This window comes from Sphingomonas sp. P2_B6, assembly GCF_056404755.1.
Window position 1 is genome coordinate 1 of record NZ_JBFUDK010000018.1, and the last position, 57,671, is coordinate 57,671.

Consider the following 57,671-nt stretch of genomic DNA (forward strand, 5'->3'; position numbering starts at 1 on the left):
GGTCGTCGGGGCCCGCTCGTTCATGCTCTCGACCGGGCGCAGGCCCAGCCTGGGCAGGTCGATCGTGCGGGTGGCGATCGAACCGAGGATACGCCCGTTATTTGCCTTGAATTCACCGATGTTCATGACTCATTCCTTTGACGAATGTCGCTTTCGAACCATTCCGAAACGACACCCCTCAAAGTCCTCCTCTCCTCTGCAGCGGCGGCGGCGCCGCACGCCCGACGACGGGGGCGGCGCCTCACCGCGCGCCGCGAACGCTGTCCAAAAAGGGACGTGCCGCCGGGCGGAAGCCGGGGTGGTCGCGCCCGGCACCAGGCCTCGGGGACATCGACGACGGATGGTGGGATGCGCCTTCCTTCCCGTTCGGGCGCCTCCTGCTGCAGCTTATCACCAGGTCCGGCATGCCCTCTGCGCCGGCGACAAACCGGCGCCAGGACATTCCGGCGGCACGCCCCTCCACCCCGCCTCCCCTCCGCCACGTCCTGGCAGGGCAGCGGCAAGGATGGAGCAGGGCTCGGGACTGCCCGCACCAGGCGCAGCCACCGCGACGATCCCGCCCGTCGACCAGGCCCAGCCTCCCTCCAGCCCGCGCTTTTTTCTTCGGGCAGCGGGTTGTCACCCGCAGGGCCGAGACCCGCAGCGGGGCTCGGTCGGAGCGCAGCGGAGATAGGGCCGCGGTGCGCGCGCAGCGCGCAGCCCCCGACCCTTTTCCCAAGCTTTTCGCTTGCCCCGCCGTTCCGACCCTGTTCCCATCACAAGGAACCCCAGGGTCTCAACTTCCATGCGCGCCTGGCTCACCCGCGATGCATCTCGAGATCCATCGCGCCCGAGTCGAGGACAGCTGACGGATGGTGGGACAGGCCGCCCATTCCATTCGGGACTCCCCTGCTGCACTTTCTGACCAATCCCCGCGCAGCGAACCTGTCAGCCCGCCTGCGCGCGACAGTTCACCGTCGGGCGATCCCGGTCACGTCGAGGGCAACCGGCCCTGAAGCGGCATCGCCTCAGGACCGGCCACTCGTCACTCACCCCTGGAACCGCGCATCCTGTCGAACTGCGCCTGCTGGCGGTCCCATGCCTCGCTCAGCCCCCAGATGATGCGACTCTCCGCACCCGCTGGAAGCACGCCAGCGCTATGCGCATCCGACCAATATTGAGCGGTGTTCCACCAGTCATTGAACGGACGACCGATGGGCCATGCAATGTGGTGGTAGCCATGGGGCACCATCGTATCATCGAGGACGGTCATGCGTGCGATCACATGGCCCGATATCGACCAGGACCAGCGTAGCCAGGCCCTCAAACCCGCGCCCCTGACCGGCATCGGCCTGTAGGGGATCCGTTCCCAGGTGCGCCCGGCATAGTCATCGAGGGTGCTGGCCCCGTCCGGATAGCCATAAGGATGGATCGTCGTCAGCTGCGCCAGCGTTGCAATGTGATAGCCCGGCCCGAATGGCAGGAACACCGCGGCAAGCCATACCGGCAACGGCATCACAAAGGCGGAGCCGATCATCGTCGCGAGCACGGCTACCCCGAGCGCGCGGCGATACGGCTTGCCACGCGCGACGTTGCTGAGGATTCGGTCGCGTAAAAAGCGCAGATGCCATAGCGGGTTGAAAGCAGTCTGCAGGAGCTTCGCGCGCAGGTTGCGGGTCTCGTCAGGCCAGATGCCCCACGCCTTGAGGGTCGCGCCATCCGGGTCGCCCAGCGTGCCCAGATGCTCGAGCTCGTGATGCAGGGCATGGGTGCTGCGATACTCCTGCCCATTGAGCGTCATGGTGATGCTCGAACCAATGTCGAGGATTGCCTCGGCGATCCTGCGGGCGCGACGGTCAGGCGCGCCCCGATCGCGATAGAAGTCGGCGACAACCCCGTGAGAGGCCTCATGGACATGGCTGACCACCAGCCGTCGGTTGCGACCAGTCGCAAAGAGCACGCCAGCAGCAGCGATCGGGACGCCGAACAGCGCACCGACGGCACCCGTCGCCGCGAGCGCGGTACCGGCGCCGGCTGCGAGCAGAGCGGTGCTGAGCCAGCCCAGATCGGCTGCGAGCATGCGCAGCGGGGTGGAGCGCCTGGGCGCCATGCCCGGCTCCCGAACACCGGTAAGCAACCGGTGAGCCGGGCGCAGTATCCCGGGCAAGCGCTGACGATCATCCAGCACGACAGCCAGGCGGTCGTTCGATATGATTTTCACAATCAGGTCCTCCGGCGAGCCGGGCGGGATGCCGCTCGCCGGACAGGGCGTGCCGTTTTTGAGGAGGACGCGAATTGGACAGCAACCGGCAGGATCCGTCAGGAACCAATCCGAGTTCCAAAGCCGGGCGGGTGCGCGAAAACATCTTGCAGATCGACTGGCAGGCGCGGGCCAGGGCGATCTGGGAGGTTCATCCGAACCTGAAAAAAACCATCGGTGAACTGCAGGAAGAAGCGCGGCGCATCGATGCCTTCACGACGAGCGAATATGAGGACTTTCGACGAAAGTTCAACGGAACCAGGCCTGCGAGTGAGGCGCATGCCAGGGCATTGTTCCAGGCAGGCGAGTTCGATCGCGCGGGCCTGTCGGTCAACGACTGGATGGCCGATGACGAAGCGTGGACGGCAATCGCGGCAACGCTGTCGCCGATCGATGCCGTCAGCTTTCTTGCCGAGCGGGCCGCCGGGGGCAGGATGACGGTGATTCCCTCATCGACCTCGGATGGTTTCCGGCCGCAATTGCGGCGGCTGCGCGACGGGAACCCGGCCGACATCGAACTGCGAATCGGTGCCTATCTCGAGTTCAGCGTGACCTTTTCCGGTTCCGAGGACATTTCCCCGGTGTACCTCCTGGCTTTCGAATGGAGTGCCGTGTCTCGCGACTGGCAGATCTTCAATCTCGTCAGGGGAAGCCTGCTCGATGCCGCCAGCCCGGTACCATTGACGATATGTGACGGCAGCGTCAGCGCCGAAGTGCCGGTCGGCGTACAGATTACAGGGCCGGCCGAGACCTTCGATCTGTTCGTGCTCGGCCAACGCGCGCCATTTCATCATCGCGCGAGGTCGATGCTCGACAATCTGGGAGGACGGTCGATCATCACCCCTGTGGAAATGGGTCGGCTGCTCGGTCTCCTGTTCGCGGGTCCGACCATGCCTGATGTCGCGAAAGCGAGCTATGCCGTCCTGTGAAACACATGGTGCTCCCGACGCACCAGGCGTCGCCCGTTCATCCGACAGCAACGCCTTGCGACGCGATCACGTCATCGGCGCGCCTGTGCCGTCACATCCCTATGAGCGAGAACGCGGCCCAGTGAACCGGATCCGCAAATGGACGATCGCGCTCCCAGCCCGGCCGGTCGCTACCCAGATCAAAGGCGACGCGATGCTCCGCCATGGCGGCAGGGACGCCCGGGAAGAGCATTGACGCATCCGCTTCGGCAACCCGTCGATGAATCGAAACGCCCGCACGGCCATCCGCGACTCCGGGAGAGGCGAAGGCGCCCTGTCTGACCACCGCGCCGGACGTCGCGCTCTCTCCCGGGCGAGGACGGCTGCGATCGATCGTCCCGGGAACAACTGTGCCGTCGCGATCGTGAAACGGCTCGAACAGCGCGCGCAGGTCGCCACAGGTCACCGAGCGAAGCCACAAGCTGGCAGTGCGCAGGGCTGCTGCGGGGCCTTGCCGGACCTGGCCAGTGTCGTCGAAATATTCCTGATAGAATTTCCACATCAGGAAGAAGGTCGCATCGTCGCTGACCGGCCAATGGCTGGCGATCACCGCGGCGGCGCCCGCCTGGATGAACCCCGCCGGGAGACCAATGAACTCGTCGACCCTGCCGGGCTGCAGCCCGTGCAGGCCCGTTTCACAGGCCGAGAGAATGACGAGCCGAAGATCCTCGATGGCATCTGTTTCCTGAAGCTCGCCAAGGGTGATGCGATCTGTCCCGGAAAGCAGGATTGCCGAGAGTGCGGGGAGCACCGGAGAGTAGAATCCGTGTGTCGCAAAATGGAGGTGCGTCCTGCCGGAAAGGGCTTTGCGAACAGCCTCCGCCGTCGAGGCCGTACCACGAAGCTCCAGCAGTCGATCCGGCCCGACACGCTGCGCCACCAGCGCGCCTTCCAGCGCCGCCCCTGGCAGCCGCGCCTCGCCATCACATGCCGGATCGAGCACCGCGAGCACCGAGACGGGCGACCCACGGGACAACCAGATCGCACAGCGCTGGCGGATGACCGCTAGGACACCGAGACATGGCGCCTGGCTGACCGTCCAGCGGCTTCCGAAAACGTCACCAGCCCATTGCTTCAGATCCGGTGCAGCCGTCCACAACGGCAGCAGGCTCAGGAACCCCGGAGGCACGATCGTAACGGGACTCTGCGGCGCGAGGCCGAGTTCGCCAAGGCGTGCATCGACGGGACCGAGAAGCTGGTGCCAGACCTTCGCCATCGTCGCGCTGATGACGTCGGTGAAGGAACCGGCATGGCCGGCAATGCCGGCGCCAGGCTCCGCGCCTGCGTCATGGAAGGCGTCCAGATACCCGCCCAGGCCGGCGTGCGGATCAGCGCCGAAAAACCAGTCCACAAGGTTCGCGCGCGTGAGGTCGGGAAGATCGATAAAGTCCTCGCTGTCGATCGTGCTCCGTCCCGCGGGGATGACCGCGACGCGCGCGCCGGCTGGCGTGACGATCGGCACCACGGCCGCGCCGCCGACGGGTATCGCCTCGAGCAGGTCAGCAAGCGCGACCTGGTCTCGACCGAACGCATGATCGGGGTCATCCGCCAGTGACAGCGCCAGTAACTGGGCTCTTCCCCGTTCCATCCACAGCAGGGCCTGAACGGCGTCCCCTTCCGATGTCAGCGCGATCCAGGCCCGCAGTTCCGCAAGACCCGCCGCTTGCTCAACAGCCCGCTCGCGCGCGGCGCGGTTCTGCACCTTGACGAGATGGCGCACGCCGCCGCCCAGCGCGGCGTCGAGTCTATCCCGCGCTTCGGCGATCCGGCCAGATTCGAACAGAATATTGGTCAGCCCGGCCACGGCCGCCATGCACAGATCCGGCGCCGCTTCCATCGTCCACACGCCGAGAGCAGTTTCCCAGGCGGCGATGGCTGCATCGCGCGTCACCCGGTCGCCGGTGAGCCGATATAGCCGAAGGAGCGCGCCCGCCCGATTATGCAGGGTCGTGGCCCAAAGGCCGGGACTGGCATCGCGGGTGCGTATCGCGAGCGCCGCGTCCTCGCTCGCAATCGCGGCGCGCAGCGAGTCCTGATCCCGAAGCAAATCGCCGAGCAACATCAGGGCAGTGGCACGGTTCTGGGCGATCATTGCCCAGAGCGCGGGGCTGTTGTCCCGGCCACAGGCGCGCAGCGCTGCATCATGGCCGGCGACAGCAGTCTCCAATATATCGCGGTCGCTCGTCAGGCTGCCCAACCGCATGAGCGCGTTGGCGCGATCCTGCTGGACCTTGGCCCACTGATTGGGTGTCGCTTCACGCGTGCACACCCTCAGCGCCGCGTCATAGCCGGCCAGGGCCAGGCGCAGTCCCTCGGCATCGCCGCTCAAGTCGGCGATACTCTGGAGGGCATTTGCACGGCTTTGTTGCGCCATCGCCCAGAGCGGCGCACTCATATGGCGGGTGAAGACCTCAAGCGCGGCGTCATAATCGGCCACCGCCGCGCGGTGCAGTTCAGGGTCGCCGAGAAGATCACCCAGGTGCAGGCACGCCTCGGCGCGATTGATGAGAATCGTCGCCCAGTCCGCCGGGCCGTCCGCGCGGGTGCGAACCTCGAGCGCAAGATTGCACCCGACCACCGCGGCGCGCAGCGACACGACATCGCTCTCGAGCTCGCCAAGCTTCAGCAACGCGTTGGCACGGTTCTGCTGTGTCATCGCCCATTCGGCAGGATTTGTCCCGCGAAGCCGAACCTCAAGCGCGGCATCGCAGGCGGCCACCGCTTCGCGGAGATCCGCAGGATCGGTGGTAAATTCGCTCAAGCTCGTCAACGTCGCGGCGCGATTCTGCTGCGCCATCGCCCAGCGTGCCGGGCTCGCCTCGCGGGTAAAGACGTCCAGCGAAGCTTCGAAGCCAGCGATGGCGGCCCGCAGAGCAGCCTGGTCGCCGACGAGATCACCGAGACTTTGCAAGGCTATCGCCCGATTCTGCTGGGTCAGGGCCCATAGTTCGGGCGCCGCGTCGCGCGTCCTCACCTCGAGTGTTTGGCCGTAATTCTCGACCGCTGCCCGGAGTATATCGGGGTCTCCCGTCAGCTTCCCGATCCGGAGAAGCGCGTTCGCCCGATTGGATTGAGCCATCGCCCATTGCGCGGCGCTTGTCTCCCGCGTGAACACCTTCAACGCGTTGTCGCCGCCTGCGACTGCCCCGCGCAGCACGGCCACGTCGCCAAGAAGCTCGCCGATCCGGAACAGCGCGTTCGCGCGATTCATCTGGGCCATAGCCCAATAGGCCGGGCTCGACTCGCGGGTAAAAACCTCCAGCCCCTTCTCGAAATCCGCTACTGCCGCGCGCAGGATCTGCGGATCGCCAGCGAACTCACCGAGCCGCACCAGGGCGTTGGCGCGGTTCTGCAGCGTGCCGGCCCAATCCACGGGGTTCGATGCCCGATCAAGCACTTCGAGCGCGCAATCATACGCGCCGACTGCCTCACGCATGGTGCCAGGATCGCCGCTGAGCTCGCCGAGCCGCACCAGTGCTGTCCCGCGATATTGATGGACAAGGCCCCATTGGGCCGGCTGCTTCAGCTTCGAGACCCGGCCCAGCGCCTTTGCACAAAGGTCGATGACATCGCGCACCGCATTGGGGTTGTCACTCAGTACATCGATACGCCGCAAAAGCTTGGTCACGTCGGCGCTGCCCCACATCGGATTTCCTTCCTTCGCCAACGAAGCGATCGATTTGCTGACAGCATCAGGAGGGTGGATCACCCTTTTTTCAGGGCAGCGGAATGTCGCTAGCCGCAAACGCGGCCAGGTGTTCCATATTTGCGCGCCGCGCTGCTGTTGCAGCAGGCATTGGTCATGAGAGCCTTGTAGAAGACATTGTCGGCCTTGGCCGCGGCCGTGCAGGCGGCGAGCAAGCCCGTGCGCTCCTGCTGCTCCGATGGGCTCATCTGCCGGGTTGCATTGCCCGCGATGATCTCGCGATAGCTTCGCTCGGTATAGAAATTGTGGGCATCGTCCCAGCCGCTGTCGCCATTGTCGGGCCGATACCACTGGATCGCCGGACCGTAACCGCCCGAGCGAACGGCGCGTACAACCACGACCGTGTAGGTGCGCGTCCCGGGATCATAGCCGTAGAGCTGCCGGTTCACGAGACCCGTGCCAAACAAGCCGGCGGCAACCACGTCGCAGCCGGCGCAACCCGGTTCGGCCCGGGCCGGGGCCAGGGACCAGCAGATAACCGTACCCATGATGAAACCCGACAGCACCACAGTCAGAATTGCGCGCATAAACAGTGCCCTCCAGGCAAAATCCAGCAAGAACCACCAAACTGTATTGCCGCGACCCCATTTTATCGTGGGCGAGATGGCGAAGGCAAAATAATAAAGGTTCACTATGACCGCATTCCACTTGCAATTTGGCTTTTCGTGCGCGGATCGCAATGGAGCGGTGGCCGCGACTAAACGACGCTACGCAGCGGCGGCGTCCGACTTGATATCACCGCTGCTGGACACTCGAAGCAACGCGGTCCACGCGCGGTTCCTTCGGCAATCAACTGAGCCAGTGAAGAACAGCCCAGCTTTACGAGAACGAGCATGCTTCGCGTTGCGGGGCATCGCGCTACACGCCCGCGCCGCAGTGCTGCCGACTTGACCGATGTTCGCAAACTGTTCCAGATTACGCCCGGGTGCCACGCTCAGCGAGATGCCCGCGACAGGTCATCGGACACATGCAGGAACAGGCCCCGTCAACGCCCTCGAGCGGACCGTCTCCACGGGCCAATCCGTTCGGCCATGTCGATCATAGCGGGCTGGGCGGCTTTGGCGCGGACCTTGTGTACGGGCTGAGGCCCGACGGGACCCATGCGCATATCTCGGAGGTGCTGCGCGGCCTCGCGTGCGGCTGTATCTGCCCGGCCTGTGAGCGTACCGTGGTCGCCCGAAAGGGCAGCAAGACGGCGCACCATTTTGCGCATCACGGCAGCGGCAATGGCTGCGGCCGCGGCGCCGAGTCGAACGCGCATATCTGGGCGAAGGAGGTCCTTGGCCGCGAGAAGCGCATCATGCTGCCCGCTGTCGCGGCGCAGCAAGGCCGCGAGCGGCTGCAACTGCACGCGCCACGCCTGTTCACCTTTGTCGGCGCGCATCTCGAAAAGGCGCTGGGTGACATCGTCCCGGACGTGATCCTCACGACCAGGGATGGCCGGCGCCTGCTGGTCGAGGTGCTGGTCACCCATCGCTGCGGACCCGAAAAGATCGGCAAGCTGCGCGCCGGGTCCCTGCCGACCGTCGAAGTCGATCTCGGTGCGTGGCGCACCAGCAGCGACCGGGCAGCCATCGAAAAAGCCCTGATCGAAACGGCACCCCGCGAATGGCTGCACAATGACAAGAAGGACCTGGCCGCACAAAAGCTGCAGGCGCAGATCGCCGCACGCGAGGAACAGGCAAAACAGCGCAGAGAGCGCGCCGCCGCGGCGCGGCGGCAGGAACTCGGGCGGGAAGTCCGCCGGCTCCTTGATGCGAACGAGACCTGCGCCACCTCAAGAGCGTCAGCAGGTCTGCAGGAATATCGCGTCCTGCACGCACAGCGGATCACCGACGCGCTCGACCCCGGAATCACAGGAATCGGGTTTCTGGTACCGCCGGACTGGTGGCAGGCCGCCATCTTCCGGCGCTATATCAGCGCTCCTTATGCCGGCCGGTTCGACCTGCCCCATTTCACCGTGTCCGAGATCGCCACCGGGATCGAGGATTGCCTCCACCCGGTGTTTCACGAGCCCCCGCCCGAGGATGTCCGCGCCGCCTTGCGCGCCACAAGCCGCGACGCCGTGCTGCCGCACGAGGCGATCGACGCCTATCTGACCGCCTTGTGTCGGGCGGGATATCTTCAGTCCACCGGTCTGGACGGTTACGAATTCTCGGACGGGCAGGCCGAGGCGATCGAACGGGAGCATCAACGTCGCCGCGCCGGCGAMCGCCGGCGCGCCACGCTCGACCGCATCATGGAAATAGTCCTCGCGGCGATCACGCCCGAGGAATTGTGGGATTTCGACTTTGACGCCTGGCAACGCAGTGCGCTGCCTCGCTATCGGCGCCCCGTGATCCTCATGGTCGAGGAAGGCGGTGATCGCTGGACACAGTTAAACGCCGCGCTGAGCGCCATCGAGGCGATGGTCGCAGGCGGGCCGATCGCCACCGAGACGCTCGGGCTGCCGCTTGAGGGGCTCATTGCCCGATCGGCTGCGGCGATACAGGCAAAGGCGGTGGAAGCGGCGACGCGGCGGACCGAGACGCTGCGGAACTGCGCCGAGGCGCTTCTCGGTAATGACGCCGAAGACTGGCTGCAAGGCACCGAGCTCGCTGCGGCACGCCTTACACGGGTCGAAGCCAGCGAGGCGGGCCTGGACGCAGCACTGGCGGAAGTCGAACAGGCCGGACGACACCGCACTGCCCGCCTTCGCGCCGCGGCAAAGACTATCGAAGTGCGCGAAACACTGCGTGTCGCCGCCGCCACCGGACTGGGCACAACCGTGAGCGAGCATTTCCTGCGCAACTATGACCCGGACCTGGGCGCAAGTCCGGGTGCCTATTGCGTCGACGACCACACCCTGTTCGAGTGCCTTCAGACGATCAGGAAATGGCAGCAGCGCGGCCAGTCACCACGCCGGCGGGGGCGCTGATGCCGGCGGCGGGGGCCCGCTCTTCCGCAACCCGCACCTGCGCAACACACGATCAAGGCTCGGCGACCCGCGATAGCCGCACCGCGTTTGCGATGATACGGTCCGGGCATGTCGGGACGAAAGCAGCATTTCATACCGCAAAGCCTGCTGAAGGGGTTCGGGTTCGAAAAGGGCAAGCGGACTTATGTCGTTGCCTATACCCGTGATCGCGGCATCTTCACGCCCGCGACGGCCGGGATCGGCGCGGAGCGCAACTTCTATTCCGAGTTGAGCGTGAACGGCGAAGACGAGACGCTCGACGACCGCATTACCGACTATGAGCAGCCTTTCACCGACATTCTGCCGACCCTGCGCGGAGCGCCCGATGGCGGCCTGGTGGACACCCGCATGGCTGCCGCGTTCGTGACACACCTCGCGGTCCGGAACGACCATTTCCGCAAGGCCGTGACCGCCGGTGGCACCAACCTCCTCGAGAGCATGGCGGATGCCCTCAACGATACGGAGCAGGCAAGGCTCATGCTCGGCATGGCGGGTGATCAGCCTTCCGAAATCTTTGCCGCCGAATTGGCAAAGCTGTGGACCCGGCAAGAGCCGCTTCTGGCGGCGCTCGGCATGTCCCGGGCCCAGTTTGAAAGCTGGGCGTTCCAACTGGCCAAGGAGAATTTCACCACCTTCCACGCCGAACTGTCAGGACCGCTTGCTGGCCTGTTCGACGCGATGATTGCGAAATTGCCCGAGGTGGCAGCAAGCTCACAGCGCCAGAGCCTCACCACCGACCTCTCGCCGCCGGCGCGGGTCGAAAAGATGAGCAGGTTCGGCTGGCGCGTGTGGCATTGGCCAACGCCTCTTCTTCTCCCGGACTGCGTTGCCGTCGCGTTCGACGCGAAAGGTCAGACCTTCCCGCTCATGTTCGCCGATCTGGACAGCGTCGATGCGATGGCCATGCCGTTGTCCTCGAACCGGTTGCTGGTCGGGGGCAACGACATGCCGGCGGGGTCGCCCAACCCGGCATTTGCACGCTGTTCCTGGGACTTCTTTGTGGCAAGAGAGCGAACCGCGCCCCTGGAAGAGATGCGCGGGCTATTGCGAACGCGGATTTCCGAATTTCTCGACCAGACCGTGCTTGATGTGCGCGCCGAGCAAATGCCTGAGAGCACTCCTCCATAAGCCCATTGACCACGATCACACGGTTCGCACCGCATCCTTGGATCAATCTTGGCTTGCGTTCTTGTTGCCTGGTGCAATCGTACGTCGATCGGCATCATATGCTGTTTTGGGGGAACGGTCATGAACCTGCGTAACCAGACTGACCTGGCGAATGTGATCGAGGCCATCTTTGTCGCAGCCTGCCGCGAACTCGGGATCAAACCGCTACCAACGCCTGCGGCCATGGAACCGTTGATCGCGCCAGGCCGGACCTACGCGCGCGACGTGTTGGGCGATATCGATCTCAACCTTCTCTACGAGGCACTGCACGCCGTCGCCGCGGCGCTGATACGACAGCAACAGGGAAGCGTTGCCGCCAGATCGAACAGGGCCGATATCGAGCGTGCGCTCGCGACATCGACCTGTCACTATATCTGGTTCTGCTGAGCCATGCCGGTCAAGGCGGGCCTGGACAGCGCCGTCGATTCCACCAAGCTGGTCATCACCCTGGATGGTGCACTGATAGCGTTTGTGACCGGAACGACGTTTCTGGCGCATATCACGACGGCCTCGGCGCATTGGGCGGTGTTCGGCGCGCTCTTGTTTCTGGCCGCGAGCATGGCGGGCGGTTTGATGGTGCTGTTCGAGGCCGGCAGCATGATCAGCAACAAGAATTACGATCTGGGCAATATATGGATCAGGGTGCCGGGGATCGTGAACATGGTCGGTTTTGCGCTCGGTTCCCTCTGTGTCGCGGCCCTAGCGATGGTGACCCTCGTGTTCGCGTCACCCGCCAAGCCCGCACCGCCGCCGCCCTGGAAATTTCACTGCTTGTCGACCACCCGGCCGACTGGCCTTGAGTGCAGCGGCACGACGCCCGTCGTCGTCAATGCCGGCAAGGACTGACCCGCATACCGAAATGATGATCAAGGGAACCGCGCGGCGCCTGTCAGATTGCGGCGCTGGACCGCGGCCGCGCGGGCGTTCGCAAAGAGCTGAGCCGCGCTCGCAGGGCGTCCGCAAGCATCGAACGTCTCGAGGCGGCATGGGCGTCATCGGCCGGCGGCACGCAGCGCCCGGTCAATCACGACCAGGGCATCAGCCAGATGCCTCGCTACTTCCTCCACGGGCAGCATGTGGCGATCGGCGATCATTGCCAGGTCGTCACCATCGACCCTGTGTGCGAGGAAGATATCGCGCGTAACCACCGGCAGCGTTGCGATGGCCTGCCGATAGGCATGGTGAAGCAACGCCTCCAGGCTCTCCGGCATGACCGCTGTCCTCATGCTTCTCCGCCGGCGGGCGCTGCACCCGCCCGGCGCAGCTCAGTTGAGCTTCTCGAGCAGGCGGCGTGCCTTGCCCTCGAAATCCAGCCGCGCGTCCTGGTGCGGCCTGGTCCGGGCAACCGCCGTGATGCCCTGGACGAAGTCGTAGAGCGACGCCGGCGGATGGCCTTCCTCGGCAAGGACAGTCGCGATGATTTTCGCCGTGTCGGGCCGGGAGAAGCCGCGCGTCCGCAGAAACGCTTCCCGATCCTCGTCCTTGCGGGCGACGACCCGTTCGCGCGCCGTCCTGATGCCGGCGATGAAGGACGCCGGCGAGGAGTCCGCAAAATGGGTCAGCGCGGGCGCCGCTTCATGGGTGAAGCGGTTGGCGGCGAATTTCGAATGGCGGATGTTGATCTCCTCGAAATTCTCGACGCCCCAAAGATTGCGATTCATGCAGACCGCCCGAAGATAGAAGGTGGCGACGCCCAGCGTTTTCGAACCAACCTCGGGATTCCAGGCATAGAAGCCTCGAAAATACAGGTCTGGATCACCGTTTGGCAGCCGGCCAGCCTCAATCGGGTGGGTGTCGTCGACGAGGAAGAGGAACACATCGCGGTCCGACGCATAGAGCGTCGTCGTTTCGCGGCTGACGTCCACATGGGGATTGTAGAGCATCGAGCTCCAGTCGAGCACACCAGGCACCTTCCACCGCGTGTCGCCGACCCCGTCGCCAGCGAAATTCATGACGGCCTCGACCAGCTCATGGTCCCAGATGCGCCCATAGTCCGGCCCGGTCACTGCGCGGAGTTCAGTGCGGCCATCCTCGGTCTCGAGCAATTTCACATGCTCACCGCGATGCGCGACCAGCCCATGCTGCATGTTGATGCCGGCAAGCGCCGCCGGCAGACCGCGCAGATAGGAAGCGGGCGCGCCGACCAGACTGCAGAGCTGCCCGAAGGACCAGTTGGTCGGGGCGGTCGGTGCAGCGTCGCCGGGCACCATCAGGCCAAGCCGCTCGGGATCCTCGGTGCGGGCCTCGACCCGCAGGGTGCGGCTTTCCACCACCCGGGTTCGGGCAGCGTCGGCGCGAGCGCGAACCCGCCCATAGAGATCCGACAGCGAGAGGAAGCGCTCGTCGTCAGGACGCGAGAACCATTCAGACGAGACACGGGCGATGTTGCGTCCGCGGCTGATATCGACCTTGTAGGGCGCCGTGACGGGCGCCGGACCGGTGGTGGGCATGGCAAGTCTCCGCAGAAGGAAGTGAGACGGCTCGACCGGGTGATTGCCGGCCGACCACCCCTTCTCCGCCCCCTCCCCTCCAACTGAGGATCTGACAGGCGACGCCGAAAGCCTTTCCCGGCCGACGGTGACGGATCGCTTGAGATCGATTGGCCAGCGCGCGGCAATGGACTGCAGGCGCTGCCGACAGCGATCAGCCGCTGATATCCGACGCAGCCCCGATCAGGTGGCGAAGCTTCGCCCAGGCTGCCTGCTCGCCGCCCTGCAACCCGCGTCGAAGGCCCTGGACATAGAGCCGGTAGGCGATGGCGGCCATTTGCGGCGAGATGGCATCAGGCACGAAGCTGAGGAAATTTCCCCCGGCATCGAGCAGTTCGAGAACCGCGTGTTTGTTGTCATGGCTCGGGAGGCCGACCCGGGCCGGACAGCGCAAGGATGCGAGTTCGCGATTGAAGCTCGCGATGAACAAGGTCGCAGCGGCGTCCGGGTCAAGCATGATCAGTCTCCCAGAAAAGGGACGAAGCGTCGCATCGCAGCAGCTTGCTCCGCCCCTGCCCCCTTCGCGGCATGTCCCGCTTCAATCCCGCGACGCGCTGGCAAGCGCGGCGTCGCCGATGGCAGCAAGGATCTCAGCGGCGCGCGCCGGGGGCATGAACAGCCGGGTGCGAAAGGCGATGATTTCCGAGAAGCAGCCGAGCGACAGCAGCCATTCGCGGCCTGCGGGCGGGAAGTCCTTCAGTTCGAGGCGCACCTCGCCGTTCACCCGGGCGCGCCGTAGGCGGGCCGGCTCCAGGCCGGGAATCGCCGCGCCAGCCTCGTCGCGCGCGGCAAGGACAATCTCTTCAGGTGAAAGGGCCAGAGCCATCGTGATGTCGAAGGCCGCCGCCAGCTTCTCGAAACCGGCCGGCGAGATGATCCTGCCGAGGATCGCGGTGCCTGCCGCATCGGTGATCCGCCAGACGCGGACATCGTCGTCGGGCAGCCGATTCCAGACCGGCAAGAGGAGGCCGGTGGCGATGTTGATCCGTTCAATCTCGACGCGCTGCGCCGCCTCTTCGCACTCGACCGCCCATAAAGGCTCGCAGCGTGTCGCATCGATTTCTCGCCAATGGCTCTCCTCGAGCGCACTTCCCCGAATGCGTTCGTTGCCGGTCGGTCGGATCAGCCGCCAGACCGGCAGGGCGTGGCCGTCATCGTCCAGGATCGGCCAGGACGGTACGCGAAGCGCGACCCGGCCCGAGCGCTCGTTGAGCAGAAAGGCAAGGTCAGGCGCGTCCGCCCAAGTCGCGATCGCGCGCGCAAAAGACGTCGCGCTTCGCCGTCGATGCAGCTCCAGCCGCGACAACCGCGTCTCGGCCCCGGTGACCGGGTCACGGCGCAGGCACTGCTCGTCGAGCAGGACGACCCGCTCGGCAACAATTGTCTCGACGCCGATGTCGAGCGTACCCGCTTCCCGCGCCGCGTCGATCCGCGCTTCGATCAAGGCCAGATATTCGTCGAAGATCGCATTTTGCGTCGCGATGCGGAGTGCCAGTAGCCGGTTCAGGAAGCGCTGGATCGGCGGCAGCTTGTCCAGCAGCGCGCCACCTTCGCCGTCCACCAGTTTAAGACCCGTCATCGCCGCGAATGTGGCGAGCATGGTGCTGCCGAGCTTGCCGCGATACAGCAGGTGGTACCACTGGGTCAGCGCTTCCTGGGCATAATCGCTTTCGAGATTGTCGGCAGGGTCGAACAGATTCTGGCCTCCTGTCTGACGCTGCCCCCTGGTCAGGGCGCCTAGCGAGTCGAGCCGGCGCGCGATCGTGCTGATGAAGCGCCGTTCGCCGCGACAATTGGTCGTGACGGGCCGGAAGACCGGCGCTGTCAGCTGGTTGGTCCGGTTGGATCGGCCAAGGCCCTGGATGGCGGTCGACGCCCGCCAGCCCGGTTCCAGCAGGAAGTGCACGCGCCGCCGGCCAGCGCTCCCGCAATGGCGATCGGCATGATAGCTGCGCCCAGTCCCGCCAGCGTCGGAGAAGAGCAGGATCTGTTTGTGGCCGGCCATGAAGGCATCGGCATCCGTGATGTTGGCGCGCGCGCCGCGCGGCTCGATCCGCTGGCGGCCACCGGCACGCACAACAAGGCGCCGGGATCGGCCCGTGACCTCGGCAACGGCGTCGGTGCCGAAATGACCGATCACCGCATCGAGCGCGGTCGGAATCGGCGGCATGCCGCAGAGCCGCTCGATCAGCACGTCCCGCGCGCATAAGGCTTCCTGCGAATGAACCGGATTACCCGCATCATCAGTCATCAGTTCCGACCGAGGATTGCCGTCGGTGCCGGTGAAGACCCGCATCATGCGGGTCGGGAAAGCCGTCTTCAGATAATCGATCATATATTCCCGGGGGGACAATTCGATGTCGAGATCGGCGCGCTCATCGGCCGGCAGGCTCGCCAGGCGACGGTCGAGAAGGGATTCGGCCGTGGTGACCAGCTGCACGATCACATGGTGCCCGGCATCGCGCTCCTGTTCGATCGCCCTGATCAGGCTCGGCAACTTCATCGCGATCAGGACCTGTCCGAAGAAACGCTGCTTGGCGCTCTCGAAACGTGACAGGGCTGAGCCCCTGGCCTGGGCGTTGAGCGATCGCCCGTCCATCCGGTCGACGATGTTGGTCGCCTCGAGCACCTGATCGAGATGCTGATGGATGATGGCCCAGGCATCCGCATAGGCATCATAGACCCCGATCTGCTCCGGGGTCAGGACATGCTCAAGGCTGTCATATTCGACACCGCGAAAGGTCAGCGCGCGGGCGGTGTAGAGGCCAAGCGCCTTCAGGTCGCGCGCCACGATCTCCATCGCGGCAATACCGCCTCCGGCAATCGCCGCCATGAACGACTCGCGGGTCTCGAACGCCGTGCCGCTGCCCCACAGGCCGAGGCGGATGGCATAACAGAGATTCGCCGGATCGGTCGCGCCTGTGGCCGAGGTATAGAGGATGCGGGCGCGTGGCAGCAGATTCTGCAACCTCACCCCGGCAAGGCCCTGCTCAGACCCCTTCTGGCTTCCGAACCGCGTCTCGGTTCCGGCGGCATTGGCGAGTTCATGCGCTTCGTCGAAGATGACGAGCCCATCGAAATCGTCGCCGAGCCAGTCGAGGATCTGGCTGAGGCGCGAGGCCGCGTCATGCCGTTGCGAGCGCAGCGTGGCATAGGTGGCGAACAGGATGCCGCTGCGCATCGCGATCGGCGCGTCCAGGGCAAAGGCATCGAGCGGCTGGATGTCGATCGGTAATCCGCCAAGCGCCGCCCACGGTTCGCGTCGGCGCTGCGCTATTTACCTGCCGCATCAGTGCGATGCGATCGACCAGCGGATCAAACGCAGTGGGCTGTGATTGCCAGCGAAAATACCCGGCCGGCGACCGCGCGATAAGGGTCGTTGCAAATGCGCCCCCGCCTGCCCCCGGCAGCATGATGGCAGGCGTTGCCTCCCAGCCAAAGCTCGGAACCACCCAACAACGCAGGTCCTCGATGAGACCGCGCAAACTTTCCGCCGACGGCGCGAGCGAAACCCAATTGATCTGGGCGGTGCCGCAATATGGGAGGGAGGCAGGCTCCCCGCGCATTGCCGCAAAAGCCTCGCGTCCGATCGGCGAGGCCGGGTCGGGGTCAAGCGCGTCAAAACGATAGGGCGCCGGCAGCCGCGCGGAAATATCGGCGAGGAAAGCCAGGAATGCGGGATCTGCGGTCACGCCATGCTCGCCCAGTTGCGGTCGAATTCGAGATAAGCGTTGGCGAGCTTTGCAGGAAGCGGTTCGCCGGGAGCGGTGTGATAGACCACCTTCTCACCACGCAGATGGACGCCGTGGCGCGTCAGGTTCATCGAGCCTTCGATATAGAAGGAGGGCGCGAGAATACCTTTCTCGTGAAAGCTGGCATGGCCGCTTCGTGCGCTCACCCCGTGCGATTCACGCACGACGGGTATGTCGAGAAAGGCATCCGAGCGTTCATTTCGCGTCGTGACGAGGCGCACCTCCATTCGCTGCCCAAGCAACCCGAGATAATCGGAGAATCGGATCCAAGACTGATCGGCGAGCCTGGGGAAAATCGCCACGACATCCCGAAAGCGATTGTCGAACAAGTTGAAGTCGGTAATCCAGGGGCTGGCAAAATACACTGCGCGGCTGCTCGGACCCTTCAATAACAAGCTCGCCAGCGCCGAGCGCAGCAAGTCTGGCAACGGCCAACCGCCGCCATGCGTCCAGATATCTCGGCTCTGGAGGGGCGCGCTCACGATTGTGACCCCGGCGCGCGCACCGCAAAGCGGATGCGCCACCCACTCCTAGCGCGACGCGCCTGTTCGAGGATCGGCCAGGTGACGAAATACTCGCGGTCCACCGGATCGGAGATCATCCGCTGCAAGGCCCCGGCGATCGCCGGAAGGTCCGTCGCCTCAGCGATTAGATCCACCGCCGCGTGCTGCGATAACTGGTCGCGGACCGCACGCTCCCAAGCCGCACCGTAGAGGATCTGCGGTACCGGTTCCTGGTGAGCCGCGATCACGGCAATCGCCAGCGCCCGCGACGGCGTGATCGAGCGATCGAAGCGGTTGCTGTTTTCGAGGCATTGCGGACAGGACCCAGGGCAATCCGGCAAGAGGAAATCCTGCAGCCGAGCAAAAAGCTGGGCATTGGTCGGGACGCTCCCGGTGAGCGTGCGCACCAGATCCGAGAGCCGGCGTCGCAGCGGCTCCGCTTCGAGGCAAAGATAGGCATAGACTTGAGGATCAATCGCCAGCCCAAGGTGTCGTTCGAGGCGGCGCCAGCGTCGGTTGAGCAACTCGACCCAGCGATCGGTTGCTTCGCTCGAACCGGGGGCAAGCAATTTCCCCATCGTCGAAACGACGCCCGACCGTGACACGTCGAGCCCGCTGGCCTCCATCGCATCGACGAGCCCTGCCTGCGCGCATTCGATATCACGATAACCGCGCGCTGCGCGAACCGCGGCGAAGGAACCTGCGAGCGCTGGATTGGTACGGGCGGAGGTGGCGACCGTGCGGACCTGAAGACTCTGATGATCGCGCGCGCAAAAGCCGAGCGCATGTTCGAAAGCGCGGGTAAAGGCGTTGCCGCCATCGATCGCCATCTGCGCAAAGGCTTCAATCTGACCGATACCGCCGGGCGCTGTTTCCGAGATATAGATCGTCGGATGCGCTCCCTGGCCGGGAGGAGCATCGACGACATCAACAACCAAGTCCGCCTCGCCAATATCGTCGGCCAAGGTCTGGACCGCTGTCAGCAGGGCCTCCGCCAAGGTCCGCAACGTGCGCGTGCGCAGCCAGGCGTCGAAATCCGCCCCGAGGGATGCCCAAAGCAATTGTTCAAGTGCCTCTACCTCGGCGCTCAGCGTCGGGTCTACCCATATCGCCTGCAGCTTGTCCCGCACGCGACCGCCGGCATTGGGATCGTCCTCTATGTCGGTATCGGCGATGCTCGTCATGCGCGTGAGCACGCGCCCGAGTTCCGCGACCCGCCGTCCTCGCAAGTAAAGCTGGGCGTCGGCAAGTGAGCAGCGCTGCGCGACGGATGTCGCGGTGAGCATGGCGAGGCTAGTCCGCCACAGAGCTTCCAGCACACGCGGGGTCGCCCGGTCGAGCAATGTTTCGGATGATTGGAGGCGGAAGAGCAAATATTCCTCGCGAAGGCTGCCGCTGTCCCTTGTGTCCGCGAAGTTCAGACCATCGAGCAATGTCGGCGCGACACGGATCACGAGAGAATCAACCGTCTGTTCGAACCCGACAGCTTCCGAAACAGACGCCCCCTGCCCCGTCTGAGTCTCGAGAAGTACGCGACCGCGATGTTCGGTTCCGTCGCGGAGCAGGATATCGAAGCGGCCCTCCGTCGTCGATCGGCAGATGCGAACGCCGAAGCCGTCGCCATGCAGGAACAGTTTCGCATCGGTGAAGACGGTTGACCATGTCAGGGGATCGAAGAGCGTGAAATCGCGTCCCTCGCCGAACTGCTCAATGTCACTCAGCCAGCGCCACTGCGCATTCGCGCTGTCCTTCACCGTGTGCGGCCGTTGCTCCAGCACCATCCGCAGCGGTTGAAGAACCCCGTTGTCGAGCCTGACGCGATCCGGAAACAGCTGTGCCGGCGCCAGGCTGACGGGAGACGGCGTGCCGATCAGGGCGGCCGAGCCGAACAGCCAATAGCCTCGCTCGTCAGTGTCGACGGAGTAGCGCTTCGACACGCGCCCCGGACACGATTCAGCAAGTTGCGCACTGACCCCGCGCATCTCGCTCAACTTGCCGGTCTTGACGAACTCGACCACAACTTCCGAGGCCGATAGATCGGCGAAAGACGCCGACGGGATGAAGCTCGGCAGCGGTTGCCGTGCGCCCTGATCCTCGCGCTCGTCCGCACGAGTGGGGTCGGCGTAGCGCCAGTCCGCCTCCAGCCGGCGAAGCAGCGCGGGGATCGCATGCCGGAGCACGGGCCGCGGCGCCTCCCACAGAACCGTATCGATCTGACGCTCCAGATCTTCGTCCTCGACCGACCAGAAGCGCTGCGTGTTGCGATAGACCCACACGATGTCGCGCCGGAACTGCGCATAGGTCTCACCTAGCGTGAGCAGGTCGCGCAGCACCACCACCGCGCGGCGGCGCCCTTCGGCGAGATACGGCTCGGGCCTGCGCAGATAGCGCACAGGATCGGGTTGACGGACACGTCGACCGATCCAGTCGATGAGAAAACTCGCCACCTGGATGCGCTGGACATATGGGTTGAGCATCGGAACCTTGATCGGCTCGATCTCGGGTGAGAACAGCTTTTCGCTGTTCTGGAATAGCCACCGGTCACGGCCCCCATCGGACAGAACAATCAATGTCGTAGGGCGCGAACCTCGGCGACGTCCCGCACGCCCTTTGCGCTGCAAATAGGAAGCGAAATTGCGCGGCGCCTTGTGATGGATGACGACCCCAACGTCCGGATCGTCATACCCGACCTCGAGGCTCGCCGTCGCCACGATGATGTCTGCGAGCGTGTCGGCTCCGGGATCCTGGGAACTGGTGCGGCTGACCACCGCGCTTTGCCCTAGATCGTGACCCAACAGGTCCGGCAGAGTCCAGATTTGACCGTCGCGGTCCATCGCCATTTCTTGCGCACGCGTAACGCTCCGCCCCGAGCGCGCGATCGGGAGGCGCAGTTTTGCCAGCTGCTTGCGCTCCGCATCGCACAGGTCCGGATGCCAACGATTGAGGCTGTCCAGCTGGTCGGTGAAGCCAAATACCTTGCGCAGATAAAGGGCCTGACCGGCCAGGCTTCCGCGAGCAGGATAGGGTTGGTGGCGCGGCTGCTGGAGGCGGACCATCAGCATCGCGGCCTGAATGGAGGTCGCGAGCAAAGAGGCATTGAGCGTCGGGTCGCCTTTGGCGATGATAGTATATTCCCGTCCTTCGGGATCGAGTTCATGCGCGTCAGGCGTGCACTCGACGATGCGATCGGCCCGCACACACCCGACCGTGCTCAAATGCTGGGGAGCATCCTTGAGTGTCGCCGACAGCCCCACGACGTGAAGGCCGCGCGGCCGGGCGGCCTGCCGCCAGCGCGCAATTATCCAAGGCGCCTGGGCACCGCTCAGGCCGCTATAATTGTGCACCTCGTCGAACAGCAACAAGCGCGGCGCATCGTCGACGCCGATACCGAACGTCTGCGCCCAGGCTGGATTGCCGAGTTCACGGTGAAGCATCTCGAGCGAGAGAAACAGGAAATCGGGCGGGGTCGCCTGGAGAGCCTCGCGTGTCAGATGAAGGACGCCGTCCGGAACCTCCGGTCCGTCATCAAGGCCATCGCGCCGATACAGGCAGGTCCGCCCTGCCCGCCGGTCCTCATGCCGCCAGACGAGTTCGCTACGCCCCGGGTGAAAGGGTGCACGCAGAAAAGGCACGATCCAGCCGACGCCCGGAAGCTCGGTCCAGCTGCGCATAAAAGGGCTCGCCTTGCGCCTGTCGAACTGATTGGCCGGCGGCAGATCTCCCATCAGCGCGCCAAAGGTGGGCATGCGCAGGCCGAATTGGGCGGTGACACCGGAAAGCTTCCCCGCCTCCGCGATGGCTTCCCGCAACTGGTCAGCGAGAAGCACGTTGCGGGGATAGACCGCGATCACCTTGGTGAAGGGCCGAGCACCGCGCGCGAGTTCGGGCGCAAGGGCGGTGAAGGCGGGTACGTAAAAGGCTTTGGTCTTGCCCGAACCGGTGCCCGCAGAGACAACCGTTCCACTGTCACTGGCGGCGCCATAATGTGCGAAGATGCGCTCGAACGCGCGGGTCTGAAAGCCGGCGAAATCGAACCGCGAGCCGTCGCCTCGTTGCGAGAGCGCGTTGAAAACCGCCTGCTGGAGGTCCGGCCGCCGCGCTGCCGGGCGCAACCGGTCCCAGGCAGCATCCGCGGTCTCGCTCAATCGGGGATAGCGGCGCGGCGCCAGGTGGAGTTTCAGGTCCGACACGAGCCGCGGTCCGCTCGCCCAATCATCGTCCTTGAAACGCTGGCGCAGCAGGGCGAGCAGGCGGAGCCCTTCCCCGAACCGCGAGCGTACACGCTGGGAGCCGTCTTCGAGGCGATAGAGCAACCCCGCAAGGCACATTTCTGCGATCAGATCATCGATCGTCCAGCCGTCCTGCTCCAACGCCTCCCACTGCGCGATCAGCGCGACCGGGGCAGCCTCAGTGATCAGCGCTTCGAGATCGGCCGCATCGAAGGCGACGTCGTAGAAACCCCAACGTTGAACCCGTTGCTCACGTTCTTCGACAAAATTGAGGAAGTCGGCAGCGAACGCCGCGCTCGGCTCGCTCACACCAAGGTAACCCTGAACATATCCGCGATCGTCGGATTGGCCGCTAGGAAGGTTTTTACCTCGGGAGGATCCAGGTCGCGCAGCTTCGCTGTGCCGCGCGTGGCCTTAATCACCAATTCACCTACCGGCCCTGTCAACCCAAGCGCCGCGATCGCTGTGGGCACGGCCTCGGCAGCACTCGCAAACCGCGCAGCCTGCTCCGGGCTTTCGGGCGGTCTTTCTGCAAAGTCACTCAAGTCCCGGAGCGCGGCAGCCAAAGCCGGCGTACCCGGCAGATTGGCACGTTCAGCCGCGTTCACCAGTGGCGTGTAGCGCTGAATGCGCTGACTTACATAAGCGCGCCAGTCGCTCGTAAGGAGGGTCGCGGCGTTGGCGACCCGCTCGACCAACTGTGTCAGCGATCGGTCGGCCTCGGCGCCGATCGCACCGTCCTTGCCGAGCAGCTTCGTCAGCGTACGCGCCTGCCCGACGGCAGCGTCCAGATGTTCGAGTGCCTTGGTAACGTTGGTTGACGGCACCCGCGCAATGGCGGCAGCGCGGCGGCGCTGCCGAGCATAATCCTGCGTATGTTCGGCGAGCTTGTTCCGCATCGCCTGTAGCGCTCCCAACTGGTCACGCAACTTCGCCTTTTCGGGAAGTGCGGCGATCTGGCCTGTCAGATCAGCGATCCTGTTCATGCGGCCGCCGCCGCTTCAGAAGCGGCAATAGCCTCGAGCGACGCCACAATCTCCGCCCGCAACGCCTCAGGATCCCCGTCGGCGGTCAACTGTGTGTGGCGGTTTTGCGCATAGGTGCGAACGCGCGCGACAAACTTGTCGCACCGTTCGACCTGCGTCTTGACCAGACTGAGTTGCTCCGGATCGAACAACAGGGTGGCCCGCTCAGAACCGCTCGTGACCAACTGTGCTGCCCTGAGCACCGTCTCGGCCATGGTGGAACCGCGGTCGAACAATTTGTCCCGACGAAAAGCATCAAGATCCTCGACTTGCCATTGTTTGGTGGTGCGCAAAGTATCGCACAGGGCGCGCATGCTTTCGAAAAAGGCAGGGATGTCGGCGTGCCCAGCCTCGAAGCCATGTCGCTGCAGCACATTATCGATCTCGGCGACCAGTGCGCCGATTGCGTCGCGTTCATAGACCAGCGCCTCCGGGAGAGTTCCCCATTTGTCGAGACCCTCCAGCGGCGAATAGCGGGTCTTCCAGAAGCTCTCGAAATATTCTGCCGGCAAGCCTGGGCGCCAACCCTCCGCGCGCGCCGCCGGGACACCCGAAAGCAGCTTGATCGGATCGATGACGTTTATGCCCCCGCTACCCTGAGGCACAGTTGCTTCGGCGAAAAGGAATTGCTGAACGCTGTGCCGTCGTTCCGGCAAATCGGCGAACAATTTGGCGAGTTGAGGACTGAGCGCTTGTGCAGCGCGCGCACTGTTCGGGCCGGCCATGCTGGCAATGATATCACTGGTCGTGTTCGGCAGGTCGGCGCGTCGTTCAATCATCGCGGCGACCGCGAGGAAGCTGCTTGCCTGCAAAACCGGACGGGATGGGTCGAGGTCGGGCGGATTCATTTGCGCCAGGACTTTGGCCTCGTGCGTGCGCAACCACCGCGCGACCATTCGTTTGTGCCGTTCGCCATCGGGGAAATTCCAGCCATCGTCCCCGATCAGACGATAATGTGCCAGCGCCGCCACGAGATCGCGTGTCTCCTGCGTGCGAGGAAGTTCGATAGCGAACGGTGCGGCCGCGGCCTGGGTCGCTGAGCCTTCGAACCGGATAGCGCGAGCCGTTGCGTCCTTCACAAGCCGATGAGCGCTTCGCGCCGGGTCCCGCACATCATCGAACGGCAGCGCTCCCTTCAGGAAATTGATCACCAATCCCTGAAGGTCGCCGGGATTGAGAAGAGGCTCATTGCTTACCCAGCGATCCAGGCGCTGCAGCGCATTTTCGAGCTTCGCCTGGCCGGGATGCGCGCGCGCAGCCGGCGAAACGGGCGTAAGCGGCGAAACCGGCTGAAGCTTCGCGGGCGTTACCTTCGGAGCGCGCGAGTTATCGACCGCGCTGCTGAAGGCTTGCATGCCGAATGGCGCGAGCAGCGGCTGCAATGCCGCCGCAAGCTCGTCAGCGTCCGCCGCTGGCGCCCAGGCTTGCGCCAGCATGCGCACGCGCTCGCGTTCGCCGACCGACCAGCCTCCAAGATAATGTTCCGTGAAGGTCTGCCACCCCTTGGGGAGGGGGCTTTCGACCGGCAGTGTCAATGCCGGATGCGCGCCCTCCGCGAGCGCCATCGTGTGGTAAAGAACGGGCTTAGCGATATAGTCGAGAAGGCTTCTCTGGGTCTGCAGGACGCCCGTCATCCGCACATCAAGCTGCTGCAGCAACGTGAAAGCGGTTCCAGGCCTAAACGGGAAAAGACCGATGACAACCTTGTCGAGTTCAACAGTCCCGAACACCTTGTGGCATGTCTCGCGGACCGGACAACCTTCACAGGCCGAGATCTCAACGTCCTGCCCGCGCTGGCGCTCGGCAGCGATCGCCGCAACGTTGACGTCGGCAAGGCGCGCGGTGTTGAGGTAACGACCGATAAAGCGATCTACCTGACCACCATCGCTCGCCCAAGCAGAAGCGCCGCCATCCGGCGGAAAACGAACGATGAACCCGCTTCCGGCGAAGCGTTGGATCTGGTTGTCGCGCAGACGCCCGAACGCCTGTTCCGTCATGCCGAGCACCGCGGTCAGGTCGCACAGGCTGGCATCGTCCTGCGGCTCGACGGCATTGACGATTTCATCGTCGAGTACCGAGAGCGTTGAGACGTCCTCGATGAGGAGCACCAGTCGCTTGCCATCGCTGCGGAGCTCTTGCCGGATCGAACGAAGGATGCCGCCCAATTGCTGATTGCCGAGGCCGGTCAGGTCGCGAAGCGCCGGGCGCAGCACCTCGTTGCAGACCACGGCGGCGCGCTCTGCAGACTTGGGCGCGTCCATGAACTCATCGATCAACCGGTGAACATTTTCCGTATTCAAACCGCGGCTCGCAAGACGCGGTTCGGTGATCTGAAACTCGTCCGCGCTGAATTGCGGCGTGCCCTCGCGTTCGCGCACATCACTCGGGCTGATCAATTGCTGTACGTTGCGATCGATCACACCACCCGGGCGGCAGAGCCATTGCCCGAAACCCTCGGCGTGAAAGGCTTCGGACAAATTGCGTATCGTACGCGGCAAGGGCTCCTTACCAGCCTCGTTCCAGCGGACGCCAAGCTCGAGATAGAAGGCATTGGCGAGTTTCTGGCGCGCTTCCAGTTCAGAAATGCGATCGATCGCCTGGCGCACGGGCTCCAGATACCGAGTGAATTTCTCGGGCAACTGCTGCACCAATTGCTCGAGCGCATCCTTGAGACTGCCGGTCCGTCGACGGATCAGCACGGGGACGATGTTGTCGAGCGCCCCGGTGCTCAGCGCATGGTCGAAGCTGAGCTTGATCCAGTTGATCAGGTGCGACTTGCCGGTCCCCGGTGCGCCGTGGACAAGCACGACATTCTCGCGCGACCGCAAGCGCGTCAGCCGTTCAAAGATCTGCTGGTCGGTTTGCTTGCCGCTGCCGATCACGTCGACGTGATTGATCGGCGCATGGCTGGCGAGAAAGCGCGGCGCACTCTCGTCGCCCATCGCCGCAATCGTTCGGATCGAGGCCTCGAGCGTCTCTGCAGTCCAGCAAGGCTGCCCGAGCCTGCCCGGTATCTGAATCGGCTCAACCACCCGTGCGCTCCTTTGCAGCCGGGAAGGCCACGGAGACGACACGCTCCGAGCGAAGATATTGCGCATCGCGCGGCGGTGAGGCCGCAGCGATACTCCAACCATCGCTGTCGAGGGGACAATCAAGCGTCAGAACCGCATCAAGATGCAGGTCGATCAGTGCATGGCTGAGACCAAGACTACAGCTCCGCTCGGGCCGAGGCACCATTTGGTTCGCTTGCACGAACATCCACCCGCCATCGAGTTCAGGGCAGTGGCGCGCGAGACGCTCCATGAAGGCATCCGATGGCAGCGACTTGTTCTTTTCAAAGATGCGGGGCAGCACGCGGCGCAACCGGGCATAAGGGTTGGGGTGAAAGCGCCCGTCCCCGTCATGCCAACCCAGGCCCGCATAGCGAAACCAGCGACGCATGCCGCGATATTTTTCGGGATTGAACCGGTTCTGCTGCCGTTCCCCACCGAACAATTGGGCCTCAAAATCTTCCTCGAACTGTTTAGCGGCTGGCGGCGAATCGGCCGCGGACAGGTTTCGGCCGAGGAGAAAGGCATAGAACAGCCCGAACCAAGGCTCGACCTTGGTGTCGAGCAAGACGATGCGATCGAGCGCGTCGAGAAGCACATCGCGCGGTGATCCGGCCCGCCGCGACTCAACAGGGCGGATCTGCCCGTCAGGACTGGTCTCGATGAGTTCGAGTTGCCGTGCGGCGGAAATTATGTCGCTAGCCTGGTCACTAACTTCAGTCCGATCGGGCAAGCCCTTGGGCTGCAGCATATCCCGTGCAATCTGTGCGTCGAACCGTCGGTCGGTCATCGAGCGTACGACCTCGAGAAACATCTCGACGCGGTTCGGGGTGGCGGTCCGGTCGGTAAACATCAAACGCTAGCAACCCATTGCTTCAAGGTAGGATAGAACACCGCGCCTTCATGGCTCAACAAGACGCGACCATTGGCATCAGTCACCGTGGCATCGACCGGGAACAGATGCGTCATGCGGTGGCCGGTCCGCAATCGCAACAGATCGCGGTTCGGCGTCGCACCGTGCAGGCACAGCAGATGCTCATCCTGCGCCGCGATGAGCGTGTGCGCGGCCGAACTGACATCAAGCCGGTACCAGGCTGGGCTGGTCGCTGGAATGAGCGTGGCCAGTTGCTCACGTAGGGACGGTGCAAGCGCCTCGGCGACGACGAGATGGCGAATGCGGTGGCGCGTGATCAATTCCGCAAGGGCGCGGGAGACCCGCCTGAACCCCATCGCATTGCCGAAGCGCTCCTCGGATAGAACCAGCTCAATCAAAGGTTTTCCTGCTGCTGGCACGTCGAAGTCGAGATGGGGCACCGCATGACGGTCGATCGGATTGTCACGGCACGCCGGGCAGCCGCCACACGCGACGATGGTCTCGTCGCCATATTCGTGGCGCAGCAGCCGGCAGATTTTCTTTTCGCCTGTCAGATAGCTGCGCAGTGCAGTGATCCCGCGTTTGTTTTCAGCAATATCTGCGTCGCGGGCAGGCTTTAGCCGTTCAGCAAGCATCGGATCGTGCGGCGGGAAATGCGGCCTGAGCGTAATCTGCTCGACACGCTCGTCCGGGCTCTCGGAGTCTTCTTCGAACTCCATTTCCTCGAGATCGACGAGTCCGGCGCGAGCCATCATCAGGATCAGCCGCTTATTCCAGCGGATATTCTCGCCGTAGGTTCGGGCTCCAAGCATATCCTGGTGTTTGGCGTTCATCGGCAGCTTGAGCAGTCCGTCTGTCGTCTCGGTGCCCGCCGCGAGCATCGCAGCCCACCGGTCTAGCGTCAGCTTGGCGCCGAGCATCCGCGGCAACAGCCCTTCGGCCACCTCTTCGTCGCGCCTCGTGGGCAGAAGCAGCGCGATGCTTCGCGCGCCGTCCCGCCCGCCGCGGCCGACTTCCTGATAATAGCGATGGACCGTTTCGGGGAAGCAGGCATGTACCACCGCTCGGACATCGGCCTTGTCAACGCCCATGCCGAAAGCGCTGGTCGCGACGATGATTTCGATCTGGTTGCGCCGCCAGGCGGTCAGGATCGCGCGCCGCTCGGTTGCCGAGGTGTCGCCGTGAAAGCAGCGCGCAGCGGTGAAGCCCGCATCGCCAACGAGCCCGTGAAGGCGCTTGGCTTCCTCGACCTCGGTTGTGTAGACGATAACCGGTCGAGGTAGGAAATGTAGCGCTTCGAGCAGGGCTGCGTCGCGCGCCGCGCCGCGTGGAAAGAACTGACGCCAATAGACAATCTCGGGCCGAAGGCGCTGGCAGGCGAACTCGCGCCAGCCTTGGCCGCCAAACATGTCTTTCAGCAGCGCGATGCACTTCGGCGTAAAGGTCGCCGACAGGAGCAACGTACGCAGGCTGCCGCCGCTCATCTCGAGCCATTGTCGACGCCGCAAGGCAAGGAACTGGAAATCGACCCGGAAATGTCCGCCCCAGGAGTCGATGATATGGGCTTCGTCGACCACGAGATTGTCGAGACGTCCGGCGCGGGCAAGCTCGTCGAGCAACTGGCGCAAACTGCCCGAGACGCACGCTTCGGGCGAGGTGAACAGCAGTCGGCAACTGCCGTCGCGCAGCGCCGCACGGACCGCGGTCGGATCGCTCCCGGCCCCTGCCGCCGCATAGGCTCGTGGGCCAAGGCTTGGAAATTCGGCCAGCAAGGTTTGGGCGGCTAGGCACTGGTCAATGGCGAGGGCGGTGGTGGGCACGACAACGATGGTGACCCCGGCGGAGAAGCGAGCGAGCAGTTGCGCAGCGAGGCTTTTGCCCGCGCCGGTCGGCAGCCCCAACAGCGTCGTGCCACCCGGCGGTGCGATCAGCGCCTGCCAACAGGCTTCCTTCTGCGCCGCCGAGTGCCAGGTCTGAATGCCACCGATCGTATGGAGCCAGGGTTCCCCAGGCAGCCGTTCGTCAGGCAGCGCCGGTTCGGGAACCTGATCGAGGCTTGTCGCGGGCTTCCAGAGTTCACCTTCCAGCCAAGATGGCGTATACGCCTGGGCCACCAGAACGCCGCTGGGCGTGACGCTGACTCCGCATGTTCCAGCAGCATGGGCAAGGCCCGGCGCTAGCGAGCCGACAAATTGGCGTCCTTCTGCCCAGCGCGCGACCTGCCGCAACAATACTCCGTGATCGAGCGTGATCTCCGGGCGCTCCAGCAAGAGTTTCAGCATTCGCCACTGCGCATAGTCGAGCGTCCACGACTGGGAAGGGCATGCCGGCAAGGGCCCGACAAAAGACCCATGCACCACCGCGTCGCGGAAGGTCTCATCCAGGCTCGGGGCGAACGCCGCCGTGCTTGCCATCATCGCCCTGCATTCACAGCGAGAAAGCCCAACCCGTCGATCTGTATCGACCAGTTGGCAATGACGGCGTCGTAGCGTTCAAGTTCAGTGATCTCGAACGCGCTCGCCTCAGCAGCGTGGCGTCGCAGATATTCGAGGTTGGAGGCGATCCTCTGACGCTCAGCGGCGAGCCCCTCTTCGAGTCCTGCGGCGATCTGCTCCTTCGCTTTGGGAACCTCGACCTCGAACAAACGCCGCAGGCAATCGTCAAGGTCGCCCAGTTCGCGCTCGGCAAAGCGACGCATGTCGTCCAAGCCCAGCGCCGACCAGCGCGCGCCAGTACCGTCCGGGTTGAGCGATCCGCGCAGGTCCGCAAGCCCCTGGCCATCGACATTCGCCTCCGGGTTTAAGGGCACAAAGACGGGCCGGCGACGATAACCGAAGAGAGCATCGGCCAGGTTCAGCAAGCTTGGCGACATCTCGCCTTCATCGCCCGACGGGCGCGCCGTGATCACCGCCTCGATGCCGACAAACTTGCTGTGCCCGGCCGCCGTCACTGCAATGGCATAGGTTCGTCCCGTCAATTTCTCCGTGAGCGCGTGAACGACCGCATCCACCAACGGGTTGCCGTAGTTGAAGAATTCCACGTCACGACGCGTCTGCGCGATCGCGCGTCGAAAAGTCCCGATCCGCTTGCCCAGGGAGCCGGCCTGATCGCGATCGGTGATCGCAACCTCGCCGTTGCGAATCTCATCCGGGCGAAATCCCCAAAGCCCGCTTTGGTGCTCCCGTGTGGCATGAGTCCAGACAGCGTTCTTGTTCGAGATTTGCTTCACATAGGACGTGAAACTCGTCTCGAAGACGCTTTCGACATCATCGCCGGAAACCCGCAGAAATCGTTCCGCGCGCCCCGCATGATAGGATGCCTCGTCGAGCAACGCCTCGCTCTCGTCTCGCATGCGTTCCTCGGCCGCGCCTTCCGCAAGAGCAGGAGCAAGTGCGAACAGGGCGTCAGGTCCCTCGCTCAAAGCTGTATCAAGCATCAGATCCTGCAAACGGCGAAGCGCGAATTCAAGGCCGCTCAGCGACCGACGGAACAGGGCCAATCCATCGGCGTAGCAATGCGCAAGCCCTGCTTCCAAAGAGAGTTCGTTGCACAAGACGATGCTTGGAACCTCCGTTGAAACCGCCTCGCGGCCGAGGCGATCGAGCCGCCCGATCCGCTGTTCGATAACCGCCGCCTGCCATGGCAGATCGACATGGACGAGTCCGTGAGCGAACTGAAAGTTACGCCCCTCTCCTCCGCTCTCGTCCGATACCATGACCAGGGTCGTCGCTTCGCTCCGAAAGCGGCGGACATTCTCTTCCTTGACCATGTCATCAAGTTCGGTTCGGAACTCGGTTAGCACCGACGACCCGATGGCCTCCTGGAGGTACGCAACAAGACTGGCTGCGGCGCCGGGAAAGCCTAGAAACACGAGTGTCTTTTCGCCTCTCGCGATCGCATCGCGCAAATAGTCGACGAGGATTGACCAGCGCTCGCGTGATGCCGGCGACTGCAGCCATCGACGGTTTGCTTCCTGAGCGTCGCGCAGCAGTCCGGCGTCGAGATAGCCGACCGCCCCTGCGCATACCGTCTCTAGGACACGGGCCCAACTCTCGCCCCCGAGACCAACGACCCCGCCGAGCATCTCGAGGCCGTATGAGTTGACCTTGGCAGGCTTGGCGGCGGCCAGTTGCTTTAGAACAGCCGTGGTAGCGTCCGGGCTCGCAGTCGCCTGCAGGAGGATTTGCGCCAAGGTGCGTCGAACTTCTAACTCCACATCTGTCCGCGCATAGACATCGACGAGCAGACGCTCCACCGCGTCCACCGCGTCGACCTCCACCTGGTCGGGTCGGTAGTTTTTGATCGCACCGGTTCGTCGGATCGCGGTCAGGCGATCCTCACTGATCAAGCGCTCTCGCCGATTGCGCAAAAGTCTGCGGTTGACGCGGTAGCGGTCAGACACCGCCATATGGAATCGTGCGCCCAGCGCGCCGGCATGCTGCGGCTCCAGCGCAATTGCCTGACGCAGCGCAGTCAACTCGGCATCGTCCGCCAGGATCGGCACGGACAGCAACCGGTCGAGCCGATCCGCGACATCCTCAGCGCTGGCTTCGCCCTGCTCCAGATCCTTCAGGTCACCCGACAAAAGGTTGAGGCGTCGGCCGAGCGCTTCCTGAGCGTTATAGATTTCGAGGAACTCTGCCTCTCCGCGACCATCAGCGCTGTAGAGATCCGGTTCGAGCAAGGCGAGCAGCTTGAATAGCTCCTCTTCTCGCCGGCGCATCGGCACCGCGCTCAGCAGCAGCAGGTCGCGGCACTCGCGGGAAAGAGCCTGAACCAACTGATAGAGATGGGGCGCATTCAGAAGATGATGAACCTCGTCGATGATCACCATGTCCCACTGAGCATCGAGCAGGTCATCCTCGATCGCCGCCAACGCGAGGCCGGTCGAGCAGATCACCCTTTGCCACTTGTCGAGATTGATATTCTCGAGCGGATGCAGGTCAGCTAGGCGAAACCCTTGGCCCCCAAAGCTGCTGTGCATTTCGCACAGCCATTGCCGACAGAGCGGGCCGGGCGTCAGAATTAGAATACGTGCGTCGCTACGCCGGGCCAGCAAATCGTGAAGGATAATCCCGGCCTCGATCGTCTTACCCAAGCCAACCTCATCTGCTAGGATGTAGCGCCTAATTGGGTCGAGGATGACCGTGCCCGCAACAAAGGCTTGGTGGGGGTGCAGATCGACCCTGCTGGCAAGCAATGCATGCAATCCGCCGACCTGCCGGTTCATCCGACTTAGCGCGATGAGGAGCTTATGACGCGCATGAAAGAGCGCGTACGGATCAACGCGGCCCTCGCGGAGCCGACGCTCCAGGCTATCTCCAAGCCCTTGCGCGAGCGGCGTCAGGGCGACCTCGGAAACTCGTGCGGCCAATCCGTCCTCGCGATAAGTGACAGAATACAAAAGCGGCTCGTCGCTGTTCTCGGCCGGTAAAGCATGGACGATGTCGCAAGCGCCGCGGGGGCCAATCGCGAGATCCCCGGTCGAAAGGCGCAGACGTTGAAAGTCGGGGCCTTCCACGGCTTGCCGCGTAAAGGTCGCGCGCTTCCCGGTGTCGCACAGGAGAACATCAATTTCATTGTGTCGAATCTCGATGATCTTGCTGCAGCCAAATCGTGCATGCTGCAGCAAAATGCCGAGTTGAGCCGCCGACGATCTAGGGACGAGCCGGCTCACCACTATCGAATGATGGAGGGGCGACTTTCATCGATCCTCGCCACGCTTTTCCTCCGTGCACCGCACGAATCGGTCCTATCGTCTCCCGGACGCCCAATCATGCATTCCCCCTGCGCCGCTTGTTTGTCGCGTTTCGCGGTGTGAAGCAACGCAGATTGATACAGGAATTCTATCTAAGGTCTGGAAATCTCACAGGTACAACCAAAATGAACTTATTGTCGCTTCAAGCTCACTGCTTGTCTTGAAAATGGTGCCACCCGCTCGATCTAAGCTCACAAGCCGGACAATCGCCGCAGCCATAGCCCCAGTCGTGAAGAGCATCATGCTGGCCAACGTAGCAAGTGTGGGTGCCGGTGCGGATCAGCTCGACCAACCTTTCCCCGCCCAACGTCTGGGCAAGGGTCCAAGTCTGCGCCTTGTCGATCCACATCAGCGGGGTATGGACGACAGAACGACTGCCGATGCCGAGGTTGAGTGTCACCTGAAGCGACTTCAGCGTGTCGTCGCGACAGTCTGGATAACCCGAATAGTCGGTCTCACACATGCCACCGACGAGATGGCGCAATTCCCGCCGCGACGCGAGTGCCGCCGCGAGCGTGAAGAACATGAGATTGCGCCCCGGCACGAAGGTGTTGGGCAAGCCATCTGCGCGAAGGGCGATCTCGGCATCGCGCGTAAGCGCGGTCTCGCTAACCTGCCCCAGCACCGAAAGGTCGAGCATATGATCGGGACCGAGGCGATTGCGCCATTCCGGGTTGAGGTCGACCAATCGTGTGCGAAATTCGTCTCGACACTGTAGTTCGACCCGATGGCGTTGGCCATAATCGAACCCAACGGTTTCGACGGTCTCAAACCGATCGAGCGCCCAGGCGAGGCACGTCGCGCTGTCCTGCCCTCCCGAAAAGAGAACCAGCGCGCCGGTATCCCCGATCATGCCGAAATCTCCTCGCCCCAATAGGAACAAGCTTCCCCACTGCTGTCACGGTAAACACTGACTTTGAACAGGTTACCGACGACCGAATTCAACCGGTCCCAGATCCAGCGGCACAGGTTCTCCATCGTCGCAGGCCCGAGATCGTTGATCTCGTCGAGGAAACGATGATCGAGCGCATCGCGGGCATCTTCCATCGATCGTTCGAGCAAACCGAGATCGACGACCATGCCGGTCAAGGGATCGGGCCGACCCCGAACCGTCACCTCAGCCCGATAACTATGGCCGTGGATGCGTCGGCTGGACTCGGTGTTGATCGAGCGGTCGAGCGTGTGCGCGGCGTCGAAGCGAAACTGTTTGCTGAGCTCGAACATCAGCGGATTCCGATCATCTTGTGCGACTGGAGGGAGAGCCGCCAGTGCGGGTTGTCGGTGCAGTAAGTGATCGCTGCCTCGAGGTTGGCTGCAGCGGTCGGCGAATCCATTGGTTGTAGAAAGAAATGCTCGAATGCGAGATGCTCGAAACGGTCGGGCAACGCATTTTCCTGTGGATAGACCAGCTTCAATTCATGCCCAGCGCGCAGGACCAATTCGGCATCCGCTTTCGGGCTGACGCAGATCCAATCGATTCCCTCGGGCGCTTCCTGTGTTCCGTTCGTCTCTACGCCGATTTCGAAATCGCGGGCATGCAGCGCGTCGACCAGCGCGGCATCGACCTGCAACAAGGGTTCGCCGCCGGTGAGCACGACGTAGCGCTTCACTCGCGATCCCGCCCATTCGGCTTCGATCGCGTCCGCCAAGGCATCGGCATCGGCGAACCGGCCGCCGCCCGTGCCGTCCAAACCGACGAAATCGGTGTCGCAAAAGGTGCATACCGATGACGCGCGATCAACCTCTCGACCTGACCAGAGGTTACAGCCTGCGAAGCGGCAGAACACCGCGGCGCGGCCCATCTGAGCCCCCTCACCCTGCAGCGTTTTGAATATTTCCTTCACGGCATAGCTCATGACACTTCAACCGTCGGCTCGAGCAGCGGCACAGGCGCAGCCTTGGATTTCCGGCGCAGGTCGGTTTTCACGAAACCGATGAGGTAGTGCTTCAGCAAGGCAATATCGCGGTTCACATTTTGCAAGCTGTTCCACCGTCTCACCTCGCCACCGATATGCCAGTCGCCGTCCGTCCAAGCTGTCTTGCCCTTGAGGCAGGCAAGGCCTTCGCGGAAGTCCTCCACGCTGCGCGCGCCACCGCGCTGCGCCAGCACTTCCATGACGTCGCCGAGCGCCTGGATGCCGGCTCCATGCAGCAGTCGCGACGTCGCCGGCTTCTGGCCATGCCAAGCCTCTGGCCAGGTTTGTTTGACCGCCTCGAAGAAATTGGAGACAAGCCGGACGCAACGTTCGACACCCTTTGGGCTCCGGATCAACTCGCGCATCACGCCATTGTTGAGTGATTCCATGATGATCTTCTGCATCAGCGTGTCGGCGATTATGCCCTCTGGCTGGGTGTGCTGTTTGATATACCCCTTAAGCGCGGTATTCTCGAAGTTTAGCCGTGCGGTCAGGTCGGATGCCACCGAACGCCGCCCTAGCCGCGGAGGTAAGTCATCGACGGTGGGCAAGAGTTCATAGATCAAGGATTTCGGTAGCGGCCTCGTGTTGTTGATCAGCACAAACTGGCGGCGCAACTCCGCCTCGTCCGGGCATATCAGCGCAGAGACGAAAATCTGGAAGTCACGGTCGATTGCGGCAAGCGCCGTCAGCCGTTGCTGTCCGTCAACGACGAGACCAGGCGCGCCAGCGCTCATGTCGATAGACAATCTGACGACACCGTTTCCAACCTCTTCGACGGCAGCTCGGTCGATAAAAGCCACGACGATAGGATTGGGGAGAACCGAATTTGGCTTTTCGAGATAGTCCCGAATCTCGCGAATATGCGCAGCAACTTGCGACCGTTGAAAGCCAGTAAGGTTGCCCAGCGCATCGCGACTGATGCCCTCGATCGAAGCGAAGCGAAGGACGTCTGCGGCGCTCGCCGCGAAGCTGAGTACGGTATGCTCACTGCTCTGCTGTGCACAGACGGCGAGGTAGGTCATCGGTTCGGTTAACGGCACGCTTCAAATCCAGTCGTTCGATATGGTCGTGGTAGACCGCGAGATTGTGAATCCCGCGACGCTTGTTGCGGTTACTCCCGCGAAAGATGATTACATCGATCCCCGCGTCCCGGCAGATGTTGCAGGCACATTGCTTCCATGGCCGCTCGGCGAGCGTCACCCGGTAGCGTTGGGCCAGCGTGGCTAAAGCCGCGCTGTTTTCGCAGGCCTCATAAGGCTTCTCCTCAACGAGCGGCGCGCTGTAAACAAGCACATTGTGCAGCGTCTCTTCGAGATCCGCGTCGCCGCGATCAAAAGCACGTAGGGATCCCAAGGCGAGTGCCTCGAGGCGGAGCAGATCCTGTGCGCGGAACATCCCCTTTTTGACACTGCGTTGAAGTTTGGGGTTCTCGATCGCCTGCGGCACGCGGATCGATGTGTAATACCGTAAGGTCAGCCCGTCGCCTGGCAGGTAATAATTTTGCTTTGCGTCCTTGAACGCCCTGATCAGCGGCGAGGTCGTGTCGAAGCTGGCAATGTCGTACCCGTGGAAGCTGTCGATATCGTCAGCCTTGGCAAAGCCGAGGATATGCAGGCGTGTCGAGGCCGGGACAGCGTCACGGATCGCCTGTAGGCACATTTTGATATCGGGCGATTTGAGCGGGACCATCCCGCCGAGCGCGAGATAGTCGTACCCCATCCTAACCAAGCGACGGGCGGCCTCCGCCATGCTGCCGGGAGACCAGCCCTGCACGACACCCATTGGGGTGAACCCTGAGTCGGTTGCCAGCGTCTCACGTCGAAACGCATCGGCATTCTCAAGAGTGATCTCGAAGCGCGCCCTGGCGTCATCACTGCCCCCGTCCAAGCCGACGCCGCCAGCATCAAAATCGAAGATTATATGATCGACCGAGCAACCGTGCGTGAATCCGCACTCGTCATAGAATTCGACCATTTCGGCTGGCGTGTACGGCGGACGATCTTCCTGCACGTAAGTGAAGGCACCGCAGTCCCCAAAAATCGCGAGTTCTGAAAATTCAGGCTTATCGAGCCGCAGGAATTTCCGAGCGCCAACCAGATGGAAGCGGCGTGCCTGGCTCGCGGTATATTTGCCCTTCACCCGGTGATCACCAATGATGCCGCGCGAGACCAGGACGCCATCATAAGGTGCGTAGCCAAGGATCTCGTGCGGGTAGGCATCGTCCCAGTAGGGCTGGCGCTCGGCGGGACTTCGATCAGCGATGAAATCGAACGCGGGATCGACATAATCGAGGCTGTCGGCGAAAATGAATTTCACGATGCGCCTCGCGCAAGGTCGCGTTCGACCCGCATCAGATGGTCGCTGAGCTTCGTAATATGCTGCGGGGTCGACTGAATTTCATTCCAGTCCAGCCCCAAGCCATCCCAGGTCCCGCTCGTCCAATAACAGTACGGTGCCAGTCGCTTCAGCATCGCACGAACGGCCGCAGGCTTATCGGGCGCGGCATCGGCCCGCAGCATGATGGTGTCCATCAAGGTGCCCATTGCGCGGATGCCCGCCGAGTGCATCAAACGGCTCTCCGTCGCAGGCTTGCCCCACGCATCGCTAAACGCGTCGCGAACGGCCGACCAATAGAGGACCAGCGCATCGTACATCGCTTCGGTGTCGTTGCCGTCGCCGTTACGCTTGAACTGACCAAGGGCACCGGCGGGTGTCTTGAGACTCGCCTTCATTGTCTCGATCAGTGCGCTGTCGGTGACGATAGCCGCGCGGTCTTTTGCATCAGACTCACGCTTGATCAGTTGGAAAAAGGGCGAGGAAGGGTCGGTATTCAAAGCCTCGCACAAAGCGCTCGGCAACTGCCTGGCAGCAAGATCGCGCGGCAGCAACACACTGACCTCAGGAAGTAACTCGTTGATCAGACGTGTGGGTAGAGGTCGCGCCTTGTTCACTAATATGAATTGCTCGCGCTGGGTCGCGAGCGCATCGGACACAAAGCCGATCACCGGAACCGCGATCGTCGGATCTTTTGCCGCCGCGAGCGCGAGAGACCGTTGCTGCCCATCCACAATCCACGCCGCGCGACGACCCTCGGGGTAAACCGGGATCGAAAGCGTTCCGGCGTCGCCAACCTCGCACATATTTCCCGGCGAACGTCCCCTCGCCGACGCGAACTCGACCTCAGGCGACATCGCCAGAATGATCGCATTTGGGAAAAGGACCGGTCCGCTGTCGAGAAAAGCGGTAATTTCAGCAACGTGATCGCGAATCTCGCGACGCTGAAATCCTTTCAGCTCCTGATCGTCGCGTCGGATCCGGCTGATATCGGCGATCCGATTGACGTCGGCACCGTACAGGAAGAAGGCGAACACGCTTGTCCCCCCGCCCTGTTCGGTCCGGACAGCTCGAATTCTGAGATATTCGCGTCCCGTCATACGCGTTCCTCACGGACGATCCGCGCAAGGCCGGCGAATCGTCCCTGCTCGCAGGCGACTCCAAGGTCGTCGCGGAATCGCCGCAACAATCGTGAAGTGCTTCCCCGATCAGCATCCCAGTGAGTGCGAATCAGATTGAGGATTGCAGGATCATCGTGCCGCAGGCGATCGGCCTTGGCCGGCAGTCGCCACTTCTCCATCGCGGCCATAATCGCCGTGGCGTGCTCGGTGGCAGATCGATCATCTCGGGCGTGGAGTATGTTATCGGAAAAGTGCCGGAGTGCGCGCCCGGCAAAATCGCTGCGCGTTCCGCGGATCACGCTGTCCGGTCCGTCCAGCCGATCATCATAGGGCATGATGAACGGGCGGAGAGCAGGCGGCACGCGTTCGACCGGCGCGCGTGTGAAAAGCCGCAAACGCGATAGGTCGGTTTGGGAAAGCGAGACCAGGTCACGCGCGATCATGTCGATATAGGCTTCGGACAACGCCAGGAGAATGAGTCCCCCTATCTCCCCGACAACATCCTGGAGAGCCACGGCAAAAGGTGACAGGTCAGTGACGAGCGCCCACCATTCTGCGACACCGAATGAACCGGCCGCCCGGGAGTCGATACTGTCATCCGCACCGGTGAGAATGGTGCATCCATAAGGCGGTATTAGTGTCGAGCCGTCGATCAGGCCCAACCCCGCAGAAACAACCATGAGGTGAGCATCAAGCGCCTCGGCGGATAGCACCGCTTCCCGAAAGCCCCGCCCCCGGTACACGTCGAGCGCACGATATCGCGGTTCCGTCGCTTTTAGCCGGGCCGCCCAATCGGCAGCCAGTTCAGTCAGGTGCGCACTCGGAAGCGCTCCCATATGAAGGTCGTCCGCGATCAATTTGCGCTTGCGGCTTGTGCATGAGGTGATCACGAGCGTCACGATATGCATCTCTCATTCGTCATTTGATTCGCATTAATCGCGAGCTGCGCCCGCCTGTGATATCGACATTAATTCCGAAAATCACTTTCGACTAGGGCGCATTTAATGTAATGCCACTGCGTCGTGAGTGCGGCAAATATGTGGACAGGCGCTTGTGGCAATGCGACCGCAGCGGTAGACGGTCGCGAGCGCCGGATGGGTATATCCTCCGTGCGCCGGGGGACGCATGATTGCTTTCAGGGCAAGCGGAAGGCGGTGTTAATTGGAGCCGAGCCGGATCGACCTACGACGGACCTACGCTTTTCAGGACGACGCCGAGGAAAAGAAGCAAGACTGGGGCCCGCGGCTCTGGGCCCTGATCAGTTCCCTGATCGCGTTCGAACCGCCGGCACTGTTGGTTGATCGTGACGACTACACCTTTGTCCGAGACCGGATGGTCAGCTACATTCAAGCTCGCCTGGTCACGCGTGCGCGTCAGATCGACGATGTCATGGCGAGTTTTCCGGAAGGCGCGCGACAAGACGCGTTGGCGGACATGGTCGAGGAAATTCTGGCGCTGAGCGAGCAGCAGCGACAAGAGATAGCATGGCTACTCTCGCGCATAAGCGCTCGCATTCGGCGGGAGGGCGCCGTCCTGACAACGAACCAACGGCGGACCATAGAGGCCTTCGCCACGGCTAACGCGCACCGATGCTATATTTGTGGCCGAGCGATGCATTATGCGGGCGCTCCACATCCCGAGGCAGAGATCGAAAACGCAAGACGTGCGTTCGAACTCGATCATATCTTCCCGCAAAAACGAGGTGGCAGCAGATCCCGGGTAAATCTTGCTGGATGCTGCGAGTCTTGTAACAAATACAAGGATGTGTTGCTGTCGTACGCCGACGCGTCTCTTGAGACGCTTATCACCTCCTCAACAAGCAGCGCGAGCGTGGTACGCATCTTCAACCGGAGGGCGCAATTTCTGATCATGTGGCGGCAGCGCGGCGAGTGCGCACGCTGCTCTGTCCCATTCTACGAGGCGCCGGATGAACGCTTGTTCCTGCTGAGGAGAGACAGGTCCGACGCCTATCATTTTCTTAATGTCGAGGTGGCCTGCTGCACCTGCGGCGACGCGCTCGAAGGCTCCGGCGATGAAGGGATAAAGATACGTGATTAGCTACACCGGCATCCTCGTCGAACAGTGTCCCGGCGCACAGGTGAAGTTCCTCGTGTTCGTCGCCGATGCTCAGGACATCGTCGCTTGGGCGGAAGCCGACAATATCAAGCTCGACCGCGGAAATGTGCAGCGGCAACTTGTCGAGTCGCGGTGGCGGCAGATCAAGAAGTTCTTCAAAGCCTCTCCCAACAATGTGATTCCGACGAGCGTGACGATTGCGCTGGACGAATCCGTACCCGAAGTCGCGGCTGTCGATGCGCTTGGCGACGATCCCGGCTATGCGCTGACGGAAGTCGGTGAAGGGATGACGCGAATCACCTTTGACCCGCAAAAAGTGAAGGGGGCGGCGTTCATCATCGACGGTCAACACCGACTGAAGGGGATGTCCACCTTGGAATTTCCGGTAAAGGTCCCGGTGTGCCTCTTCCTGTCTCTGCCCAAGGTGGAGCGGGCGTTCCAATTCGTAACGATCAACAACAAGTCGCACAAAGTACCGACCGGTAACCTGAAGGCGCTACTGGCGAACTTCGAGCAGATTGAAGCCAATCTGCGTCAGCGCCTGACGCAAGCATCGATCACTGCTCCATTATACTCGACCGCGGTGGACGTCCTCAACGAGGATCCGGAGAGCCCCTTCCACAAGCTGGTCGATTGGGTGAACAATCGCTTTGATGACGCCGCCCCGCTCGTGCCCCCAACGGCTCTGGAGAATTCGTTGCGCGCCATCGTCCGCGCGTTCCCGGAGACACGCGACGATGAATCGGATGCCCTCTCGGTTCTGTATGCCATCTGGCGGGCTGTGTTCGCCCAATATGGTATCACTTACCTGACGGCTGCCGGCTATCCGAACCTGATATTGAAAGCGACGATCCAGACCATCTCCGAGATGGTCGTCGACAAACTCAAATCTGACTTTGATCCCGCCTTCTCGAACGAGCCTGTCATGGCGGACAACGGAGACAAGGCGGGCGTAACCGCTTCAAATCTTGTCCAAGGCATTCCCGCAGAATTCTGGCAGGAGCCGTGGACGATGAAGAGCCTCGATACGTCAGCGGGTCGCGCACTGATCCAGGAGGGCATTCGCGAACTGAAACGAATTGTGCGTCAAAGCGACGGCGATGCGCTGCCAGACCACTGGCAGCAGCGTTTGCGACTATTCCAGACGGCGACCGATCTCGAGGATTGAGCCTGGCTATGTGATGTCTTGCTGAGTACGAGCGCAATCCGACGCCGCGCCCCTTACTCGTCCCGAAGTCCGCCCAGCAAAGCCACGAGACTGTCGCCATTCTCGCAAAGGCGATGACCGGGGTCTCCAAGCCTGTCAGCTGTGGGGCTGATGTGGTCGAACACCCTTTCCAGCAGCCTCGCGTCAGCCCGTGCCATGGTCTGCAGACTTGCTGGCAATCCGAGCTCTCGACGCAAATCGCCGCGCTTCGACACAAAAACTGTCCAACTGTCGCGCTCGATCGCAACCTCATCGATGCGCTCGTACAGCCAGTAGGACAAGCCGCCCCGCTCTCCTTGGTAAGCGCAGATGAAGACCTTTGGCCATGCGCGGGCGTCCGCATCCGGCCACCCTGTAAACAGATTGCGATGATCCCACGCTTTGAGCTGGCGCCGCTTTTGCTGACTCAAGACTTTGGTCGGTCTTTCATCGTCCAGCGCGATCAGCAGTTGCGCCGCTTCCGTGACGTCGTCGGGTGAAGCCTGTCCCGAGGAAAATACGAAGCCGACGCCGCGATAGGCTGATGGGTTTGCGACGACAGCGTGGAGGAGCGACGCGGGATCAGCGGTACCGAGGCCGGAGAGGTGCCCGCCCCCTTTCGGCCTTTTCGCCCAATTCCTCTCCGCCTCTTTCAAGGCCTTCGGCCCCAGGGCCTTCGCCTTCCCAGACAATTCTTCGAACCAGGCGCTGATCTCCGTATAGGCCTTGCTTTTTGAGGCGTGGAAGGTCCCAACTTCTGTCAGATGGGCAACTTCCAGGAAACCGATACCGCGGTTCGAGGCGTTTGCGGAGCAGATGATGGCCCCTCGATCCGAGATATAGACCTTTGCATGCAGGCCCTTCACATGCTGCAGTTTGCTGTTGGTTGGCGCGCCGAGTTTTTTGAGTTCGGCCGGGTTGGTGCCGCCCATCGAGATATCGCAGATGATCCGCGCGCGCTGGGCGGCCGACTTTGCCGGGAAGAGCGCCTTTTTCGCGCCGTCTCCCCAGAACGCGACAGCACATCTGACGTCGCCACCGCTCAGCAGGGAGGTGATTGCCGGCCCCAGTTGCTTGTCATCCAGAAACCGCGCCATCCTGCCCCCTCCACCGTCCTTGCTGCTCGGCACTCCCAAATGCCGTATCGATTCCAGTCGCTAGTTGCCCGGCAAATCCCTGACACAGGCGCGATCGCGTGTCATCGCCGCGCGGCATTCATCAATTGGCACAGATGTTCGCGGCCGCCCTCACACTGACGCCGCCGCGGCGAGCTACAAACTGGCATGCAGACACGCCCGACACTCGGCGAGAAATGCCTTGCTGAAGGATATCCCGCTAGCAGATCCGTCGCCAAAATCGAAAAAATGCGGGGTGATGCCCAAATCCCGCACGGCGCGGAGCACGTCCTCATGCGGCGCGCGCGGCAACAGCAAAATCGGTTTGAGCCCCGCTGCGGTGGGAAGGAGCTTGGGATAGAGATGCAACTGGCCAACACCGCCATGGATATCGCCGGCCGATATGCCGGTCTTGATCTCGACCAGCAGGCGCATGCTGGCATTCGCCCCGATCAACGCATCGACCTGGAAACCCTGACGATGCTTGCGCGTCTTGCACACGGCGATGCCTTCGGGGGCAAGGAGTTGCTTGAGCCTCAGCCAGACCATCCCCTGGCGTCGCTTGATCTCCTGCCCCTCGATCGGCCCTCGTGGTCCGGTGAAGTAGCTTTCGCCCGATTCTTCCGAATTGTCGAAATCATCGCCTGGTATAGACAGAGCCTCGTCCCAGCCGCGCACCCTCGCACAGGCTTCCACAAATGCGGCCGTGGCCTCGCGAATGCGGGCAGGCGATGCGTCGAGCGAGGCAACTCGATACCAGGTCCGTCCGGCAGCCAATCCGGTGTCGTCCACAGCGACCGGGCGCAGGCCGCTTTTCGAGCCGAATTCAGGTTCGCGAATAAGAGCGCCGCTTCTGGTTCGAAGCTGACCCTGGTGCAGGAGGTAGTGGCGCCCATCATCATCGACCGCGATGGCTGAAGACGGGTTGAAGTCGCTCGATACCTGAGGCTCGTTCAATTGCACCGCCCAGCGTTTGCCGGCGGGATCGTCTCCAACGTCGCATTTGAGCGTGGCCGCCGAGGCGGATCCCGGTCTGAGGACGAGCCTGCAGTCCGGAAGCCACCGTAAACGCCCTTGCGTGATGGCCGCCTCGAGCATGGCCGACCGCCAGACCTCGAACCAGCGCCGGAGTTCGGCCTGGTCGTCGAGCCGTCGCATAGCTTGTGCGGTGAGGCGCATTCTTCTCGCGACCTCGGCATATCCAACTTCGAACCGAGCGATCGAATCGATGCTCCAGTCGACAAGTTGTTCGAGCGACATGGCGACACCTTGCTCGGCAGGCAGCAGCGCGACAAAGGGAGTCCGCCCATAATCATCGTCGAGCATGGCGAGGTAACGGCTGCGCCACGGTTCCTTCGGTCCGGCGGTGTCGATCTTCACGTTGAACGTGCCGTCACCATCGATGCCGACCGTGTAGCAAAGCTGTTCGGGCGCTTGCGGGTTTGGCCAGATCCGCGACCAATTATACCGCCAGAACCAGGTTCCCCGGTTAAGCGGCGCCTTCACCGTGTTTGTGCGCCCGGATGGGAATCTGCGACGCTTGAGTTCCTCGGCCCAACGCTCCGTGGCGCGGTACGCCTCTTTGAGGGACTGGTAACCCGCCTGCTGCTTCGGCGTCTTCAACCAGCGCTGGCCGCCCAAATCGCGGAGCAGACGAAAGTGCTCGAGCCGAAAGCCGCTATCCATCGCCGACCAATCGATGAAGCCGAGGCGCGTGTCCAGATGCGCCGGCCAACCCCTGCTCTTGACCGGGCCGCGTCCTGCCCGCATCCGCGCTGGATGAATGATGATGTCCGCAAGCTGATCGAGCGGCTGGCCCCCACGCCCGTTTGCGATAGCTGCATCGCCGACCGGCTCGCGCTGGCGCATGAGCAGGATGCGAGCATTGCCGCTAGCGAACTGGCGGGCACGAGCCAGTTCGAGCGTCGCCGTGACAGCTGCGGACTCTGCGCGACGGTGAAACTGAGCACGCGGCGGGTTTGACCTGCACGCGCGCTGTGCGCGCTTGCCGCTTCAGCGTTCGACCCGCACAAGGGTATCGATCGAATTCGGGAAGACCGCACCATGCCCGGTTTGGCATGATGCGGCCTCCTCATCAGGCCGGACCGAAACCCGGCGTCCCGCCAATGGCGGCAAGCCGGTCGAGGATCATCTCGCTCTGGATGATCCGAACCGTCCGTTCGGGATCGAACTCGCCTTTCGAACCATAGGTCCCGAAACGGGCCGCCTGTGCTTCGGTTGCGGCGATCCAACTGAGCCGATGATGGATGAAGGCGAGCCAGAAATTGAGCAGGCGTTCGCGGTTGATGTTCTTCATGTGATAATCTCCTTACCAGACGCCCGTCGAAATGACGGGTCGGGTTATTTATCGTCGGAGATTCGATCGCTGCCGGGGATGAGAAAATGAAGCTGGTGATGACGGCAACGCCCGCGGGGAAACGCGCGTACCGGCAGCGTAGGCGCGGGTCGCTGGCCCAGGCGACCGAGGCGCTACGCGCGCGGTACGATCACGCGACCGCCGGGCGCCGGCGGCAATTTGAGCGCACCGGCCTCGATCCGCTGTTTGCCGCGACCGGGGACCCGCTCGTGCTCGAGGATCGCGCCAGGGCCATGCAGGTCTATGGCCCGCTCGACGCGAAACGCCCCTCGGTTGTCCTCCGGAAGGTCCATGCGGAATCCTGGGGCGACGACCTGGACAGCCTTGTCAGCATGGGCAGTCACTATCAGGCGCGCGGCCGGTCAGCACTGCATGCCGCCGGCGAGGCTGTGGCGCTCGGGGCGGAGCGCGGCGCGTGGCTCGGTCTGCACGCCGCCGTATCGTTCGATCACGCAGTGGAACGGGTGCGCAAGGCGCTCCTTCGGGAGCGCCATGATCGCCTTGCCCCCCCGCATCCGCCGGGCTGGACCGGCGCCTATATGGAGGTGCGCCCTGCTCCCGGGATCCTTGTCCATCTGCTGGCGGCGCCGCCACGGACGGTGATGCCGGAAGGCGGCGCGCTTGTGCGTGACGATTCCTTCTGGCGTCGCCGCCTCCAGGACGGTGATGTGATCAGGATCGGGGACGCGGAGAAGATTACCCAACGATAGGGTCGAGAAAGCGGCCAGGCATCGCCCGTGACGACGGTTCGTCACGGGAGAGTGCGTAATGGTCTGGGTCGAGCTTCATACGTTATGGTGTCATCTGGCGGCGCATGCCGATCAGGGCGCGGTCCTGCTGCTGATCCGCATGGCGTTCGGCATGGTTTCGATGCGCCGATCAAGGCCGCTGCTTGCGCCAACGCTGACAACCAACCGGCCAGCGCTCCCTCGTCAATATTGTCGCCGTCGCAATGCGAGGCGTCGGGATCGCCGCCAATGACCTGGCTGGTCCAGCGACGTTCCTGCGAACGCTCGCCACGCCCAGCGAGCGAGGATCAAGCGCGCCCGCGCGGATCGTGCGTGTCGAGCTGAGCATCGACACCAGCGTCTCGCTCGGAATGAGAATATCGCACACCCGGTCTCGCCGGCGTGTGGCCAATATTCGGCAACGGTCTCGTACAATCACGGCTTAGGATAGAGTGGGCCAATTTTGCTGCCGCGATATCCCATGCCGATGGCCTCGGTACCACGTCTCAGTAAGACGTCCACTTCGTAGATACCGTGAAAACCGAGCGGCTTGTTGTCACCCGTCGAAATCTGCGCACGTATATAACCTATCGCGAGCAGGTCCTGCACATCGTCAGTAAAGATATCCGGACTGCTCTTGAGGAGCGATTGCCAGAGGTAAAGGCTGGCACGAAAATCCTGGAGCGAGTAAAGTTTGTGATGAGGGGTCGTCGCGGACGTGAAAACCTCGCACTTCGCCGCCCAACTCCCGATGTCATCAAGTAGCGCTGTTGGTGTCGGGAGGTCGCTCCGTAATTTCTGTACGTGCGGAACCCAAACGCCGGCAAAACCGCCATTGTAAATCAGCACATCGTAAAACGACGTCAGGAGGGGAAGTGTGACAGGCGCCGATGACCCGCGATCGCGCTGCCACGCGCGCGCATATTGCCAAGCGCTGTTCATATCACGATCGGTCAACGCTCGCTGTGCCGCTATCACGCCAGGCGACGACAACCATGTGGACAAATCCTGGTATAGCGACTGGCGAATTCCGCTGTTGAGCGGATCCTGCGGCGTGGCGTGTGTCCACGATGCGATAATCGCGTCACGTTTGGAGGGGCTATGCTTAAGGTCGTAAAGGTCGGTCCTAATCGAAACCGGCGCCGCGAGAATGTCCGCGTCCGTCACTTTGGCCAGAAGTGAGGTATAGAGAGACCCGGTGCCATGGTTCCACTGGCTGATGCCGATAGAAATCGTGTCTAAAGAAGAGATTGCGCCATAGCCGGCCTTCAAACCAGTCTCATATTGCGAAACAATCTCACGAGCCGCATCGGCAAGCGCAACAGGCGCAGCCTCTGCCGCAAAAGCCTTGCGATCGGGATCAATCGATCTCGCGGGATCCAGAGGCGGTCGAACGCCCTGCGGACTCACGGCCGGACAATTTGGTGTAGCCGCGACCGCGCTTGGAATGGCGGCGACCGAGGAGAGGAGAAGCAACATAGCATGCAACGCACATTTCATCGCGCCCTCCACTCTCCTTTCAGACAAGCAAGGGTATATGATTGAAACAAGATGTCGAGAGCGATTGAAGTCCAACTCCATATATTTCCGACAGTGCTTCCAACGGCGGCGTGGTCACCATTCGCCTGTAGACGGCATCGAAATGAAGCGGGGTTGCCTGCCTGAAACACTTCCCGGTCATTCCCGCTATAGCAAAGCGCTCGCACGTTCGGATGCAAGGCAGCCACTATCATCACATAGCGCGGCATCCAGCCGATAGATGCTGGCCGAGAACTGGATGCCAATCTAACCCACACCCTTACGGTCAATCGTTATCTGCACATGACAGGCATTGCCGCTCCGAAGGTTTGAATATATCTTGGGAGGCGCCAGACAAGTGCGCATGCGTACTTCGAACCATATTGGATGAAATGCAAACCCAGGAGGAATTATGAGAGCGTCACCTTTATTATTTTTCCTGACAACATGGTGTTTCGCTGCTGCGATTGCGCCAAACTCTGCGGCAGCCCAAACAACGTACAAAGTCGATGGCGTGGCGGCCATCGCCGCCGGATCGATAAATCCGCCCAACCCTGTCGACGGGTGCAATCGTGCAAAGCAAGATGTCGTTACGAAGGCAGCCAATGCCGGCTTTCACGGCAGCGTGACGTGGGAACATCTCAGCACTGACAGCGACTGCCGCCTCCAAACCCAAGGTGCCAGAGGCGCGGGATATTTCTATATATTTACCGCCACGGGTACCTTCGAACAGTAGCGTGACCTTCGGCAAAAGACTGACGTTGCGCACACATGCTGCGTGAGTTGCGGCGATGTCCCGAAGGCTCGATGCCTCCGGATTCCCGCAATCTGCATGCCGCACTCCCCGGAACGGTGGCACGGTGTCGAGCAAAAGATGCTGGGCCACCGCCAGCAGGTTTAGGCACGTCTGGCGCCGTATCATGAAGCGCATCTGGGGTCTTTGACACTTGCATCGATGGCCATCTGCTCGAACAGTCGGGCAATGACATCCCGACCAATCCTCCTCGCGGCGTGCCTTGTCGCCGCGCTCTCACCCGCGCCGTGCTTTGCCTGGGGCAGCGAAGGCCATATACTCGTGGCCGCGATCGCGCGGAGCCGCCTGCGACCGGAGACGGTTGCGAAGATCGATGCCATTCTTGCTCAGGACAAGGATCAGAGCACGCCCTCCGATATGCTCTCGCGGTCTTATTGGGCTGATGTCTGGCGCGACCATGGGCACCGTGAGACGGCCCTGTGGCATTATGCCGATATCGAACTCGATCATCCAGACTATGATGCGGCCTGCTACGGACATCCAGCCAGCGCCCAGCCGGCAAGCGCCGGCCCGGCGGAAGCCTGTATCGTTGACCGAGCACGAGCGTTCACCAGGGAACTCGGTGATTCTGCCACCGCACCGGCGGAGCGCATTCTCGCGCTGAAATATGTGCTGCACTTCGTCGGCGACATGCATCAGCCGCTGCATATGGCAGACAATCACGATCACGGCGGAAATTGTATCGCGCTCGCCATGGGTGGCCCGCGCACCGTCAATCTCCACAGCTATTGGGACAGCGTCGTGGTGGGCGAACTGGGAAGGGACGCACGCGCGATCCTGACCCGTTTGACCAGCGACATCACGCAGGAGCGCGCCGCCAAATGGTCCGAGGGCGATTTCGCGTCATGGGGAAAGGAAACGAATGCCGTCGCCGTGACGGTCGCCTATTCCTTCCACACGGCGCCCCGATGCGAACGTGATGTCGCGCCCATTACGCTGCCTGCGGGATACGACATGCGCGCGCAGGCGGCGGTGGCAACGCAACTGGAGCGTGGCGGAGTCCGGCTTGCGGTCGCCCTTGAAAAGGCGCTGGGTCCACTCAGCCTGGCGCAACTGACAGCGCCTTAGCCATTGCCGTCGCCCCGACGCGTCGCAATGCCGGCGCTCTTCCAGATGCCTGGCAGCCGGCCTCACGCCACCGCTGTGGGACGCTGATCGTCGCTGCGGCGCCACGCCATCCACTTCGGGTTCGGGCTGGCGTGCCGCCATGGACCGGTCTAGCCTTGCCCCGTGCCGGAAGCTCCCGCCTTGCAGATCGACACGCTTGGCGTCGACTTTCCTCGCGACGCGCGGTCGACCGTGCGCCTCATTGACGGAATTTCTTTCTCGGTCGAGCCTGGCAAGGTCCTCGGCATCGTCGGCGAGTCTGGCAGCGGAAAGACCCTCACGGCGCTGGCAATCATTGGTCTTCTGCCACCTCCGCTAAGGGTGACACAGGAATCGCGCGCCTGGCTCGGTGACATTGAGTTGCTTGATCTCGCACCCGACCAAATCAACGCGATCCGGGGACGGCGGATCGGGATGGTTTTTCAGGATGCCGGAGCGCATCTCAACCCGGTACGCACCATCGGCCAGCATCTGGTTGAGCCTCTTCAACAACATCTCGGGCTCGACCGCGCTACGGCCAGGACGCGGGCTGCCGCCTTGCTGTCGGAAGTCGGGATCGCCGACGCGCACGCCTTGCTCGCTGCCTTCCCTCACGAATTGTCCGGCGGTCAGCAGCAACGCGTGATGATCGCCCTCGCTCTTGCCTGTGATCCGGAGATTATCATCGCCGACGAGCCCACCAGCGCACTCGATGCCGGTCTGCAACAGGATATCGTCGGCCATCTGCGCGCACTTCGGCAAAGCCGGGGCGTGACGCTGGTGCTTATCTCGCATGATTTGCCGCTGGTCGGGCAACTGGCCGATGACATCATCGTGCTGCGTCGTGGCATCGTGGTGGAGCGCGGTCCAGCCGCTGCGATCCTCGCAGCGCCCGATCACGACTATACACAGCAATTGTTGAACGCTCGGCGAGCGCTGGAAGCACCGAAAAAGGTCGCGCGGCGCGAGCCCATGGAAGCAAGCGCGCCTCTCATCGAGGCGATTTCCCTGGGCAAGCAGTTTTCGCGCCGTTCGGCATTCGTGGATTCTGCAGCGATGAACGCGGTCCAGGATGTATCCCTCACCATCCGGCGCGGCGAAACGGTGGCCCTTGTCGGTCCGTCGGGATCCGGAAAGTCGACGCTCGGGCTGCTGCTGGCAGGGCTGCTGGAACCGAGCGCGGGAACGGTCCAGTTGGCTGGTCAGGACATTTCCGGATTTTCCCGCGCAGAACGCCTTTCCATGCGCCGCCGGGTCCAGTTGATCTTTCAGGATCCGTACCGCGCTCTCAACCCGCGGGCGACGGTGCGAAGCATGCTCGTCGAGGCAATGCGGATTCATGCCATCGGCCAGGACGATCGTCAAAGGGAAGCGCGAGCCCTGCAGTTGCTCGAACGTGTAGGTCTGGACCACGATGTGCTCGATCGGCTGCCGGCAGCGTTCTCCGGCGGCCAGCGTCAGCGTATTTCCATCGCGCGTTGCCTCAGCCTCGACCCGGATCTCCTCATCTGTGATGAGTGCCTGTCAGCACTCGACACCGTCAACCAGATGGCGATCCTGGACCTGCTGGCAAGCCTTCAGGCCGAACGCGGCATGAGCTATTTGTTCATTGCCCACGACCTCGCGGTCGTCAGATCGATAGCCGATCAAGTCGTCGTGATGGATCAGGGCCGGATCGTGGAGAAGCAGGCGACTGACCTCTTCTTCGAGGCTCCCAGCCATCCGCGCGCCAAATTGCTCGTTGCGGCTGCGGCTCACAATCTCGCAGCTTTGTGATGTCGGCTCACATCCATTTGTGAGAATTCCGGGGATTGTCGCGACCGCGCCGTCGCCTTTGCCTCACGACACGGGATGCACGTGATTGGCACGATGGATGCAAGACGCTCGCTCGATGATGACCTCGGCCTTACACCAGAGCCCGCGAACCGCGGCCCGGACACCCATCGCCCGCTGGCAGGCGGCGTTGGGCGCGCGCGTCGGCGACGCTGCCGATCAACTGCGCCAGGCGTATCGCGAAACCTGGCCGACCCAGGGCGAAATCATCTTCACCGGCGCCTGCGCGTTCCAGTGCGTGCACTGCATTTATCCGCCGACATTCGCCAAGCACAACCGCAGTCTCCCGGCAGATGCATGGAGCGCGATACTCGCTGATGTCGCCCATGGTCTCGGCATCAGCACTTTCGTCTATGGCGGACGCTCGGTGACCAAGGCCGGCATCGACCTTCTGTCACACTTGCGTCACTCACTTCCCGCCGCGAAGATCGGCTTGATCGACAATGGCGTCTCGATGCTGCCGCTGCGAAACCGGTTGCGCGCGCTGAACGCGGACTGGATCGACGTATCGCTAGACGGCGAAGCGCAGGATCATGACCGGCAGCGCGGCGTGGCAGGCAGCTACCAACAAGGCGTCGACGGGGCCCGATGGCTGGCGGAACAGGGCGCGGCGCCTCGGATCAATATCCTGACCTGTCTGACGACGATCAACGCGAACTCCGTCATCCGCATGATCTCCGATCTGAACCGCCAGGGATTCAAGAATTTCCTCATCACGCCGATCACGACCATGCCGGGCAAAGGGCCATCGACAGATCTGCAGCTCGATGGTCGCGCGCTGTGTGCGTTCATCGCCGAACTGCGCGCGGTCCTGCACGAGTTTCAGGATGGCTGGATCGAACTGAGCCTGTTTTCCGCATGCTATGCGGCAGCGATTGTAGAACATGCACCCGAGCTTTGGGCCGCGTTTCAGGGTGAACGGGACTCGCTGGTCTGGCATGAACAGAGTGCGCAGGATGCCGCGTCGCAGTCCACGGACCTCTTCATTCGCTATTACCCGTCGTCGCTCACCGGCACCCGCGAGCTGATCATCAACACCAATGCGGACGTCATCCTGCCAAAGGCGATGGTGAACGAGCAGATCTCTCCGGAGCACGTGATGGGAAACCTGCTTCGGCAGAATGCGAAGGAAATCATCACGGGTTTTCCCGAGACGACTTGCTTCGACTTCTACATTGAGGAATTCAGGGAGGAACAGGCGATCCTCAGGAGACTTCAGTGATGGCAACGGCAAATAGTGGCTCGGTCGGACGCGGAAAGGCGTTCGCGCATCGGACCCGCGGGCTCACGCCAGCAGCGGGCCAGGATCCGGCGCTCATGAGCAGTGCGGGAACTTCAGAGATACGCCGCGACGCGGCACGTGAGAATGAGACTTTGCCACCGACCAACAGCTGAGCTTCTCGCAAAACTGCTGTTCGGCCGCGTGATACAGATGAGGAGAATCGAACATGACGCGGTCGACATTTCGAATGTGCGCGCTGGCGCTGGCAGCGACATTTGCCCTTGCATCCTGCACCGGAAAGGCGCCCCGAACCGACGCGCTGGTGGTCGGTATCGAAGCCGAGCCCGAGCGTCTTGACCCCCTGACGATCAAGAATCCCAAGACCTTTCTGATCGCCTGGCAAATCTATGAAGGTTTGCTGAGCCTCGACAAATCCGGCGAGGTGGCGCCTGGGCTTGCCGATCAATGGAGCACGACGGACAATCTGGTCTGGCGCTTCCATATCCGGTCGGGCGCCAGATTTCAGGATTCCGACCTGTTCGGTCCAGATCATAAGGGACGCAGCGTCACCGCGGGGGATGTGGTGGCAAGCTACACAGCCTTTTGCTCGGCGCGCGCCTATCCTGCGTTTCTGCTGACCGACACGCTCGACGGATGCGCCGCCTATAATGGCGGTAAAGCGACCTCGGTTTCCGGCCTTCGCGCGGTCGGCAACGACGTCGTCGAAATGCGATTGATCAAACCCGAACGCTTCTTCCTCAATCGCCTGACAACGGCGTGGATCGCCATCTTCCCCCAGGAAGCACTCGCCCCCGCCAACCGGGACCGCTGGGGCCTTGGACTCGCGGTGGGCACCGGACCGTTCCGCATGGTTTCGCACAGCGCGTCCCAGATCGTGATGGAGCGCAATCCCGACTATTGGGACCAGACAAAATCGGGGACGGTGAAGCAGCTCACCTTTCGCACGATCACCAATGACGAGGTGCGGCTGGGTGAACTCCGGCGCGGCGGTATCGACATGATGCTTGTGCCCAACGGCCTTTTGCCGGCGGTCTTCACCAAACAGGGAGGTCTGCAACCGGAACTCGCAACGTCGTTCCGTCAACAAAGCTTCGCGACCTTCAACAGCAACATGATCGGTTTCAATCTCGCCAAGCTGCCCGACGTGCATCTGCGCCGTGCGATCTCGCTCGGGATTGATCGACGGCAGATCGTCGATCAGCTCTTCCTCGGACATGCCGAGGTCGCCGGCGGACCGGTGCCGCCGGGCATGAGCGGCTATCATTCGCAAATCTCCGCCGCGCAGCTTTACAACCCGAAGCGCGCAGCCGCCGAACTCGCCCAGTCCGGCTATCACGGTGAACCAATCGAATTGCTCATCCACAACCAGGCGGCAAGCGAGCAGATCGGGCAATTGGTACAGGCTCAGCTCAAACCGCTCGGCATCGCTGTGGTTCTCAAGAAGGTCGACTTCGACAGCGCCATCGGGCGCATGGTCAAGGGCGATGATCCGGCCTTCAGCATGTTCCTCGACTATGTCTTCTCGTCGCCGGAACCGATCCTCGCCAATCTGTTCGATTCAGCGAAACGCCCTGCCCCCAATTTCTGGCAGTTCTCCAACCCTGCCATCGATGCTGATCTCCACAAGCTCGGCAGCATGGACCGCGCCAGCGCCCTTCACGAGTCCGCGCGGATCGAGGCTGCCATCATGACGCAGGCCCCGGCCGCCTTTCTGTTCAGACTCGATCAGGTCGCGCTGTATTCGAACCGGTTCGGGCCGGTATCCATCAACCCGCATGGTGCATTCGATTTTCGCACCCTCGCCGCGGCGAAGCCGGGTGAGCACTGACCGGACAGTTATGCCGCGCCCCGGCGCATCACCGGTGCGCCGGCGCGCGCGGCGCCTAGCCCGCTATGTCGCGGGGCGCCTCACCTATGCGATGACGATCACGCTTGGGGTGATCGCCCTGTCCTTCCTGCTGTTCCACGTCATACCCTCGGATCCGGCAAGGACCCAGCTTGGTGCCGCAGCGACCGAACAACAGGTCGCATCCTTGCGCCACCAGATGGGGCTCGATCAAACATTGCCCGTGCAGCTCCTGACCTATGGCAAGCGGATCGTCAGACTCGACCTTGGCCGATCGTTCGTTGACGATCGGCCGGTTGCCTGGGAACTCGCGGGCAAACTCACTACGACCGCAACGGTCGCCGCGATCGCGACGCTGTTCATCATGTGCCATGTCGCCCTGGTCTGCTGGGGCACCACCGTCGCGGGTGCCCGGCCAGCGATCTCGACGATCAACTTCGCGTTGACGATCGCGCCTACCATGGCCGTCGGCATTTTCCTGGCGCTGCTGGTGGCGCGCTATTACCCCTTCGCCAGCTTTTCCGGTGCGCCATCGAGTTGGCAGGACTGGCTGTTTCTGGTGCCGCCGGCGTTCGTTCTGGCAACATATCCGATGGGAATTCTGGGGTCGATCGCCCAGCGCCAGATCGAGGAGATCGACCGCGCCGCTTATGTCGTGGCCGCGCGAGCACGCGGGCTTGGTACCCTCAGCGTGTTGCGCTCACACGTCATGCCAAACGCCATGGTGCCGCTGCTGTCTGCCTTCGGGAACCAGCTGCCGCTCCTTCTGACCAGCGCGTTCATCGTCGAGATCATCTATTCAGTTCCAGGCCTTGGCATGTTGTTGCTCAAATCGGTGCTGGCCCGCGACCTCCCGATGCTCGAGGGTCTGGTTCTGTTATCGGCAGTGGTCACGATCATCGTGACCTTTGCCCTTGAGGCGCTTTACCCGATCCTCGATCCTCGCATTTCGGGAGTGTGGCATGCGCACGGGTGATGCCGCCCGCAATACGGTCATCGCGCTGGGGCTCGTCACCGCCGCTTGCCTCCTGCTTGCATTCGCAGCGCCGCAGGATCCGATCAATATTTCGATCAACGAGCGCCTGACCGCGCCGGACAGCGCGCACTGGCTCGGCTGTGACGAACTCGGGCGCGACATATTGAGCCGCGTCCTGGTGGGCGCCTCATATACGGTCGCGATCTCGGTGGCCGCCCTCCTGGCCTCGCTGACAATCGGCGCGGCTATCGGCGCCCTTGCGGGGTTTCACTACGGCCGCTGGCCCGACCGGGTGTTCCTGTGGCTGATCGATCTTTTTTCTTCGATCCCGTTCCTGCTGATCATGGCAGCGCTGCTGAGCGCGATCGGTCCGGGCGCGGCCAAAGCCTATCTCGTGCTTTCGCTCGTCATCTGGCCCGGGCCCGCGCGGATCGTCAGGGCCGAAGTGATCAAGATCGCGCCACTGCCCTTCATCACCGCCGAGCGCGCGATCGGATTGCCTGAATGGCGTATCCTGCTGGCCAAGATCCTGCCCAATTGCACCGACACCGCGGCGCTCTATGCAATCGCCTATCTGCCCGACATCGTCGCGCTCGAGGCCGCCCTGTCCTTTCTCGGTCTCGGCATCCAGCCTCCCCAGCCCGGCCTGGGCAAGATGATCTACGACGGCATGAACTATGTCAGTTCGGCCCCATGGATGTTGCTCGCCCCTGGCGCGATGCTGCTCGCCATAGTCGTCGCGGTGCGCCTCGTTGCTGTTTTGCTCGGCGCCAGGCCGATGAACGCTGATCACGCCGTGAGCGGAGTTTAGCATGGTCTGTGGAACAGCGCGCCCGCCGGAATGGTTCGACGCGATCCGTGCGATGCGCGAACGCGACTATCTCTCGCCGCAATCGGTCTATCGCTTCAATGCCGAATTCCAGCTGAGCTGGCTCGGCGATGCTCTTGACCTGATAGATGGCAAGCACGCCGTCGAGGCCGTGCCGGCGCTGTTCGACAAAGCGACGCGATCGTTTCGATGGATCTCTGTCGAACGCGATATCTGGAAGGGTGGCGACGACGCGAACGACTTTATGCGCCGTGCCCTGACGGCGCTCGTACAGGGGCACGGCAATGGAAGCCTCGCAGATCTGCTCGCCGCCCTGCCGGACAATCCCGAGATCGCCCGGGCAAAATCAGTTCTGGGTGACGCCATATCGCACCTCCCGAAAGGGACAGCGACGATGCCGGGCGACTGGACGCCGCCGGGCGGATGGGAGTCGCTCAGGCGCGCGCTGCTCGCGATCTATTCGGGCTATCCGCACGACCCGCGCAGTAACATTGAAGGGGTTTATTACGACCATCTCGAAAGCAATGGCGGCGATCCTGCCCATGGCCCGCTGCGCGGCGAGATGGTTCGCCCGGGGGACGACGCGGCTCCGCCTTTCCTTTGGCTCAAGCTCCTCGAACCACAGGAAAATGAGTGCGCAGAGGGGAAGCGCACCAACCGCTTTGTTTCGCTTACAAATGCCCGCGACAAGCGTGACAGCCCGCCGGATGCACAGACCCAAAAGGAACGGTCGGCTGATGAGGAACTGGCGATAGACGCCTTCCTCAAGCCACTGTTGATGGACGTCGCCAGGTTTTCGAAGCGTATCGACGCGCGACGTCATATCGCCATTGCACCGGTGTCCGACATCTGGGTCGGCGACCAGGGTTTCGGCGGGCTGCAAGCCGTCTTCCTGCTCTTCTTCGAAACCAGCGACGCGCGAGAAAGTTGGCTCAAGGAACACTATCATCAGCTTGCGAGCGGTTTCGCGCGGCTTGCGTCACAGATCGCCGCAGCACGCGAGACCACGTGCCTCGTCCAGCCGATCCATCAAGCCCATAGCCTGATTTCGCACTTCCTTACGGTGCTGCCGCACATCCAGGATTGGGAGGAGGCGGTGGTCTTTGCCGGCGAGCACCCTGTTGCACGATTCCAACGCAAGGCCGAACGAGGCGTGCGAACGGAATGGATCGAGGATTCCATCGGGCTCGATCACCTGGATGGACCGCTTTTTCCGCTGAGCGACAGTCCGATCCAGAGCGCCGCTGGACGCCACTTCATGTGGTGGACCGCGGGTCAGAATAGTACGATCGACCTGTGGTCTGATGCGTTTATCCCGGGGCTGATGGCCGACGAAGTTGAAGCGTTCGGCGAGATTTCCATACGCTACGAATTCCCGCGCGCCGTAAGCATCCCGCAAGCGGAGGCGGGGCGCGCCTTCGTCCGCGAAGCCTATTTGCGCCAGCAACTTGATCTGATGCGTCTGCTTGCGCAGAAAGTGCGCGCGAGACGGTCGTCCCTGCGCAGCGCCGTGGCCGCCATCATGGGCCGAAACATGTCGCACAACCTGGGCTCGCATGTCCTGGCCCGCGTCGCCGGCGCCGCGCCTCGTCCCGGCGACACTGCTGAGCACCTGTCGCGCGCAACGAATGACCTGTTGGCCTATCTGCAGCGGCGGATGGATTTCCTTGCCGAAATTGCGACCTCAGATCAGACATTTTGGTCGCAGCCGCTCTCGCTCGCCGCCCAGTTATCAAGGTTGAATCTGGCGGGCCAGATCAAGGCGCTGGCATTGGGGAGTGACGGCCGCCCTCCTCTGCTCTCGACCATCTCTGGCAAGGAGAATCTGCCGTCTTCAGTGGAATATCAAGGCGACCCCGCGATGGTCTTTTCGTGTCCGGGGGGCGAGGTCGGTGCGCATGCACTATATATCATTCTAGAAAATATCATTCGGAACAGCGCACGCCACGGCGCC

The 57,671-nt window shown here is 62.8% G+C and carries 40 protein-coding genes and 2 pseudogenes (1 of these 42 running past the window's edge); 15 read left to right on the forward strand and 27 right to left on the reverse strand.

Annotated features, from left to right (window positions below; translation table 11 throughout):
- Positions 1-126: pseudogene (locus tag AC1DX5_RS20345) on the reverse strand (DUF736 domain-containing protein); the annotation flags it as partial.
- Positions 127-1,024: 898 nt separating this feature from the next.
- Complete coding sequence (locus tag AC1DX5_RS20350; protein WP_478017087.1) at positions 1,025-2,089, reverse strand: hypothetical protein; 1,065 nt, start codon at positions 2,087-2,089, stop codon at positions 1,025-1,027.
- Positions 2,090-2,331: 242 nt separating this feature from the next.
- Here AC1DX5_RS20350 and AC1DX5_RS20355 point away from each other — a divergent pair, with 242 nt between their 5' ends.
- A complete protein-coding gene (locus AC1DX5_RS20355) occupies positions 2,332-3,168 on the forward strand; it encodes a hypothetical protein (protein ID WP_478017088.1) in 837 nt (278 codons plus the stop codon).
- A 91-nt stretch (positions 3,169-3,259) separates the two neighbouring features.
- Here the strand turns inward: AC1DX5_RS20355 and AC1DX5_RS20360 are convergent, their stop codons facing one another.
- Entirely contained in the window at positions 3,260-6,853 is a 3,594-nt protein-coding gene (locus AC1DX5_RS20360; protein WP_478017090.1) for a CHAT domain-containing protein, read from the reverse strand.
- A gap of 89 nt (positions 6,854-6,942) precedes the next feature.
- A complete protein-coding gene (locus AC1DX5_RS20365) occupies positions 6,943-7,545 on the reverse strand; it encodes a hypothetical protein (protein ID WP_478017092.1) in 603 nt (200 codons plus the stop codon).
- Between the two features lie 335 nt (positions 7,546-7,880).
- On the opposite strand from AC1DX5_RS20365, the gene AC1DX5_RS20370 reads away from it, so the two are divergent.
- The 4 genes from AC1DX5_RS20370 (at position 7,881) to AC1DX5_RS20385 (ending at position 11,882) form a co-directional block, all read left to right on the forward strand.
- Complete coding sequence (locus tag AC1DX5_RS20370) at positions 7,881-9,830, forward strand: competence protein CoiA family protein (protein WP_478017094.1); 1,950 nt, start codon at positions 7,881-7,883, stop codon at positions 9,828-9,830.
- Between the two features lie 108 nt (positions 9,831-9,938).
- Positions 9,939-10,997, forward strand: coding sequence for a DUF4238 domain-containing protein (locus AC1DX5_RS20375; RefSeq protein ID WP_478017096.1), 1,059 nt, complete (start codon positions 9,939-9,941; stop codon positions 10,995-10,997).
- Positions 10,998-11,117: 120 nt separating this feature from the next.
- Positions 11,118-11,423: a hypothetical protein gene (locus AC1DX5_RS20380; protein ID WP_478017099.1), complete on the forward strand. Its 306-nt coding sequence runs from the start codon at positions 11,118-11,120 to the stop codon at positions 11,421-11,423.
- A gap of 3 nt (positions 11,424-11,426) precedes the next feature.
- Entirely contained in the window at positions 11,427-11,882 is a 456-nt protein-coding gene (locus AC1DX5_RS20385; RefSeq protein WP_478017102.1) for a hypothetical protein, read from the forward strand.
- A gap of 146 nt (positions 11,883-12,028) precedes the next feature.
- Here the strand turns inward: AC1DX5_RS20385 and AC1DX5_RS20390 are convergent, their stop codons facing one another.
- The 18 genes and pseudogenes from AC1DX5_RS20390 to AC1DX5_RS20475 all read right to left on the reverse strand — a co-directional run bounded on the left by AC1DX5_RS20390 (position 12,029) and on the right by AC1DX5_RS20475 (position 38,989).
- Positions 12,029-12,247: an RNA polymerase sigma factor gene (locus AC1DX5_RS20390; RefSeq protein ID WP_478017105.1), complete on the reverse strand. Its 219-nt coding sequence runs from the start codon at positions 12,245-12,247 to the stop codon at positions 12,029-12,031.
- Positions 12,248-12,301: 54 nt separating this feature from the next.
- Positions 12,302-13,486, reverse strand: a complete 1,185-nt coding sequence (locus AC1DX5_RS20395; RefSeq protein WP_478017106.1) for a DUF932 domain-containing protein — start codon at positions 13,484-13,486, stop codon at positions 12,302-12,304.
- Positions 13,487-13,679: 193 nt separating this feature from the next.
- The gene (locus tag AC1DX5_RS20400; RefSeq protein WP_478017107.1) at positions 13,680-13,982 is read right to left on the reverse strand and encodes a hypothetical protein; all 303 of its coding nucleotides are present in this window, start codon (positions 13,980-13,982) and stop codon (positions 13,680-13,682) included.
- Between the two features lie 81 nt (positions 13,983-14,063).
- Positions 14,064-16,787, reverse strand: a pseudogene (locus AC1DX5_RS20405) (strawberry notch family protein); the annotation flags it as partial.
- A gap of 426 nt (positions 16,788-17,213) precedes the next feature.
- Positions 17,214-17,759: a hypothetical protein gene (locus AC1DX5_RS20410; RefSeq protein WP_478017108.1), complete on the reverse strand. Its 546-nt coding sequence runs from the start codon at positions 17,757-17,759 to the stop codon at positions 17,214-17,216.
- Complete coding sequence (gene dpdJ / locus AC1DX5_RS20415; RefSeq protein ID WP_478017110.1) at positions 17,756-22,318, reverse strand: protein DpdJ; 4,563 nt, start codon at positions 22,316-22,318, stop codon at positions 17,756-17,758. The genes AC1DX5_RS20410 and dpdJ overlap by 4 nt, the downstream gene beginning before the upstream one ends.
- The gene (locus AC1DX5_RS20420) at positions 22,315-22,995 is read right to left on the reverse strand and encodes a hypothetical protein (RefSeq protein ID WP_478017112.1); all 681 of its coding nucleotides are present in this window, start codon (positions 22,993-22,995) and stop codon (positions 22,315-22,317) included. Before AC1DX5_RS20420 ends, dpdJ begins: the two co-directional genes overlap by 4 nt.
- Positions 22,992-26,066 carry a hypothetical protein gene (locus AC1DX5_RS20425; protein ID WP_478017113.1) on the reverse strand — a complete coding sequence of 1,025 codons (3,075 nt, stop codon included), beginning with the start codon at positions 26,064-26,066 and terminating at the stop codon, positions 22,992-22,994. The genes AC1DX5_RS20420 and AC1DX5_RS20425 overlap by 4 nt, the downstream gene beginning before the upstream one ends.
- The gene (locus AC1DX5_RS20430; RefSeq protein WP_478017114.1) at positions 26,059-26,940 is read right to left on the reverse strand and encodes a hypothetical protein; all 882 of its coding nucleotides are present in this window, start codon (positions 26,938-26,940) and stop codon (positions 26,059-26,061) included. The genes AC1DX5_RS20425 and AC1DX5_RS20430 overlap by 8 nt, the downstream gene beginning before the upstream one ends.
- Entirely contained in the window at positions 26,937-29,375 is a 2,439-nt protein-coding gene (dpdF, locus tag AC1DX5_RS20435; RefSeq protein ID WP_478017116.1) for a protein DpdF, read from the reverse strand. The genes AC1DX5_RS20430 and dpdF overlap by 4 nt, the downstream gene beginning before the upstream one ends.
- Positions 29,372-32,635, reverse strand: a complete 3,264-nt coding sequence (locus tag AC1DX5_RS20440) for an SNF2-related protein (protein WP_478017118.1) — start codon at positions 32,633-32,635, stop codon at positions 29,372-29,374. The genes dpdF and AC1DX5_RS20440 overlap by 4 nt, the downstream gene beginning before the upstream one ends.
- Before the next feature lie 229 nt (positions 32,636-32,864).
- Entirely contained in the window at positions 32,865-33,569 is a 705-nt protein-coding gene (gene queC, locus AC1DX5_RS20445) for a 7-cyano-7-deazaguanine synthase QueC (protein ID WP_478017119.1), read from the reverse strand.
- Positions 33,566-33,940 carry a 6-carboxytetrahydropterin synthase gene (locus AC1DX5_RS20450; RefSeq protein WP_478017120.1) on the reverse strand — a complete coding sequence of 125 codons (375 nt, stop codon included), beginning with the start codon at positions 33,938-33,940 and terminating at the stop codon, positions 33,566-33,568. Before AC1DX5_RS20450 ends, queC begins: the two co-directional genes overlap by 4 nt.
- Positions 33,940-34,572, reverse strand: coding sequence for a 7-carboxy-7-deazaguanine synthase (gene queE / locus AC1DX5_RS20455; RefSeq protein ID WP_478017123.1), 633 nt, complete (start codon positions 34,570-34,572; stop codon positions 33,940-33,942). Before queE ends, AC1DX5_RS20450 begins: the two co-directional genes overlap by 1 nt.
- Positions 34,569-35,657, reverse strand: a complete 1,089-nt coding sequence (dbpB, locus tag AC1DX5_RS20460) for a DGQHR domain-containing protein DpdB (RefSeq protein WP_478017125.1) — start codon at positions 35,655-35,657, stop codon at positions 34,569-34,571. The genes queE and dbpB (AC1DX5_RS20460) overlap by 4 nt, the downstream gene beginning before the upstream one ends.
- On the reverse strand, positions 35,620-36,951 hold the full coding sequence (gene dpdA, locus AC1DX5_RS20465; RefSeq protein ID WP_478017127.1) for a tRNA-guanine transglycosylase DpdA: 1,332 nt from the start codon (positions 36,949-36,951) through the stop codon (positions 35,620-35,622). The genes dbpB (AC1DX5_RS20460) and dpdA overlap by 38 nt, the downstream gene beginning before the upstream one ends.
- On the reverse strand, positions 36,948-38,069 hold the full coding sequence (gene dbpB, locus AC1DX5_RS20470) for a DGQHR domain-containing protein DpdB (protein WP_478017130.1): 1,122 nt from the start codon (positions 38,067-38,069) through the stop codon (positions 36,948-36,950). Before dbpB (AC1DX5_RS20470) ends, dpdA begins: the two co-directional genes overlap by 4 nt.
- On the reverse strand, positions 38,066-38,989 hold the full coding sequence (locus AC1DX5_RS20475) for a hypothetical protein (protein WP_478017133.1): 924 nt from the start codon (positions 38,987-38,989) through the stop codon (positions 38,066-38,068). The genes dbpB (AC1DX5_RS20470) and AC1DX5_RS20475 overlap by 4 nt, the downstream gene beginning before the upstream one ends.
- A gap of 262 nt (positions 38,990-39,251) precedes the next feature.
- Between AC1DX5_RS20475 and AC1DX5_RS20480 the strand changes: the two genes are divergently transcribed.
- Complete coding sequence (locus AC1DX5_RS20480) at positions 39,252-40,148, forward strand: HNH endonuclease (RefSeq protein ID WP_478017135.1); 897 nt, start codon at positions 39,252-39,254, stop codon at positions 40,146-40,148.
- Positions 40,141-41,334, forward strand: coding sequence for a DGQHR domain-containing protein (locus tag AC1DX5_RS20485; protein ID WP_478017137.1), 1,194 nt, complete (start codon positions 40,141-40,143; stop codon positions 41,332-41,334). Before AC1DX5_RS20480 ends, AC1DX5_RS20485 begins: the two co-directional genes overlap by 8 nt.
- A 53-nt stretch (positions 41,335-41,387) precedes the next feature.
- Here AC1DX5_RS20485 and AC1DX5_RS20490 read toward each other — a convergent pair whose 3' ends face one another.
- From AC1DX5_RS20490 to AC1DX5_RS20500, 3 genes are all read right to left on the reverse strand, one after another.
- A complete protein-coding gene (locus AC1DX5_RS20490; RefSeq protein WP_478017139.1) occupies positions 41,388-42,449 on the reverse strand; it encodes a phospholipase D family protein in 1,062 nt (353 codons plus the stop codon).
- A gap of 174 nt (positions 42,450-42,623) precedes the next feature.
- The gene (locus AC1DX5_RS20495; protein ID WP_478017141.1) at positions 42,624-44,336 is read right to left on the reverse strand and encodes a hypothetical protein; all 1,713 of its coding nucleotides are present in this window, start codon (positions 44,334-44,336) and stop codon (positions 42,624-42,626) included.
- A 226-nt stretch (positions 44,337-44,562) separates the two neighbouring features.
- Positions 44,563-44,784 (reverse strand): hypothetical protein, encoded by a 222-nt coding sequence (locus tag AC1DX5_RS20500; RefSeq protein ID WP_478017143.1) that lies wholly within the window; start codon positions 44,782-44,784, stop codon positions 44,563-44,565.
- Between the two features lie 86 nt (positions 44,785-44,870).
- Between AC1DX5_RS20500 and AC1DX5_RS20505 the strand changes: the two genes are divergently transcribed.
- Positions 44,871-45,554: a DUF2635 domain-containing protein gene (locus AC1DX5_RS20505; RefSeq protein ID WP_478017145.1), complete on the forward strand. Its 684-nt coding sequence runs from the start codon at positions 44,871-44,873 to the stop codon at positions 45,552-45,554.
- Positions 45,555-46,007: 453 nt separating this feature from the next.
- Here the strand turns inward: AC1DX5_RS20505 and AC1DX5_RS20510 are convergent, their stop codons facing one another.
- Together AC1DX5_RS20510 and AC1DX5_RS20515 are read right to left on the reverse strand one after the other, a co-directional pair.
- The gene (locus tag AC1DX5_RS20510) at positions 46,008-47,072 is read right to left on the reverse strand and encodes a hypothetical protein (RefSeq protein WP_478017147.1); all 1,065 of its coding nucleotides are present in this window, start codon (positions 47,070-47,072) and stop codon (positions 46,008-46,010) included.
- 448 nt (positions 47,073-47,520) lie between these two features.
- Positions 47,521-48,021: a hypothetical protein gene (locus AC1DX5_RS20515; protein ID WP_478017149.1), complete on the reverse strand. Its 501-nt coding sequence runs from the start codon at positions 48,019-48,021 to the stop codon at positions 47,521-47,523.
- A gap of 51 nt (positions 48,022-48,072) precedes the next feature.
- Here AC1DX5_RS20515 and AC1DX5_RS20520 point away from each other — a divergent pair, with 51 nt between their 5' ends.
- The 7 genes from AC1DX5_RS20520 to AC1DX5_RS20550 all read left to right on the forward strand — a co-directional run.
- Positions 48,073-48,972 carry a S1/P1 nuclease gene (locus AC1DX5_RS20520; RefSeq protein WP_478017197.1) on the forward strand — a complete coding sequence of 300 codons (900 nt, stop codon included), beginning with the start codon at positions 48,073-48,075 and terminating at the stop codon, positions 48,970-48,972.
- Between the two features lie 180 nt (positions 48,973-49,152).
- Positions 49,153-50,766, forward strand: coding sequence for a dipeptide ABC transporter ATP-binding protein (locus tag AC1DX5_RS20525; protein ID WP_478017150.1), 1,614 nt, complete (start codon positions 49,153-49,155; stop codon positions 50,764-50,766).
- A gap of 115 nt (positions 50,767-50,881) precedes the next feature.
- Positions 50,882-52,045 carry a radical SAM protein gene (locus tag AC1DX5_RS20530; protein WP_478017152.1) on the forward strand — a complete coding sequence of 388 codons (1,164 nt, stop codon included), beginning with the start codon at positions 50,882-50,884 and terminating at the stop codon, positions 52,043-52,045.
- Positions 52,046-52,271: 226 nt separating this feature from the next.
- Positions 52,272-53,894 carry an ABC transporter substrate-binding protein gene (locus AC1DX5_RS20535; RefSeq protein WP_478017154.1) on the forward strand — a complete coding sequence of 541 codons (1,623 nt, stop codon included), beginning with the start codon at positions 52,272-52,274 and terminating at the stop codon, positions 53,892-53,894.
- On the forward strand, positions 53,884-54,888 hold the full coding sequence (locus AC1DX5_RS20540) for an ABC transporter permease (RefSeq protein WP_478017156.1): 1,005 nt from the start codon (positions 53,884-53,886) through the stop codon (positions 54,886-54,888). Before AC1DX5_RS20535 ends, AC1DX5_RS20540 begins: the two co-directional genes overlap by 11 nt.
- The gene (locus AC1DX5_RS20545; protein ID WP_478017158.1) at positions 54,875-55,699 is read left to right on the forward strand and encodes an ABC transporter permease; all 825 of its coding nucleotides are present in this window, start codon (positions 54,875-54,877) and stop codon (positions 55,697-55,699) included. The genes AC1DX5_RS20540 and AC1DX5_RS20545 overlap by 14 nt, the downstream gene beginning before the upstream one ends.
- 1 nt (position 55,700) lies before the next feature.
- Positions 55,701-57,671 carry the 5' portion of a hypothetical protein gene (locus AC1DX5_RS20550; RefSeq protein ID WP_478017160.1) on the forward strand. It continues 1,623 nt past the right edge of the window, so 1,971 of the gene's 3,594 nt are visible here — the first part of the coding sequence; it begins with the start codon at positions 55,701-55,703; the stop codon falls past the right edge of the window.

Excerpts from the sequence above, each read along its gene's own strand:
- AC1DX5_RS20350 (WP_478017087.1), bottom strand. The coding sequence starts at position 2,089 with ATGGCGCCCAGGCGCTCCACCCCGCTGCGCATGCTCGCAGCCGATCTG.
- AC1DX5_RS20360 (WP_478017090.1), bottom strand. The coding sequence starts at position 6,853 with ATGTGGGGCAGCGCCGACGTGACCAAGCTTTTGCGGCGTATCGATGTA.
- AC1DX5_RS20375 (WP_478017096.1), top strand. The coding sequence starts at position 9,939 with ATGTCGGGACGAAAGCAGCATTTCATACCGCAAAGCCTGCTGAAGGGG.
- AC1DX5_RS20380 (WP_478017099.1), top strand. The coding sequence starts at position 11,118 with ATGAACCTGCGTAACCAGACTGACCTGGCGAATGTGATCGAGGCCATC.
- AC1DX5_RS20385 (WP_478017102.1), top strand. The coding sequence starts at position 11,427 with ATGCCGGTCAAGGCGGGCCTGGACAGCGCCGTCGATTCCACCAAGCTG.
- AC1DX5_RS20390 (WP_478017105.1), bottom strand. The coding sequence starts at position 12,247 with ATGCCGGAGAGCCTGGAGGCGTTGCTTCACCATGCCTATCGGCAGGCC.
- AC1DX5_RS20395 (WP_478017106.1), bottom strand. The coding sequence starts at position 13,486 with ATGCCCACCACCGGTCCGGCGCCCGTCACGGCGCCCTACAAGGTCGAT.
- AC1DX5_RS20400 (WP_478017107.1), bottom strand. The coding sequence starts at position 13,982 with ATGCTTGACCCGGACGCCGCTGCGACCTTGTTCATCGCGAGCTTCAAT.
- AC1DX5_RS20420 (WP_478017112.1), bottom strand. The coding sequence starts at position 22,995 with ATGAACAGGATCGCTGATCTGACAGGCCAGATCGCCGCACTTCCCGAA.
- dpdF (WP_478017116.1), bottom strand. The coding sequence starts at position 29,375 with ATGATGGCAAGCACGGCGGCGTTCGCCCCGAGCCTGGATGAGACCTTC.
- queC (WP_478017119.1), bottom strand. The coding sequence starts at position 33,569 with ATGATCGGGGATACCGGCGCGCTGGTTCTCTTTTCGGGAGGGCAGGAC.
- AC1DX5_RS20450 (WP_478017120.1), bottom strand. The coding sequence starts at position 33,940 with ATGTTCGAGCTCAGCAAACAGTTTCGCTTCGACGCCGCGCACACGCTC.
- queE (WP_478017123.1), bottom strand. The coding sequence starts at position 34,572 with ATGAGCTATGCCGTGAAGGAAATATTCAAAACGCTGCAGGGTGAGGGG.
- dbpB (WP_478017125.1), bottom strand. The coding sequence starts at position 35,657 with ATGACCTACCTCGCCGTCTGTGCACAGCAGAGCAGTGAGCATACCGTA.
- dbpB (WP_478017130.1), bottom strand. The coding sequence starts at position 38,069 with ATGACGGGACGCGAATATCTCAGAATTCGAGCTGTCCGGACCGAACAG.
- AC1DX5_RS20490 (WP_478017139.1), bottom strand. The coding sequence starts at position 42,449 with ATGGCGCGGTTTCTGGATGACAAGCAACTGGGGCCGGCAATCACCTCC.
- AC1DX5_RS20495 (WP_478017141.1), bottom strand. The coding sequence starts at position 44,336 with ATGCGCCAGCGCGAGCCGGTCGGCGATGCAGCTATCGCAAACGGGCGT.
- AC1DX5_RS20500 (WP_478017143.1), bottom strand. The coding sequence starts at position 44,784 with ATGAAGAACATCAACCGCGAACGCCTGCTCAATTTCTGGCTCGCCTTC.
- AC1DX5_RS20505 (WP_478017145.1), top strand. The coding sequence starts at position 44,871 with ATGAAGCTGGTGATGACGGCAACGCCCGCGGGGAAACGCGCGTACCGG.
- AC1DX5_RS20510 (WP_478017147.1), bottom strand. The coding sequence starts at position 47,072 with ATGAAATGTGCGTTGCATGCTATGTTGCTTCTCCTCTCCTCGGTCGCC.
- AC1DX5_RS20515 (WP_478017149.1), bottom strand. The coding sequence starts at position 48,021 with ATGCGCTTCATGATACGGCGCCAGACGTGCCTAAACCTGCTGGCGGTG.
- AC1DX5_RS20520 (WP_478017197.1), top strand. The coding sequence starts at position 48,073 with ATGACATCCCGACCAATCCTCCTCGCGGCGTGCCTTGTCGCCGCGCTC.
- AC1DX5_RS20530 (WP_478017152.1), top strand. The coding sequence starts at position 50,882 with ATGATGACCTCGGCCTTACACCAGAGCCCGCGAACCGCGGCCCGGACA.
- AC1DX5_RS20535 (WP_478017154.1), top strand. The coding sequence starts at position 52,272 with ATGACGCGGTCGACATTTCGAATGTGCGCGCTGGCGCTGGCAGCGACA.
- AC1DX5_RS20545 (WP_478017158.1), top strand. The coding sequence starts at position 54,875 with ATGCGCACGGGTGATGCCGCCCGCAATACGGTCATCGCGCTGGGGCTC.